The organism is Cryobacterium sp. N19, from assembly GCF_002929595.1.
In the GTDB taxonomy this organism is placed as follows: Bacteria; Actinomycetota; Actinomycetes; order Actinomycetales; family Microbacteriaceae; genus Cryobacterium; species Cryobacterium flavum.
Window position 1 is genome coordinate 114,144 of the sequence record NZ_PJJR01000050.1, and the last position, 57,524, is coordinate 171,667.

Below are 57,524 nucleotides of genomic sequence, written 5' to 3' on the forward strand. Positions count from 1 at the left end.
ATTTTAACTCGACCCTCGATCACATGGCCGACCGCGCCGGTGCGCCGGACGCTGTTCTCGGAAACTGCGGTGATGCCGCGCTATCGGCCGGCGCAGCGGCCGTCGGCACCTGGCCCACCAGCATTCCCGCGCTGCTCGGCAGCCCCATCGATCACGTCATGGCTACCCCGAACTGGCACGTGAGCGCGCTGCAGGTGATCGAGTCGCTCGACGGTGCCGGCAGCGATCACCGGCCGATCGTGGCCACGCTCACACCGGCCGCGTAGACCGCGCAGGCACCGGCATCCGGTCATCGCAGCATCTGCGCCACGGTGATCGGCCGCCGCCCAGAGTGCGGTGCGAGAATGGTGCAATGGCTGATACCACTGCTTCCGCTCTTATTCCCGCTGCTCTTACTCCACCCGTGCGCTCGAACGAGAACCGTTCGACCACACCGGGATCTACCGGCTTCAAATCGTTCATCGCGAGCGGCTGGGCCGATCGCACCGACGTGCTGCCGCCCGCCCGCGAACAGGCGCCCTTCGCCGCCGCCCGACGTGCGCGGCTCTCTGCCCAGTACCCCGGAGCGCGCCTGATCATTCCGGCCGGCCGATTGAAGCAGCGCTCCAACGACACCGACTACGCCTTTCGTGCACACTCCGCCTTCGCGCACCTCACCGGCTGGGGCAGCGACAGCGAACCCGGCGCCGTTCTCGTGCTCGAACCGACGGATGCCGGCCACGACGCCACACTGTACTTTCGGGAACGAGCCGGCCGCGACTCCGACGAGTTCTACGCCAACCCCGACATCGGCGAATTCTGGATCGGCCCGCGCCCATCGGTGGCCCAGGTCGCGAGCGATCTGGCTCTCGATGTGCGCGGCATCGCCGAGCTCGCCGGAGTGCTGAACGCCGTCGACAGCGAAACCCTCGTGCTGCGGGAGGCCGACCCGACCTTCACCGAGCAGGTCGACGAAGCCCGCCTGCGCTTCGCCGCGGAACGGGTACTCGGCAGCAACGCCACCGATTCCCCGTTCAGCATCGAGATCAACGCCGAGCACGAGCCCGACGCCGGCTTGGCCCGCGACGTCTCCGAACTGCGCCTGGTGAAGGATGCCTACGAGATTGCGCAGATGCGCCTCGCCGTCGCCGCGACCGCGCGCGGCTTCGACGATGTCATCGCCGACCTGCCGCGTTCGAGCCAGCACGCCCGCGGCGAGCGCCTGGTCGAGGGCGTCTTCAACACCCGGGCGCGCAGCGACGGCAACACGGTCGGCTACGACACCATCGCCGCGTCCGGCCCGCACGCCTGCATCCTGCACTGGACCCGCAACGACGGCGTCGTCGCCCCCGGCGACCTGATTCTCATCGACGCCGGCGTTGAGCTCGACAGCTACTACACCGCCGACATCACCCGCACCCTCCCGGTCAACGGCGTCTACACCGACGTTCAGCGTCTGGTCTACGAGACCGTTCGTGAAGCAGCGGATGCCGCCTTCGCCGTCGTTCTCCCCGGCGTGGTGTTTCGCGACGTGCACGCTGCGGCAATGAACGTCATCGCGCGCCGCACCGCCGAGTGGGGCATGCTTCCGGTCTCCGCCGACGAGGCCCTGCAGCCAGAGAACGGCCAGCACCGCCGCTACATGGTGCACGGCACCAGCCACCATCTCGGCATCGACGTGCACGACTGCGCGCAGGCCCGCCGCGACATGTACATGGACGGCGTACTCGAACCGGGCATGGTCTTCACCATCGAACCCGGCCTGTACTTTCAGCCCGACGACCTCACCGTTCCGGCCGAATTCCGCGGCATCGGCGTGCGCATCGAAGACGACATCCTGGTGACCGAGACCGGTGCCGAAAACCTCTCGGCCGCGATCCCCCGAACCGCCACCGAGGTAGAGGCGTGGTTGGCGGCGTCCAAGCGCTAACCGGTTCGCGAGAGCGCAAAAAGTGCCCGTTTGAGAATCTCAATCGGGCACTTTTTGCGCTCTCGCGTGACTATTCAGAGGGGGTGACGGGTGCCGGGGGCTCGTCGCCCAGCAGGTTGCGGGCACGGTGTACCAATTCGGGATCGACGATGATCTGGTAACTGGTCGCGATGACCTGCATGGTCGAGGTGAAGTCACGCCGGCGCCGGTTGATGGCGTAGCTTGCGATCCCGAGCAGCATGCCGAACCCGGCGCCCATGATGAGGGCGGCGAACACGAACGGCAGGCTCGATCCGGTCGGCGAGAACAGAAAGAACAGGATGCCGAAGAAGATTCCGAGCCAGGCACCGGATGCCGCCCCCGCGAGCGCGACCCGGCCGTAGGTCAGTTTGCCGGTCACCCGCTCAACACTCTTGAGGTCGTTGCCCACGATCGAGAGCTGTTTCACCGGAAAATCGGCCTTCGCCAGCGTGTCGACGGCGGCCTGCGCGTCAGCGTACGTGCTGTAGGTGGCGAGCACCTCCCCGCGCGGCAACACGGGGGGCAGCACCGGGCGGCGTCGGGAGAAAAGGCTCTGGTTGCTCATGGCCCCATTCTTTCATGACGGCCGGACTGCGGGGCTGAGTGGTCGTTCAGCGAAAATGAACCCTTCGTGCCGGGCAACGATTATCAGGCCAGTGGCCTACATTTATAGTGTGAGTGCCACCAGAGTTTTTGTTGCCCGACTGGCCGGGTGCACCGTTTTCGACCCCGCGGGCGACCGCGTGGGCAAGGTGCGCGATGTTCTCGTGGTGTATCGAAAAAACGACCCGCCCAGCGTTGTCGGCCTGATCGTGGAGATACCGGGCAAACGGCGCGTGTTCGTGTCGATCAATCGGGTCACCAGCATCGGCAGCGGCCAGATCATCACGACCGGCCTGATCAACGTGCGCCGCTACGAACAGCGCGGCGGCGAGGTGCGCGTCATCGCCGAATTACTCGGCCGCAAGGTGCTCTTCACCGACGGTTCCGGCGAAGCCACGATTGAAGACGTCGCGATCAAGGAGGGCACGGAGGCGGACTGGGCCATCAGCCAACTGTTCGTGCGCCGCCCCAAAACCAGCGCCTCACCGTTCGTCAAGGGCGTCACGACCTTCGCCACCTGGGCCGAGGTACGCGAAAAAGAAACCAAGGGCCAGGCGCAATCCGCCGAGCACCTCATCGCGACCTACTCCGACCTTAAGCCCGCCGACCTTGCCAACACCCTGCTCGACCTGCCGCGCGAGCGCATGTTCGAGGTAGCCGGTGAACTGCCGGACGATCGCCTCGCCGACGTGCTCGAAGAGATGCCCGAAACCGACCAGGTCGGCATTCTGACCAGCCTCGGCGACGCCCGCGCCGCCGACGTGCTCGACCAGATGCAGCCCGACGACGCCGCCGACCTCATCGCCCAGCTGCCAGAGGAGCGCGGCGAACAGCTGCTCGACCTGATGGAGCCCGAAGAAGCCGAAGACGTACGCTTTCTGCTCTCCTACGCCCCCGACACCGCGGGCGGGCTCATGACGACCGAACCGATCATTGTTTCAGCCGACGCCACCGTCGCCGAAGGACTCGCGCGCATCCGTCGGCACGACCTGGCCCCGGCGCTCGGCGCGGCGATCTGCGTGACCCTGCCGCCCTACGAAGCTCCCACCGGCCGATTCCTCGGCATGGTGCATTTTCAGCGGATGCTGCGCTACCCGCCCCACGAACGCCTCGGCACGCTGCTCGACGCCGGACTCGACCCGGTCACCGCCGACACGTCGGCCGCCGAAGTGAGCCGTATCCTGGCGAGCTACGACCTGGTGTCGGTGCCCGTGGTCGACGAGAACTACCGACTGGTCGGGGTGGTGACGATTGATGACGTGCTCGACTACCTGCTGCCCGACGACTGGCGCAGCCACGACGGCAATGATGATGTGCGCCGCCGGGCCGCAGCCCGCAGCGAACTGAGAACCGGCAGCATTCCACTGCCCGGAGCGCAAAGGACGACTCGTGGCCCACAATAACCGCCGAACCGGCAGCATTACCATACCAATACTGCCCGGAGCGCAAAGGACGACTCGTGGCCCGCAATAACCGCGCCGACCTGCGCCTGGACGCCCCCAAGGGCCTGCGGACGAGCAACATCGTTGGGCTGAATCGGAGCGGACACAGTCGGGACCGGTTCGGACGCTTCACCGAGGCGATCGCCCGCGGCATGGGCACCCCGTGGTTTCTGCTCGGGCTCACCCTGTTCGCCGTCGCCTGGATCTCCTGGAACACCCTCGCTCCGGTGGACTGGCGCTTCGACTCCGTCGCACTCGGGTTCATCGCGCTGACCCTGGTTTTGTCGATGCAGGCGTCCTATGCCGCGCCGATGATCCTGCTCGCTCAGAACCGGCAGGACGACCGCGACCGGGTGCAGTTCGAACAGGACCGGCAGCGGGCCGAACGCACCCTCGCCGACACCGAGTACCTCGCCCGCGAGGTCGTGGCCCTGCGCATCGCGATCAAGGACATGGCCTCGAAGGATTTCATTCGCGCCGAATTGCGTGCGTTGCTCGAACACCTGGATGAGCGCAGTCACCTGGATGAACCCACAGGCTCCGACATCACCAACGAAAGCCGCCCCACCGCATGACTCCTGCCCCACTGAGTTCAACGCCCGACAGCATCCGCGCCCGCGTGTTCACCGCCCTGGCCCGGGTGACCGACCCGGAGATTCGCAAACCCATCACCGACCTCGACATGGTGTCGGCGGTGACGGTGAGCGAGACCGGGCGGGTGAGCGTCGGCATCCGCTTGACCATTGCTGGTTGTCCGGCCGCAGCGCGCATTGAGAGCGACGTTCTGGCCGCCGCCGAGTCGGTGGCTGGGGTCGGCCTGGCGAGCGTCGCGGTGGCGATCATGACCCGCGAGCAGCGCACCGCGCTCACCGAGAAGCTGCGCGGCGGCCAGGTGGAGCGCAGCGTGCAGTTCGGCCCGGAGTCACTCACCCGCGTCTACGCGATCACGAGCGGCAAGGGCGGCGTGGGCAAGTCCACCGTCACCGCGAACCTGGCGGTGGCCCTGGCCGGCGAAGGACTGCGGGTGGGCATCGTGGATGCCGACGTACACGGCTTCAGCATTCCCGGCCTGCTCGGCCTCGTGCACGACGGGCTCGCGGTGAAACCGACCCAGGTCGGCGATATGATTCTGCCGCCGATCGCGCACGACGTGAAGGTCATCTCGATCGGCATGTTCATCGATGACAAGTCGGCCGCGGTCGCGTGGCGCGGCCCGATGCTGCACCGCACGATCAAGCAGTTTCTCACCGACGTGTACTTCGGCGACCTCGACGTGCTGCTGCTCGACCTACCGCCAGGAACCGGCGACGTCGCCATCACGGTCGGCCAGCTGCTCCCCCACGCCGAGGTCATCGTTGTCACCACCCCGCAGGCGGCGGCCGCCGATGTGGCGGAACGCAGCGGAATCGTGGCCCGCCAGACCGGGCAAAGCGTCTACGGGGTGATCGAGAACATGTCCGCCCTGGTGCAGCCCGACGGCAGCCTGCTCGAACTGTTCGGTTCCGGCGGCGGCGCCGAAGTGGCCAGGCGGCTCTCAGTCGGTCAGGAGACACCGGCACCGGTGCTCGCGCAGGTTCCGCTCAGCCTGGCCCTGCGCACCGGCGGCGACGACGGACTGCCGGTTGTGCTCGGCGCGCCCGACGACCCCGCAGCCCGCGCCATTTTGGCGCTGGCCCACAGCATGAAAACCCGTGCGCGTGGCCTGGCCGGCCTCAGCCTCGGGCTCACGCCGCGTTAGCGCCTACTCTTTCGGCTTGACCAGCGTCGCCGCGTGGTCGGGAACCTGGTGGTTCTCCTCGCGCGGCGGCCGCTCGTAGTCGGAGTCCGGCGGACGCGGCGGAATGTGCACCTTCGGCGGGTCGATCTTCTCGTACGGCACGAGCGAGAGCAGATGGCTGATCACGTTCAGCCGGGACGAACGCTTGTCTTCACTCTCCACCACCCACCAGGGCGCTTCGGCGATGTCTGTGTGCACGAACATCTCGTCTTTCGCCTTGGAATAATCGACCCATTTAGTGATCGACAGCACGTCGGTTTCGGAGAGCTTCCAGCGCCGCATCGGGTCGTTCAGGCGTGACCGAAAACGTCGTTCCTGCTCCAGGTCAGACACCGAGAACCAGTACTTGACCAGCAGGATTCCGTCTTCGACCAGCATCCGCTCGAACAACGGTGCCTGGTGCAGAAACCGGCGATATTCGTCACTCGTGCAGTAGCCCATGACCCGTTCGACGCCGGCCCGGTTGTACCAGGAGCGGTCCATCAGCACGATCTCGCCGGTCGATGGCAGGTGCTCGATGTACCGCTGAAAATACCACTGGCCGCGCTGGCGTTCGGTGGGCATCGGCAGGGCGACGATGCGTGCGACGCGGGGGTTCAGGTATTCGGTGATGCGCTTGATCGCCGAGCCCTTACCCGCGGCATCGCGGCCCTCGAATATCACCACGACACGGGCACCGGATGCCTTCACCCACTGCTGCATCGTGACCAGTTCGGCCTGCAGGCGGGCCAGTTCGGCCTCGTAGACCTTCTTCTTGACGCGCAGAATGGTTGTAGGCGTTTTCGACATCGAGACTCCGTCAGACCGGAACTACGTGGCTTCAGTATCGAACGGGGCCGGTTCGAGCGCGGCCAGGGCCGCTTCCCGTGCCCGCTTACGTTTCAGGTATGCACCCTCCGGGTTGGGTTCGGCGCGAGAAATCGTTGCGGACTGTTCCTTGAACGGGTCTTCGTCGGCGAGGGCTTCCCGGATGATGCGACGCGGGTCATACTGGCGCGGGTCCAGTTTTTTCCAGTCCAGATCGTCGAACTCCGGACCCATTTCATCGCGCATGCGGTCTTTGGCCCCGTTGGCCATATCGCGCAACTGGCGCACGAGGCGAGCGAGCTGCGCGGCGTAGTGCGGTAGTTTGTCGGGGCCGAGCAAGAAGACAGCGATGATCCCGATCAGAAGAATCTTCTCGAACGTCAGCCCAAACATGTCCTTAGAGTAACTGCCCGGCGAGGCATCCACAGACCACACGCGCCCCGGCCCTAGTCTTGACCTAATCATCTACTGGAGTTATTTGTGTCTGACATTGAACTGAACTGGAAATTCTCCGACGACTGTGTCGTGGAGTCCGAAGCTATCGCCAAGGCGCGCCAGCAATCCCTCGAGTTGGGGATCGATGCCATTCCGCCCTCGGTGGGGGCGCAATCGGCCGTTCTGGCGGCGGCCACCGGGGCACGCAGCATCCTCGAGGTCGGTACCGGGGCCGGAGTCTCGGGGATCTGGCTGCTGACCGGAGCTCCCGGCGCAACTCTCACCTCGATTGATACCGAGGTCGACCACCTGCAGCACGCGAAGGCGAACTTCATCGAAGCGAAAATTCCGGCGAACCGGGTGCGCCTCATCACGGGCAAGGCCGGCGAGGTTCTGCCCCGCATGAACGAGAATTCTTACGACATTGTGTTTATTGACGCCGACCCACAGTCGGTCATCGAGTACGTCGAACACGGACTGCGCCTGGCCCGTCCGGGCGGCACGGTGCTCGTCGCGCACGCGCTGTGGCGCGGACGGGTGGCCGACCCGGCTCAGCGCGACGATGTCGCGACCGGGTTTCGCACTCTGCTGACCGAGATCGCCGCATCGAGCGCTGTGATCAGCGCGCTGTCCCCGGTCGGCGACGGGCTGCTGCAGATCACCAAGCTGCGCGCCTAGAACGTTCCCAGATACACCAGAACGGCCGCGCAATACCTGCGTGGCCGTTCTGCTGTATTAACTATAGGAACACGAGGCTACTTCGCCGCAGCGACAACCCCGGCAAGTGCATCGTGAAGTTCCTTGGCCTCGGCGTCGTTGACGGAGACAACGAGCCGACCCCCACCCTCGAGCGGTACACGCACGATGATCAGGCGCCCCTCTTTTACAGCCTCCATTGGACCGTCTCCGGTACGTGGCTTCATGGCCGCCATGAACTCCCCTTCCATTCGTCTTTGTATACCCATTATCGACTATCTCGGCCCGAGACGTAAATTAGGGTCGGACTCAGTGTCAAATCAGGCTTCTTACGGCGGAGTCCAGTCGTAACCATCCACGCCCCAGCAGATCAGCAGCCAGCCCCACTGGCCGGCCACGAAGAGCAGAACGATCGACACTCGATAGATGCGGCTGCGCGGTAGCGCGGCCGCACCGAGCAAGGGAAACATCGGCATGAGCAGCCGGAACGTGCTCGATTGCGGAAAGAATACGGCGAGCAGGTACAGCCCGTAACTGGCCACCCACAGCCGCAGATCCACGCCGAGCCGCCGTACTGCGGGCGTGAACAGCAGCACGGCGAAGGTCAGGATGAGGGCGGTGACCACCGCGATGCCCCACGGGCTACCGAGCCACCAGACGCCGCCCTGGAACCAGGCCGTGAACGGAACCAGTTCCACGTAGCCGATGTACGGTGCCCGCCACGCCAACTCGGTGTCGGTGTAGGCCATCAGGTCGTCGGTGGCGGCCCAGGCCGCGATCGGCCAGGCCAGTCCCATCAGCGCGCTGAAGACGGCAACGGAGGCCGCCAGCATCCGCTCGGCGACGGAAAACGGGTCGCGGCGGCGCGTGACGAAGCGGTAGATCACGTGCAGCCCGAGGGCGAGGGCAAATGCGAGTCCGCTCGGCCGGGTGAGGGCCATCACCGCGATCACCGGGAACAGCAGCCAGTAGCGGCGCTCGAGCAGCAGGTAGAGGGCGAGGGTAAGAAAGAACAGGTACATCGACTCGGCGTAGGCGAACTGCAGAATCGGCGACAGCGGGGCAACGCAGAACAGCACCACCGAGAACAGGGCGGTCGCCGGCGACTGCACCCGCGCCATGAGGCGGTAGAACAGCAGGGCGGTGCCGAGACTGAAACCGACCGACACGAACACCGCCACCGGCGCCCACGGAAAATTGGTCAGTTCCATGATCAGCCGGGCCACCACCGGATAGCCCGGCATGAACGCCCAGGCATTCTCGCCGATCTGTCCCCCATCGGTGAGCGGCAGCACGCTGGGATAACCGACCGCCGCGACGATGTTGTACCAGCGACCGTCCCACATGGTCGCGAAATCGGTGTATTTCGGGCTGGCACCGGTCCACGCGTTGGGGCCCTGTACGCTCGCCAGCACCAGGATGAGGCTTGTCGTGACCAGGCGTGACAGCGCCCAGACCACGACGACCTTGCCCCACCACGGGGTCAGCCGGTAGCGGGCGTGCCAGGCCGCTGGCAGCCGCCGGGCGCGCGACCGGGGCGCGGTCTGCCTGCGGGGGCGGAGCATCCGCTCAGTCATTGTTCTGTCGCTGCGTTAACGAACGGATGCGCTCAGCCAGGCGCGCAGGCCGTTCTCGCAGGCCGTGATCTCGGCCACGGCGACGCGTTCGTCGTCGGCGTGCGCCTTGAGCGGGTCGCCGGGACCGTAGTTGACGGCCGGAACGCCGAGCGCGGAGAAGCGGGCGACGTCGGTCCAGCCGTACTTGGGCGTAGCGACACCGCCGACAGCGTTCAGGAATTCGCGGGCGAGCGGGGCGTCGAGGCCGGGCCGGGCGCCCTCGGCACGGTCGACCACGGTGAGGTCGTAGCCGGCGAACAACTCACGCAAGTGGGCGACGGCTTCGTCGGCGCTGCGGCTGGGGGCGAAACGGTAGTTGACGTGCACCATGCACTCGTCGGGGATGATGTTGCCGGCGACGCCGCCGGTAATGCCGACCGCGTTCAGCCCTTCGCGGTAGACCAGGCCCTCAACCTCGACCTCGCGGGCTTGGTAGCCGGCCAGAATGTTGAGAATCGGGGCGGCCTTGTGAATGGCATTCTCGCCGACCCAGCTGCGCGCCGAGTGCGAGCGCAGGCCGAACGTGCGAACTTCGACGCGCAGGTTGCCGTTGCAGCCGCCCTCGATCTGGCTTCGGGTCGGTTCGCCGAGAATCGCGAAATCGCCGATAAACAGGTCGGGCCGGTTGCGGGCGAGCCGGCCGAGGCCGTTGAGCTCGTCGGAGACCTCTTCGTGGTCGTACCACATCCAGGTCACGTCGACCCCGGGTTCGGTCAGTTCGGCGGCGAGCTTCAGCTGTACGGCCACGCCGGCCTTCATGTCGACGGTGCCGCGGCCCCAGAGGTAGTCGGTGCCGTCGATGGTCTCGTAGCGGGTGGGCAGGTTGTCGTTGAGCGGCACTGTGTCGATGTGGCCGGCGATGACGACGCGCTGCGCACGATTCAGGTTGGTGCGGGCGACGACGGTGTCGCCGTCGCGAATGATCTCGAGGTGGTCGAAACCGTGAAGCGCCGCCACGATCGCGTCGGCGAGGGCAGTCTCATTGCCCGACACCGACTCCAGGTCGCAGATTTGTCTAGTCAGTTCGATTGACGTCGCTGTCAGGTCGAGCACGGTGGTTTTTGCTGGGGCCGGAAGTCTAGAAGTCACCCTACTAATCTAGAGGTATGCCCTCCGTAGTTTCCGAAAACGCTCCTGCCACACCGACCCAGGCCTGGGGATACGGCCTCGCCACCGTCGCCACCGACGGCACCGTGCTGGATACCTGGTTTCCCACCCCGGTACTCGGCGCGCTGCCGACCGGCCGCGATCGCTGGATCGTTCCGGCGGAGTTGAGCGAAGCGGCTGGCGACGACGCCCGCCGCGCGGTACGCCTCGAAGCCGTCACTGTGGAAATCACCCTCGGCGCGGCACCAGCCAGCACGTCGGATGCCTACCTGCGGCTGCACCTGCTCTCGCACCTCCTCGTTCTGCCGAACAGCATCAACCTCGGCGGCATCTTCGCTTTTCTGCCCACCGTAGTGTGGACCAACGCCGGTCCCATGGTGCCGACCGATTTCGCCCGCCTGCGCCCGACCCTGCAGCGCGCCGGCATTCAGGCCAGCGGCGTCGACAAATTTCCACCGCTGCTTGACTATGTCGTTCCGACCGGCGTGAGAATAGCAGATGCCTCCCGCGTGCGGCTCGGCGCCCACCTCGCCCCCGGCACCACGGTGATGCACGAGGGCTTCGTCAACTTCAACGCCGGCACCCTCGGTTCCTCGATGGTCGAGGGCCGCATCTCGCAGGGCGTCGTGGTCGGTGACGGCGCGGATATCGGTGGCGGCGCATCCATTATGGGCACCCTGTCAGGTGGCGGAACGCAGCGCATCTCGATCGGCGCGCGCGCGCTGCTCGGAGCCAATTCCGGCGTGGGCATCGCGATCGGCGATGACAGCGTGGTCGAGGCCGGACTCTACGTGACGGCCGGCACCAAGGTTGTGCTCGTCGGCGAACCACGGCTCACCGACGGCACGTTCGCCACGGTGAAAGCGGTCGAGCTCTCCGGCGTGCCTAACCTGCTGTTTCGCCGCAACTCCATCTCCGGCGCCGTCGAGGTGCTCGCCCGCAGTGGCAGCGGAATCACGCTGAACGCCGCACTGCACGCCTGAGCTGGTGCTGACAAGCGGATGTCGGTGGGTTCCGCTAGCATCCGGGTAGCGTACATCCGCTCTTGCGGGAACGCGCGATTCACGAAGGAGTGACGTGGGAACCGACGCACCGCGCAGCAAGGGGCACCGCCGCTTTCGGCGATTACTGATCGCACTCGCGACCGTCGTCGGCCTGGTGCTCGTCACTGCAGGGCTCGGTGTCTATACGGTCACGCGGTCATTCCCAACGCTCGCGGGCAACGTCGAGATCACCGGCCTCTCAAGCGCCGTCACGGTCACGCGCGAGACGTACGGAATTCCACAGATCACCGCGAAGACGGCGAGCGACCTGTTTCTCGCTGAGGGCTACGTGCACGCCCAGGACCGGTTCTGGGAGATGGATTTTCGCCGCCACGTCACGAGCGGCAGGCTCTCGGAGCTGTTCGGCGAGAGCCAGATCGGTACCGACACGTTCGTGCGCACCCTCGGCTGGCGAGCCGTCGCCGAGCAGGAAGTGGCCCTGCTCGACCCGGTGACTCTCGGCTATTACCAGTCCTATGCCGACGGAGTGAACGCCTACCTCGACACCCATCAGGGCGCCGATCTATCGCTGGAGTATGCCGTGCTGGGCCTCCAAAACCCCGGGTACGAGGTCGAAAAGTGGACCCCGGCTGATTCCGTGGCCTGGCTGAAGGCCATGGCCTGGGACCTGCGCTCCAACCTCGACGACGAAATCGACCGGGCTCTGCTGTCGACGACGCTCACGCCCACCGAGGTGAGCCAGTTGCATCCCGACTATCCGGCCGCGCAGCATCCCACCATCACCGGCAGTCAGGCTCTCACCCTGCCATCGGCCGGGGCGCCGCAAGCCGCCGAGCCGGCCCCGGATTCAACGGATGCCCCCGCCGCGCTGGCTTCGGTCGACTCCTACGCCGGAGCCCTGGCCGAGCTGCGCGCGCACCTCGGGTCGGTGCCCGAACTGCTCGGGCCGGCCGGCGGGGAGATCGGCTCGAATTCATGGGTGGTCTCCGGCGCCCTCACCGATACCGGCAAGCCGCTGCTGGCCAACGACCCGCACCTCGGCCCGGCGTTACCCTCGGTCTGGTACCAGGTGGGGTTACGCTGCCAGTCGATCACCGCAGATTGCCCGTTCGACGTGGCGGGATACAGCTTCTCCGGCATGCCCGGCGTGATCATCGGCCACAATGAGCGCATCGCGTGGGGGTTTACCAACCTCGGGCCCGACGTCGCCGACCTTTACATCGAGAAGGTCACCGGCGACAACTACGAATTCGACGGTGTTGCGAAACCCCTGCTGCTGCGCGACGAGAAGATCTCCGTCGCCGGTGGTGACGACGTGAAGATCGAGATTCGTTCGACCGAACACGGGCCATTGCTGAGCGGGTTCGACGGCACCAGCTACCAGCGGATCGCGAGCGACTTTCCCGAGGCCACCGGGCTGACACCCGCCCCCGCCGCCGAGGCCGGCGCGGAGCAGACCAGCTACGAGCTGTCCCTGCAATGGACGGCGCTCACGCCGGGGCACACGGCATCCGCTATTTTCGCTTTGAACCAGGCGACCGACTGGACCAGTTTTCGCGCCGCGGCCGCCCTGTTCGAGGTGCCGGCGCAGAACCTCACCTACGCCGACGTCGACGGAAATATCGGCTATCAGGCGCCCGGGCTCATTCCCATTCGGGCCAGTGGCAACGGCACCCTGCCCGTTCCCGGCTGGACCAGCCAGTACGGCTGGACCGGATACATCCCCTTTGATGCCCTGCCCAGCACGTTCAATCCGCCGAGCGGATACATCGTCACGGCCAATAACGCGGCCACCGACCCGAGTTCCCCATACCTGCTGACCGCCGACTGGGACCTCGGCTACCGGGCGAACCAGATCACGGCTCGGCTGCAGGAGCTCATCGCCGCGAAAACCCCGATGACAGCCGAACTGATGAGCGAAATTCAGGGTGACAATTACAGTGCCATCGCAGCGACGCTCGTTCCGGCGCTGCAGCAGGTGCGGCTCACCGGTGACGCCGCCAAAGCGCAGAAGTTGCTCGACGGCTGGGACTACCAGGTCGACGTCGACAGCGCGGCCGCGGCGTACTTCAACGTGATCTGGCGCACCCTGCTGCACGATATTTTCACCGGCAAGATCGACGACGGCGCTGCTCTCACCGGTGGCGACCGGGCGTTCTCCGTGGTCACGAGCCTTCTCGACCAGCCAAACTCCCCCTGGTGGTCGAACGCTTCCTACGGCACCGTTGGCCAAGAGAGCATGCTGCGACGCGTGATGACGGATGCCGCGGCCGAAGCCGCCGATCTCATGGGCTCCAACCCACAGGACTGGCAGTGGGGCAGCATCCACACCCTGGAACTCACCAACCAGAGCTTCGGTAAGTCCGGCATCGCCCCGCTTGAGTGGTTATTCAACCGCGGGCCGTACGAGCTCGCCGGAGGTTCGGCCGTCGTCAACGCGGTCGGCTGGGATGCCACCCAGGGCTACCAGGTGGACTGGGTGCCGTCAATGCGGCAGGTGGTGAGCCTGGAGAATTTCGATGACTCCACCTGGATCAATCTCACCGGGGCATCCGGTCACGCCTTCCACCCCAACTACACCGACCAGGCGCCACTCTGGCGTGATCACGAGACCCGTCCGTGGCTGTTCACGCCGGCCGCCATCAACGCCGTCGCCACCAACACCCTGACGCTCGAGCCGGCCTCATAGGGCCCCGGGTGAGCAGCGGCGCTCGTTACGGACAGCGGCGCGGAGGGGACGCAGCGAGTCGACGACGCCGACACCCCCTCGACCGTGTGCTCGAACGGAGACCCCGCGAAACCAGGTATAAAGACGATTCCCTGCGGCAACGGCCAATTTCTGCCGGCTACTGACGACTCCCTCGCACTCCAACACGCTAAATCTTGGTGACACATCAGAGCTCCCGTTTCAGCGGTCTCGGGCCCCGCGATCCCGCGAGTCGGGACCGCCATCGCCCAACACGCCCCAGCCTGCGGGGCGCCACCATCCGCCGGTCGAGACCGACATCGCCCAACGTGCCGCGGTCTGCGGTCGCCGTTGCGTGCGGGTTCACTTCGGGCGGGTCGAGCCGCAGCGGCTCCTGCATGAGCGGGTTCTTGCTGGGCAGCGCAATCAGTGTCTGCTCGGGGTCGAATTCGACGGCGGGTTGCAGCCAATACTCTCCATCGAGGAACAGGATCTTCCACTGCCGGTTGTGCAGCAACAAATGGTGCAGAACACAGAGCAGTATGGCCTGGTCGATGTTGGAAAAGCCCAGATCAACCCAGTTTTGAATGTGGTGAGCTTCACTCCACGACGGTGGTTGGTCACACCCGGGCCAGCGGCATCCGCCGTCACGCACGGCGAGGGCGCGGCGTTGCTCGCGGTTGAACAGGCGTGCATCCCGGCCAACATTGAGGGATTGCCCGGCTTGGTCGAGCAGAATACCGAGGTAGCCGGTGTCACACAGATGTCGGGCAATGGTCTCCGCTGACACCGGAGCCGAATTGTCCTCGATATAGCCGAACACCCCCGTTCCTGGCGCGGCCGGGGAAGGCTGCGTGCTCGGAGTGGTCTGCGTGGCCGTCCCGGCCGTCCCGGTGGACTGGGCCCGCGGCAGCAGCGGCGGCCGTGGCAGCAGCATCCGCGGCGGCCTGAGCGACCCGCGCCGCGAGCACCTCGGCATCGGAGAGACCGGCGAACTATGATCGCTACTTGACGCAGAGGGATTGGGCTGATTGCCGCGCTGCTCCAGAGCCAGTGTCAGTTTCTTGTATACGAAGGATTGCGGGGTTCAATCTGCCGAAACCTTCACGGCCTCATCTTTGAACTCAGGAGTGAATTCCCGGCGTGTTTCCCGTGATAAATATTCTCTCTGTTGAGGTTTCCACCATGCGAGGTCAAGGCCACTACCTCTTCACACCACTCAATGCTAAGACAAGCTAACGGTCTATTGGGTGCGGCCACCGACGCCGTGACCGCACCCGACCGCTGTCACTGACGAGTCGCGATGGCTTCTTTTTCGACGACCGGCGCGCGGGTGGGGGCACGGAGCGTAATTGCAGCAAGCAGGGCGCCGGCCAGGGCTATTGAGGCTGCACCGATGAATGCCGAAGAGAATCCAGTGGTCAGCGCCGGAAGGTTCCCACTTTCCGTCGCACCGTTCGCGGCTGCAAAGGCTGTCATCGCCGCTAGCCCGAGAGCGGATCCGACCTGGTAGCTGGTGTTGACGAGGCCGGAAGCGAGGCCGCCCTCCTGCGGCGGAGCGCTGGAGATCGCCGTGCCGAGGGTCGGGATGAACGCCAGGGACATCCCGAGTGCGGCCAGAAGCGACGCCGGGAGGACATCCACCCAGAAGTTTCCGTCCACGCGAACGAAGGACAACCACATCAGGGCGCCTGCGAGCACGACGAGACCGCTCACCGTCATCACTTTCGGACCGAATCGCGCAGCGAGTCTCGGTGCAAGCAGGATCATGGTGATCATGGTGAATGCGGTCATTGGTAGGAGCGCGGCACCGCTGGGGAACGCCGAGTAACCCAGGACTTGTTGCAGGTAGAGATTCAAGAAGAACCACATTGGGATCCACGCGGCGGCGAGCAATAACTGGGCGAGGTTGGCCGCGGCTAAATTCGGGATCCGGAAAATCGACAATCGCATTAGCGGCTGCTTCCGGCGAGCCTGAACGAGCACAAACAATCCGAGCAAGGCGACCGCTCCGGCGAGAGTTCCCCACGTTTCTAGACTGTCCCATCCAGACTCAGGTGCTCGGACGATCGCGAAGACACCGAGGGCAAGTCCAGCGGTGACCAATAGGGCGCCGGCGGTGTCGATGGAGCCGCGAATCCGCGGTCCGTCTGCCGGGAGCGCCGTGGCGACGAGGGCGATGACCACGAGGGCGAGCGGGATATTAATGAAGAAGACCCAGGGCCACGACATGTACTCGGTGATGACCCCGCCGAGGAACACGCCTGCCGTTCCCCCTGCCGGTGCGGCCGCACCATAAAGGGCCAGCGCGCCACCGAGCTCCTTCGGGCTCGACCCGAACGTCTTCATCAGCAGCGTGAGTGCCGCGGGTGCGATGAGTGCCGCGCCGGCTCCCTGTACGCCGCGTCCAATCAACTCCAACGCGACGTTTCCGGCAAGCCCCGCGACGGCGGAGCCGACGAGCAGTACGACCCAGCCCGTGGTGAACATTCGTCGGGCGCCGAAGACATCCCCGAGACGCCCGCCGAGCAAGAGGAGCCCCCCGAATGTGATGACGTAGGCGTTGAAAACCCAGGAGAGATTCTCCGGGCTGAAGCCCAGTTCCTCCTGCATGCGAGGCAACGCCACGCCCACGATTGAGGTATCCATGATCACGACGAACTGCGCGAGTGCGATGAGGAAAAGCGCGAGCCTCTTCTTTCCCCGTCCCGGTATTGATTGAGACATTCCAGATTCCCTTCGTTTTCGCCGTAGTCGGCGATTCCACAGTTCAGATTTATACCCTACGGGGGTATGGTAACAGGAATACCCCCAGTGGGTATATTGTTGGGCATGTTAGTACCCCCTAGGGGTATGCGTTCGATTCAGCAAAGGAGAGTTTTATGACAATGCGCGAATATCAGGTGACCGGGATGACCTGCGGTCATTGCGAGACGACGATCCGGGAAGAGGTCAGCCAGATAGTAGGCATCCAGTCGATCGACGTGAGCGCGAAGACCGGAAAGCTTGTCGTGACCAGCCAGGCCGAGCTAGACGACACAGCCGTCCTCGCAGCGGTCGAGGAAGCCGGCTACGGGGCGGTGCGTGTCCCATGAAGGTCCCCCTAAAGCTCGGACTCTTTGGAGTGGGACTCGCGGCCCTATTTACCGCTTCATTTGCTACCGCAGGCGCAGTGGTTCCCTCCCAAACCACGGCGGCCTGGACGCAGCCAACGGAAGAACATGTCATGGACAGCAACGACACACAGCTGGCCGCATCAGTGAAGGGCCTGTCGATGGAACAGGACGGGTTCCTCCTGGGGGAGATCTCGTCCCCCGGCATGGCAGATCAGGAGGGAACACTCGCGTTCACGATCTCCAACGCCACAGGAACGCCGGTCACCGACTTCGAGGCCTCCCATGACAAGAAACTCCATCTGATCATCGTGCGCACGGACGGGACCCAGTTCCGCCACGTGCACCCAACCATGGATGCCCATGGCGTATGGTCACTACCCTGGAAGTGGAACGCCGCCGGCAGCTACCGGGTCTACGCGGACATCGTCCCGGCAGCAACGGGACAGAACATCACTCTGACCCGAACGGTCCAGGCGGCCGGAGAATTCACCCCCGCCACGCCGGCTCCAGTTTCTGCCGCGGATACGGTCGATGGCTACAACGTGGACCTGGCCGGTACGCTGAGCACCAGCGAACAGGCCATGCTCACTGTCTCGGTTTCCCGTGATGGAGAACCGGTCACAACACTGCAGCCGTACCTGGGTTCTTACGGACACCTTGTCGCCCTGCGCGAAGGGGACCTGGCTTACCTCCACGTCCACCCCGAGGGCGAAGCACCCCGGCCCGGCGCCGTCTCCGGCCCGGACGTGACATTCATGACCGAGGCCCCGACCCCGGGACGCTACCTGCTCTACCTGGACTTCCAGGTCGACGAACAGGTCCACATGGCCCGATTTGTCCAAACCGCCACCGGGCCCGCCCAATCCGCGGATCCGGGCGAACCTGCCGAACATTCCGGGCACTGACCACCATAGACACCGCGCGCCTGGCCCATCCCGTGATCAGGAAGCGCACCACCGAGGAGGACCCATGTCCGCAACATCGACCCAGCCGCAAACGCTGGGCAACACCATCGAGCTAGAGATCGGGGGGATGACCTGCGCCTCCTGCGCGATGCGAATCGAGAAGAAACTGAACAAGCTCGACGGCGTGATCGCGACCGTCAACTACGCCACCGAAAAGGCGAAGGTCACCGCTCCCGCCGGCCTGGACCCATTGGCGCTGATCGCCGAGGTCGAAAAGACCGGCTATACGGCGGCGCTCCGCACACCGAAAACGGCCCACCCGGCGAGCGACGATGCGGAGCAGCCCGACCCCGAGCTGACATCGCTGCGGAACAGGCTGATCGCGTCCATAGTGCTGTCGTTGCCGGTCATCATGATGGCCATGGTTCCGGCGCTGCAGTTCAATTACTGGCAGTGGGCGTCCCTGACGCTGGCCGCTCCCGTGATCGTGTGGGCGGCCTGGCCCTTTCACAGGGCAGCGTGGACCAACCTGCGCCACGGCGCGGCCACGATGGACACGCTGGTCTCGGTCGGCACGTCCGCTGCGTTGCTGTGGTCACTCTTCGCACTGTTCTTCGGAACAGCCGGACTGCCGGGCATGACCCATGGGTTCTCGTTCACGATCAACCCCTCCGACGGCGCCGGGAACATCTACCTGGAGGTCGGCGCCGGAGTGACCATGTTCATCCTGGCCGGGCGATACTTCGAGAAGAGGTCCAAGCGCCAGGCGGGGGCTGCCCTGCGCACACTGCTCGGGCTGGGGGCTAAGGATGTCGCGGTTGTTCGGGACGGGGTCGAAACACGGATCCCCGTCGAGCAGTTGTCGGTGGGTGATGAGTTCGTCATACGACCGGGTGAAAAGATCGCCACGGACGGGGTGATAGTCGCGGGTACCTCGGCGGTGGATGCGAGCATGCTCACCGGCGAGTCGATCCCAGTCGAAGTCGGTGAGGGCGACGCCGTGACCGGCTCAACCGTCAACTTCGGCGGCCGTCTGGTCGTGAGTGCCACCAGGGTTGGCTCGGACACCCAGCTGGCACAGATGGCCAGGCTCGTCGAGGACGCCCAGTCGGGCAAAGCCGAGGTCCAACGCCTCGCCGATAAGGTCTCCGGAATCGTCGTACCGATCGTCATCGCCGTGGCCATCGGGGTGCTCGGCGCTTGGATCGGTGCCGGCTTCCCGCTCAGCGCCGCCTTCACGGCCGCCGTCGCGGTCCTGATTATCGCCTGTCCCTGTGCCCTCGGACTCGCAACCCCAACCGCGCTACTAGTCGGCACCGGACGGGGCGCCCAGCTGGGCATCCTCATCAAAGGCCCGGAAGTACTCGAGTCCACCCACAAGGTCGACACGATCGTCCTCGACAAGACAGGAACGGTCACTACGGGCAAGATGACGCTGATTGACGTGTTCACCATCGACGGAACCACCCGGGAGGACGTTCTGAGGCTGGCCGGCGCATTGGAGGACGCCTCCGAACACCCGATCGCCCAGGCCATCGCCAAAAGCGCAACCCAGCAGATCGGCTCACTTCCGGTACCGGAATCGTTTACGAACGTCCAAGGCAAGGGCGTGCAGGGCACTGTGAATGGCCATGCCGTGCTCGTCGGGCGCGAGAGCCTACTGGCGGACTGGTCCCTTCACCTTCCCAAGACGCTCGCCCTCGCAAAGGCCACCGCGGAATCTCAGGGCAAGACAGCGGTCGCTGTCGCCTGGGACGGTCAGGCCCGTGCGGTTTTGGTCGTCGCCGATGCCGTCAAGGCCACCAGCGCCGAGGCGATCGCCCAGTTCAAAGCACTCGGGCTGAACCCCGTGCTCCTGACCGGAGACAATAAAGTGGTCGCCGAGCACGTCGCAGCGGAGGTCGGAATAACTGAGGTCATTGCCGAGGTGATGCCCCAAGACAAGGTCGACGTCATCACCCGCTTGCAGTCCGAAGGGAAAGTCGTGGCGATGGTCGGCGACGGCGTGAACGACGCCGCGGCCCTAGCCCAGGCCGACCTGGGCCTGGCGATGGGAACCGGGTCGGACGTCTCGATTGAAGCCGCGGACATCACACTGGTGCGCGGGGACCTCCGCTCCGCCGCCGATGCCATCCGCCTGTCCCGCAAGACCCTGGGCACCATCAAGACAAACCTATTCTGGGCCTTCGCCTACAACGTCACGGCCATTCCGCTGGCCGCGTTCGGACTGCTGAACCCGATGCTAGCCGGCGCCGCTATGGCGCTCTCGAGCGTATTCGTGGTCAGCAACAGCCTTCGCCTCCGGTCCTTCAAGTCCAAGGCGAACACCACGGCGTCCACCTCAGCATTGCACACTCCCGTGCGGCAACTGCAAGGCGTCTGACTGTCCCCGCCCAAAAGGAAACACTCCCCGTTCCATCGAAAGGAAACCCTTCAATGAGTAACAGCTGTTGCAGTGCCACCGCCGACAACAATGCCCTTGTCGCCGCTGCCATTCCTCTGTCAGCCGAAAACCTACTCGCCGCCAGCGGTGACGACCTCGCCGAGTGCCCCGTCATGACCGGAAGCCAGGTCGTGAAGGCAGACGCGGAATCCACAGGCCTCTTCCGCGACTACGAGGGTATTCGCTATTGGTTTTGCTGCGCAGGCTGCGGACCCCTGTTCGACGCTACTCCCGCAAAATACGCCACGGCCACTTGAGTATCTTGGGGTGGTGCCGGCGGGAGCCGGCACCACCCCAACCATTCTTGTCAGAGATCCATACCGACCCGAACCCAGGCCACCCAGAGGGTAGAGACTATGAGCGAGTACCCGGAACACGGGGACCACGGATTACCCTGGGCCCCGCGGGTCCGGGCCCGCACACCCATCACCATGACGGTACCGTCGCGAAGAACGAAGAAGGAAGAACGAAGAACAACGACATGGAAAAAATCACTCCCACCGGGGCCACCGCAGAGCCGTGCCACACCACGCACGGCTACATCGGTGACAAAAGCCAATACCTCGCTCGTCTAAAACGCATCGAAGGCCAGGCCCGTGGCATCCACCGCATGGTCGACGAGGAAACATACTGCATCGACATCCTCACCCAGATCTCGGCCCTCACCAAAGCATTGGAAGGCGTTGCACTCGGACTCCTCGATGACCACCTCAAGCACTGCGTCGTCGACGCCGCCAAGCTCGGCGGCGAGCAGGCAGACATCAAGATCAAGGAAGCCTCCGACGCCATAGCCCGCCTCGTTCGCTCTTGACGGCTGCCAGCTGAATTCACGCAGGAACGAGCAGACGCGTGGACGGGCGCAGCCCCTCGTGCGGAGAGACACCGCAGGACTGATGGGTCAGCCCCAGCACGGGGTGGCCACCCTGTTGCCTGGTGGAACTACTCATCATCGACGAAGCAGAACGCCTCACCCCCACGGCCCTGGAACTCTTCCGCGATCGCCAGGACCGCACCCACCTCGCGATGATACTCACCGGCAAGCCCGATCAGAGATTCCGCGACTACCCCCAGCGGTACAGCCGATTCGGATTCTCACACCACTACCGAGCCCGCGCGCGCGAAGAACTACTCTTCATCCTCGAGCGGCATTGGAAAAGGCTGGGCCGACCGCCGCGAATTTCTAGGCGGCAGCATCCGCTCAGATCGGCGACGGGCTACTGCTCGGCCAGCCCGCCCAGGTTCTCTTCACACCGATCGGGTACCGCTGGAGCTACGGCAACGGCAGCTCTAGATCGAGCCCCACCGGCGGCGGCAGCTGGGCCGACCTCGGCCTCGCCGAATTCTCGACCACCCCCACCAGCCACATATACACATTCAAGGGTGCCGACACGGTCACCCTCACCGTCGATTACCGAGCCGACTACAGCTTCGGCGACCAGGGCTGGCGACCCATTGAGGGAATCGTCTCCGTCCCCTGCGCACGGTTCACCGTCGTCGCCGCCAAAGAATCCACGGTGCTCGTCGCCCAAGACTGCAACGCCGAGCCCACGTCCCCGGCTGCTGACGCCGCTGCGCACTTCGAGGAACCGGTTAGAGATGAGGGCACCCCTACCCCTCATCTGTAATGGGTGCCGCGACTAACGAGCCTGTCTACCGGCGCGGGTAGTCGCGGGCCGCGGAGCCCACATAGAGCTGCTGCGGGCGGCCGATCTTGGTCGCCGGATCCTCGTTCATCTCACGCCAGTGAGCGACCCAGCCGGGCAGACGGCCGATCGCGAAGAGCACGGTGAACATGCGCGTCGGAAAGCCCATGGCCTTATAGATGACGCCGGTGTAGAAGTCGACGTTGGGGTACAGGCGACGTTCCTTGAAGTAGTCGTCGCTCAGCGCGATGTGCTCGAGTTCCTGCGCGATGTCGAGCAGGTCGTCCTTCACCCCGAGAGCGGCGAGCACCTCGTGGGCGCTCTCCTTGACCAGGGTAGCCCGCGGGTCGTAGTTCTTGTAGACCCGGTGGCCGAAGCCCATGAGCTTCACGCCCTGCTCTTTGTTCTTCACACGTTCGACGTACTTTTCGACGCCCTGACCGGATGCTTGGATCTCCCCGAGCATCGACAGCACGGCTTCGTTGGCACCGCCGTGCAGCGGGCCGAACAGAGCGTTGATGCCCGAGGACACCGATGCGAACAGATTGGCCTCGGTCGAACCGACCAGTCGAACCGTGGAGGTGGACGCGTTCTGCTCGTGGTCTTCGTGCAGCATAAGCAGGCGTTCGAGCGCCTTGCTGACGACCGGGTTGATCTCGTACGGCTCGGCCATGTTGCCGAAGTTGAGCTTGAGAAAGTTGTCAACGAAGCTCAGCGAATTGTCGGGGTAGAGAAAAGCCTGGCCGACGCTCTTCTTGTGGGCGTAGGCGGCCATGACCGGCAGCTTCGCGAGCAGGCGGATGGTCGAAATCTCGACCTGCTCCGGGTCCTTCGGGTCGAGTGAGTCCTGATAGAAGGTCGACAGGGCCGATACGCCGGAGGCGAGCACGCTCATCGGGTGCGCCTTGTGCGGCAGGGAGTCGAAGAAGCGGCGCATGTCTTCGTGCAGAAGCGTGTGGTGACGGATGCGATCGTCAAAGTTGGCCAATTCGCTTGCGCTGGGAAGCTCGCCGTAGATCAGCAGCCAGGCCGTCTCGAGAAAGTTCGAGTTCTGGGCGATCTGTTCGATCGGATACCCGCGATAGCGCAGGATGCCCGCGTCGCCGTCGATGTAGGTGATCGCGGAGCGGGTGGCCGCGGTGTTGACGAAACCGTAGTCCAGCGTGGTGAGGCCGGTCTTCTTGGTCAGGGTGGAGATGTCGATGCTCGACACACCGTCCACGCTGGTCAGGATCGGGAACTCTGCGCTCCCGCCGGGGAAAGTGAGGGTGACCTTGTTGGGGTCAGCGCTCATCGGTTCGCCGGATGTTGTCTGCTGCGCGACGTTGGTCACGGAGCCTCCTCGGGTATCACTGCCGGATGAAATGTGGCGACGCGTCACTGAATCGGCCAGTGGTGAAACTGCTGTGGTCGATTCTGTCGCGATTACAGCCTAATCGGCCTGACCGCCTACTGTTGCATCAGCTAAGAGTTCGGGCGGTTTGTTGGTGATAGTCCACAGAGGTCCACCCCAGATGGGGGCTATTTCAGGCCAGAAGGCGCGATGCGGCAGCAGCGATGCGCTCATCCGTCGCGGTCAGCGAGAACCGCACGTGTTCCGGGTAAACATCGCCGTAGAACGGCCCCGGGCCGGCCAGAATGCCGAGTGCCGCCAGCCGTTCAATGGATTCCCACGCGGGTCGTCCCTCGGTCGCCCAGAGGTAGAGCCCGGCTTCGCTCCGATCGATGCGAAAGCCGGCCTTTTCGAGGGCGGGGCGCAGCACAGCGCGGCGCGCACGATAGCGCTCCTTCTGCACGGCGACATGCTCGTCGTCACCGAGGGCGGCGATCATGGCCGCCTGCAGCGGCGCCGGGAGCATGAGTCCGGCGTGCTTGCGCACGGTGAGCAGCCGCCCGAGCACGCCGCCACAGCCCGCGGCGAAGGCCGCTCGATACCCGGCCATGTTGGACTGCTTGCTGAGCGAATAGATCGCCACGATGTTGCGGCGGTCTCCCTCGATCACTCGCGGGTCGAGGATGCTCGGGATCGGCTCGGAATCCCAGGGGGCGTCCCAGCCGAGCTCGGCATAACACTCGTCACTCACGATGACGGCATCGAGTTCTCGAGCGCGGGCAACGGCGGCCCGCAGGTCGTCGACGGACAGCACCCGGCCGTTCGGATTGCCGGGGCTGTTCAGCCAGATCAGCTGGGTCGACTCCGGCCACTCGGCGGGATCGTCGGAGGCCAGGGCAGTGGCGCCGGCAATGGCGGCGCCGATCGCATAGGTCGGGTAGGCGGCTCGCGGGTGCACGATCGTGTCGCCCTCGCCGAGCCCGAGCATGAACGGCATGAGCGCAACGAGTTCCTTGGAACCGATCGTGGGCAGCACGTTCTTCGGCTGAAGTCCGGTGACGCCGCGGCGCCGGGCATACCAGGCGATGATCGCCTGCTGCAGGGCGGGCGTACCGACGGTTTGCGGGTAGGCGTGGGCATCCGAAGACGTGCGCAGCGCCTGCTGCACCACGTCGGGCGTGGCGTCGACCGGCGAACCGATCGACAGGTCGACGATGCCGCCCTGGTGCTGCCGGGCCTGCGTGGCAAAAGGGACCATCTGATCCCAGGGGTAATCGGGAAGCGGCTTCAGCACGTAGACCGCTTAGTGCGTAGCCTGCGGCGGCAGTGCGGAGATTACCGGGTGGTCCTTGGCGAGCACGCCGACCTTGGCGGCGCCGCCCGGGGAACCGAGGTCGTCGAAGAATTCGACGTTGGCCTTGTAGTAGTCGGCCCACTGTTCGGGCAGGTCGTCTTCGTAGTAGATGGCCTCGACCGGGCAGACCGGTTCGCAGGCTCCGCAGTCGACGCACTCGTCTGGATGGATATAAAGGGAACGTTCGCCCTCATAAATGCAGTCCACCGGGCATTCGTCGATGCAGGCACGATCTTTCACATCGACGCACGGAAGAGCGATCACATACGTCACAGGCTGGGGATTCCCTTCGAGAGCGGACTCCTGATTCTACGCCCCTCGGTCGGCGCCCCTTATCGGCGGCGCGGCGGCAGTTTCGGCCAAGCCAGCACGAACGCCGCGATGAGCGCCGGAACGACAGTCCACAGGGTTCCCGGCAGGCCGGCCGGCACGAGCACCGATCCGCCTGAGCCGCGAAGGGACAGCACGAAAATGGTCAGCAGCAGCCCAGCCGCGGCCAGTCCGACCACGAAACGGTCCCCCACCACGAGGCGCAGCCCGAGCAGCAGCGCGCCGATGCCGACGAACGCGATGGCCAGGCCGATCGGCAGCTCCGCGCCGAACACTGTCAGGGTGGCCTGGTGCGCGATGGTTCCCAGCACGCCAAAGAGGATGCCCGCAGCCAAGCCCCCGAGACCGGCCAGCGACCGGTTCGCGATGGTGAGGCGAGCGGGGCGGGGCGCGGGCGGCGGCAGGGAGCGGCGTGGGGCATCCGTTCTGAGGAAGGTTTCCGTGTCGGTGATCAGGTCGGTGCTGCCGTCGGCGAGGGTGCGCGTGCGGTCGGTCACGCCCCAGCGCGCGGAAAAGTGGGCGAGCGCGCGCAGCTTCTGGTCGAGGTGGTCTCCCACGTCGATCGCGATGAGGCGCTGGCCGGGCGCCTGCCGCACCGTGCGGGCAAGGAACACCGGCAGCCCGGCCTCGTGTGCGGCGGTCGTCGCCATCTCGCGCAGTGCATCCGTGACGGTTCCTACGACCACGGCCGTCGCACCGAGCTCGTCAATCGCAGTGTGCAGCGTCTCGGTGAGGTCGGGCTCTGGCGGCAGGCGGTGCCAGCTGCGCGCTCCCAGTTCGGCCAGCGCGCCGGAGACAGCGGCATCATCGGTTGCGACCCACGCGGCGGTCGGGGCAGCGGCCAGCGCGGCGGCATTCGTTTCGGCCGGCGCGGCGGCGTAGAGCACGACCACCCGCGACCCATCGGCGCGGAGCCGTGCGATCGTGCCGCCGGTCAGGGCGGATTCATCGCCAGGCCGGGCATGCACGAACAGAATCCGCTCGCCGCTGCCGGACATGACCATGGGCGTACGCACCGTTTCTGCTCTGCGGGCTGTTCGTTGCTGGGTAATAGCTGTGCCCGAATCAAATCATAACTAGACACGATCGCGCGGTTCGGACTAAAGTCATCATCGGTAAGGTTAGCCTTACCGAATTTTTTCGCCCGAAACCATTGCCCGAATTGTTCGAGGGACCCTGTGCTCGCAAACTACCTGATCGGCCTGCGCGAAGGCCTTGAGGCCGCGCTGATCGTGACGATTCTTATCGCCTACGTCGTGAAAATCGGTCGACGTGACGTGCTGCCGCGCATCTGGCTCGGTGTGGCCCTGGCCGTGCTGCTCGCCCTCGGCATCGGCGCGCTGCTCACCTATGGCACCTATGGGCTGTCGTTCACTGCCCAGGAGACCATCGGCGGCGTGCTGTCGATCGTTGCGACCGGCCTGGTGACCTGGATGGTGTTCTGGATGCTGCGCACCGCACGCGACCTCAAAGGCCACCTGCAGGGCAACATCGACAAGCACCTCGTCGGTGCCGGCCTAGGGCTCGTACTCGTGGCCTTCCTCGCCGTCGGCCGGGAGGGCATTGAAACGGCCCTGTTCATCTGGGCCGCAGTGCAGGCGACCGGCGCAACGACCATGCCGCTGCTCGGCGCTGCCCTAGGCATCCTGACGGCGATCGGCTTGGGCGTTCTGATCTACGCCGGCATGCTCAAGATCAACCTGTCGAAGTTCTTCACCTACACGGGTGCCATCCTCATCGTTGTGGCCGCTGGCGTGCTCTCCTACGGTGTGCACGACCTGCAGGAGGCTGGCATCCTGCCCGGGCTGAACGCCCTCGCCTTCAACGTGAGCGCCGCCGTGCCGCCGGACAGCTGGTACGGCACTCTGCTCAAGGGCACCCTGAACTTCTCCCCCGCCACCACCTGGCTGGAGATGTTCGCCTGGCTGGCCTATGCCGTGCCCACCCTGACGGTGTTCATCAGAAAGAGCGGTCACGGCCGCACGAGCGCCCGCCCGGCCCCGGCAGCACCAACCGCGCCGGCGCCCACGCCCGTCGCCGCGCACTGACTTTTCTCGCCCAGTTCAAAGGATCTCCATGCCCCGTGTCTTACGTTCCGCCAGCCTGCTCGGCCTCGGTGTTCTCGGAATCGGCCTCCTGAGCGGCTGTGTCGCCAACAACCCGGCAGCCACCCACACGGCACTCACCGTGGACAGCAGCGCGACCGACTGCGCGGTGAGCGCGAACGAGGCACCGGCCGGCAGCATCCGTTTTTCGGTCACCAATTCCGGTGACCAAGTGACCGAGTTCTACCTGTTGGCCAAGGACGGCCTGCGCATCGTCGGTGAGGCCGAGAATATCGGCCCCGGCCTCAGCCGCGACCTGGTGGTACAGCTCGATGCCGGCAGCTACTTCACCGCGTGCAAGCCGGGCATGACCGGCGACGGTGTCGGCAAGGCCGAGTTCACCGCCACCAAAACGGATGCCGCCGCCACCGTCGACGTTGACCTCGCCGCCCAGATCGTCACCGCCAACACCAACTACGGCTCCTACGTGAGCGACCAGATCGACCAGCTCGTCACCGGCACCGACGCGTTCGCCGCAGCCTATTCCGCCGAGGACGATGACACCGCCCGCAGCCTGTACGCCTCCACCCGGGTGCACTGGGAGCGCGTGGAGACCATCGCCGAATCGTTCGGCGACCTCGACCCCAAGCTCGACCTGCGCGAGGCCGACCTCGAAGAAGGCCAAAACTGGACCGGCTGGCACGCCATCGAGAAGGACCTCTGGCCGCAGGACGCTGAGGCTGGCTTCGTTGCCTACACCGCCGACCAGCGTGCGGCACTCACCGAACAACTCGTCGCTGACACCGCGACCCTGCACGAGAAGGTTGAAGGGCTCACCTTCACCCTGTCGCAGCAGACCAACGGGGCCATCGGCCTACTCGACGAGGTCGCCACCGGAAAGGTCACCGGCGAGGAAGAGATCTGGTCCCACACCGACCTCTGGGACTTCCAGGCCAACGTTGACGGCGCCAAAGTTCTCTACGACGGGGTGCGTCCCATCTTGCTGAAAACGGATGCCGACCTGGCCGCGTCGCTCGACACCGAGTTCGGCTCGCTGCAGGCGCTGCTCGACGCCCAGCGGGTCGGCGACGGCTTCACGCTCTACACCGACCTCACTCCGGCCGAGATTCGAGCCCTCGCCGACCAGGTCAACGCGCTTGGCGAGCCGCTGAACCAGCTCACCGCAGCGCTCGTGTTGTGAGTCGCTCCGCGAAGCGCACCGTGAAACGCGATAAGCGCACCGGGTCCGCCGATCTGGCCGTGCCAGCCCGCGGCCTGTCCCGGCGCGGTCTGCTCGGCCTCGCCGGGGCCAGCGTGGCCGGCATCGGGCTGGGGGCAGCCGGGGACCGGGTGGCGCTGGCGGCGTCTGCGTCGCCGGGGGCGGCATCCGCTTCGGCGGTCTACCCGTTTTACGGCAGCCATCAGGCCGGCATCGTCACGCCCGCGCAGGATCGCCTGCACTTCGCCGCGTTCGACGTCTCGGCCGGCACGACGCGGGCGGAGCTGATCGAGCTGCTACAGGACTGGACCATCGCCGCCGCCGCCATGACCGCCGGCCAGGATATCGGCGAGTACGGCGCCGTCAGCGGCCCCTACGACGCCCCGCCCGAAGACACCGGCGAGGCCCAGGGACTGCCCACGGCTGGCCTCACCATCACGTTCGGCTTCGGCCCGACCCTATTTGAAACAGCGGATGGCGTCGATCGCTTCGGCATTGCGGCCCGCCGCCCCGCAGACCTCACGCCGCTGCCGCACTTTCCCGGCGACGACCTCGATGCCGGCCGAAGTGACGGCGACCTTTGCATCCAGGCCTGCTCCAATGACCCGCAGGTGGCCGTGCACGCCATTCGCAACCTGTCCCGCATCGCCTTCGGGCGGGCAGCCCTGCGCTGGTCGCAGCTCGGCTTCGGGCGCACGTCGTCGACCTCGACGGCCCAGGCCACCCCGCGCAACCTGTTCGGATTCAAGGACGGCACCGCCAACATCAAGGCCGAGCAGCCCGACGTGGTCAACGACCAGGTCTGGGTGTCGTCCTCCGACGGGCCGGCCTGGCTGGCCGGCGGCTCCTACCTGGTGGCGCGGCGCATCCGCATGACCATTGAAACCTGGGATCGCACCATTCTCAGTGAGCAGGAAACGGTGTTCGGCCGCACCAAAGGTGCCGGCGCACCGCTCTCCGGTGGAACCGAGTTCAGCGAGCCCGATTTCACGATCGCCGGTCGGGAAAACCAGCCACTCATCGGCGCCGCTGCCCACATGCGGCTCGCGCATCCCATGCAGAACAAGGGCATGAAGCTGCTGCGCCGGGGCTACAACTTCGTCGACGGCAACGATGACCTCGGCCGCCTCGAGGCCGGGCTGTTCTTCATCAGCTTCCAGCGTTCGCCGGCCCAGTTCACGACCGTGCAGCTGAACCTCGCCAAGCACGATGCGCTCAACGAGTACATTCGCCACGTCGGGAGTGCGTTGTTCGTGGTTCCGGCCGGAGCCGCCGACGGAGCCTACGTCGGGTCCGCCCTCTTCGCATAACGCGCGATTACTTCAGCGCGTCAGGCAGCGGCGTCACCGTGTACAAAATGCCATCGGCGTTCCCCGCGACTACGACGCCGTAGGTCGCGTTCGTCACGGTCACCACTTCGGAGTCGGCACCCGGAACACCTACAGCCACGCTGAACCCGGCAGCGAGAAGCTGCGCCCGGGCATCCTCGATCGGCGTGGCCGACGTTGCCTTGATCGTGACGACCCAACCACCGACCTCGCCCTCGCCGATGCCGCCGGTGGCGAACAAAACCTCGCCGTCGATGAGCGGCACTTCGGCCGGCCAGTCTTTCGGGAGCGAGCCATCGAGGCTGACGTCGCCCCCGGTCGCATCCTGCACGACCCCGTTCACGGTCTGCTGCACGGTGTCGCCGATCGAACAGGCCGCCAGCGCGGGCAGGGTGGCGGCGATCATGAGCGCAAGCACGAGGCGGCGGCTACGGGAGGAAATAGTCATGTCAAGTCCTTCAAGTTCGTCTGAATTCTAATGCGGCCTCCGCACGCAACAATGCCCCCTCGGCGAACCGAGAGGGCATCGTGGTGCGAAGGGTTAGTTCGCGTCCATCTTCTTCACGCGCGAAACCTGACGCGAGCGAGCGGATGCCGTCAGCTCTACCTTGCGAATACGCACGGCGGCCGGGGTGACCTCGACGCACTCGTCTTCACGGGCGAATTCGAGGCACTGCTCGAGCGACAGCTGCTTGGGCGGTGTCATCGACTCGAACGTGTCGGAGCTGGACTGACGCATGTTGGTCAGTTTCTTTTCCTTGGTGATGTTCACGTCCATGTCGTCGGCGCGCGAGTTCTCGCCGATGACCATGCCTTCGTACACCTCGCTGGTCGGCTGCACGAAGAACGACATGCGCTCCTGCAGGTTGATGATCGCGAACGGGGTGACGGCACCGGAACGGTCGGCCACGATGGAACCGTTCGTACGGGTGTTGATGGTGCCCGCCCAGGGCTCGTAGCCGTGCAGGATCGCGTTGGCGATACCGGTACCGCGCGTGTCGGTGAGGAACTGCGTGCGGAAGCCGATCAGGCCGCGCGACGGAACGATGAATTCCATGCGAACCCAGCCGGTGCCGTGGTTGGCCATGTTCTCCATGCGACCCTTGCGAGCGGCGAGCAGCTGCGTGATGGCGCCGAGGTATTCCTCGGGCGCGTCAATGGTGAGGTGTTCGAACGGCTCGTGCACCTTGCCGTCGACGCGCTTCACAACTACCTGCGGCTTGCCGACGGTGAGCTCGAAGCCTTCGCGGCGCATCTGCTCGACCAGGATGGCGAGGGCCAGTTCTCCACGACCCTGCACCTCCCAAGCATCCGGGCGTCCGATGTCGACGACCTTGAGCGAGACGTTACCGACCAGCTCACGGTCGAGGCGGTCCTTGACCATGCGGGCGGTGAGCTTGTGGCCCTTGACCTTGCCCATGAGCGGCGAGGTGTTGGTGCCGATGGTCATCGAGATGGCCGGGTCGTCGACCGTGATGGTCGGCAACGGGCGAACGTCGTCGGGGTCGGCGAGGGTCTCACCGATGGTGATGTTCTCGATACCGGCAACGGCAACGATGTCGCCGGGGCCGGCGCTCTCGGTCGGGTAGCGGTCCAGCGCCTTGGTGATCAGCAGCTCGGTGATCTTCACATTGGTGACGGTGCCGTCCTGCTGCACCCAGGCCACGGTCTGGCCCTTCTTGATGGTGCCCTGGAAGATGCGCAGCAGCGCGAGGCGACCGAGGAACGGCGAGGCGTCAAGGTTGGTGACGTGCGCCTGAAGCGGGTGCGTGTCATCGTAGGTCGGTGCCGGGATGTGCTTGAGGATGGCGTCGAACAGCGGCTCGAGGTCGTCGTTGTCGGGCAGCGTGCCGTCTTCGGGCTTGTTCCAGCTGGCGGCACCGTTACGGCCGGACGCGTAGACGACGGGCACGTCGAGCACGGCGTCGAGGTCGAGGTCGGGAAAGTCGTCGGCCATGTCGCTCGCGAGGCCGATGAGCAGGTCCTGGCTCTCGGCCACAACCTCGTCGATGCGCGCGTCGGGACGGTCGGTCTTGTTGACCAGCAGGATGACGGGGAGCTTGGCTTCGAGCGCCTTGCGAAGCACGAAACGGGTCTGCGGCAGCGGGCCCTCTGATGCGTCAACGAGGAGAACAACGCCGTCAACCATGGACAGTCCGCGCTCGACCTCGCCACCGAAGTCAGCGTGGCCCGGGGTGTCGATCACGTTGATGGTGATGGGACCGTCGGTGGCGTGGATGCCCTTGTACGAAACCGCCGTGTTCTTGGCGAGAATCGTGATGCCTTTTTCGCGCTCGAGTTCGTTCGAGTCCATCGCGCGCTCTTCAACGTGAGAGTGGTCAGCGAAGGAGTCGGTCTGCTTGAGCATCGCGTCAACCAGCGTCGTCTTACCGTGGTCAACGTGAGCAACGATTGCAACATTTCGGAGGTTATTGCGTGTAGCAATCGCCATAAAAATAGATCCTTACGAAGAATGAGTGCCGCAGAGTCTCGCGCGCGACGAAGAATGGATACCAGGGGTCATAATGTGACCCAAAGTACTATCCTACCGTATCCACGCCACCGGATCGGTGGGAGTGGCGCGCGTCCCGTTCCTCTTACCCCTTGGCGGCCTGACGAGCCTCCCGGCGGATGCGCTGTTCCACCGGGTCCGGCACCGGAACCGCGCTGATCAGTCGCTGCGTGTATGGATCCTTCGGCGCACGCAGGATCTCATCGCTCGTGCCCTGCTCCACCAGGCTGCCGGTGTGCATCACCGCAATCCGGTGGGCGAGAGCGTCGACCACCGCGAGGTCGTGACTGATGAACAGGCAGGCGAAGCCGAGCCGTTCCTGAAGCTCGTGCAACAGATCGAGAAAACGAGCCTGCACCGAGACGTCCAGCGCACTGGTCGGTTCGTCGGCAATCAACAGGTCCGGATGCAGGGCGAGCGCGCGCGCAATGCCGACCCGCTGTTTCTGCCCCCCGGACAACTCGTGCGGAAAGCGGTTGCGGTAGCTCGTCGGGAGTTCAACCTGTTCCAGGAGCGTTTGAACACGCTTGTCGAGGTCGGCGCCACGCGCCTCGCCGGACAGATAGAGGGGTTCCCCGATCGATTCTCCAATCGGCATCCGCGGGTTCAGCGATGACGCCGGGTCCTGAAAGACGATGCCCGCCTTGCGGCGCAGGGGTCGCAGGTCGCGCATTTTCGCGTGCGAGATGTCGATCCCGCAGGAGATGAGCGTGCCGTCGGCGATTGGGAGCAGTCCGACGGCGGCGCGTCCGAGCGTTGTCTTGCCCGAACCAGACTCGCCGACCAGGCCGACGATCTCCCCGGGGAAAATTTGAAAGTCGATGGAATCGGCGGCCCGGAACGCGGGAATACGCCCACGCTTTGGATAGTCGATGGAGACATTCTGAAAATCGAGGACCGGTTTGCCCCCGACCGGGTGAGCCACCTGTTCCCGGGCGACCGTTTCTATGCCGCGACCGAGGTGCGGCACCGCGGCGAGCAATTGCTGCGTGTACGGATGCTGGGGACGATTGAAGATGTCGTCGATGGGCCCGGCCTCGACCGTGAGCCCGTTCTTCATGACCATGACCCAGTCGGCCAGATCGGCAACAACGCCCATGTCGTGGGTGATCAGGATGATGGCGCTGTCGAGCCGCGTGTGCAAATTGCGCAGCAGGTCGAGAATTTCGGCCTGCACGGTGACGTCGAGCGCGGTCGTCGGCTCGTCGGCAACCAGCAAGACCGGGTCACACGAAATCGACTGGGCGATCATGGCCCGCTGCCGTTGTCCGCCGGACAGCTGGTGCGGATACTTGTCGAACGATAGCGTGGGGTTGGGCATTTCGACGAGCGTCAGCAGTTCGATGGCGCGAGCTTTGGCCTCGTGCGGAGAGAGGTCGAAGTGCGAGCGCAGGGCTTCTACAATCTGGAAGCCCACCGTGTAGACCGGATTGAGGGCCGTCATCGGCTCCTGAAAGATGGTTGCGACGTCGTTGCCGCGCACCTTGCGAATTTCCGACTCGGGGATGCCGCAGATCTCTTTACCGAGGAGTTTGATCGACCCGGTCGTGCGTGCGTTTTGCGGCAGGAGTCCGAGCAGCGCCATGGTCCCGGTGCTCTTGCCCGAGCCCGACTCCCCCACGATGGCGAGCACCTCGCCGCGGCGCACCTGGTAGTTCATGTTGATGGCCGCCGGGTAGAGCTCCCCCTCGACCCAGAAATCCACATTGAGATCGGCGACCTCGAGTACGGCCTCGGTGACGGGCCGAGAAGTAGAGCCGTCGCCGGTCGAAATGGTTGCTTCGTTACTCATGAAAGGGGGGTCCTGTCTGTGTCGAGCGCGTCGTCTGTGAAAATGGACCTATGTCGATCTTCACATTTCGTCCTGTTTTTGGCCGCGTTCTGGCCGGCGTTGTTGCCGTGCTGTGCCTGGCGGGGTGCATCGGCCTGGTGTTGGCGAACGACCTGGAGAATCTGGTACGCACCGTGCCGCTGCTGCTGTTCTTCGCCGCAGTAGCCGGAGCTTTGTTCTGGCAGCCGCACATTGTGATTGAGCAACACGGCATCACGGTCGTCAACGTGTTCCGCACATTTTTCGTGCCGTGGCCGCACGTGCAGCGAATCGACACCCGCTACACACTGACCCTGTTCACCGCCGAGCGGCGAATTCCGGTCTGGGCGGCGCCGGGCCCCGGCATCCGTGGTGCGATCGCGATCGAGCGCTCCGATGTGACGAACCTCGGCGATTCCGCCTATGGGGCCGGCCGAAGTGTTCGGCCGGGAGACTCGGTGACGACCGCATCCGGACAGGTCGCCTTTGTGTTGCGGCAACGATGGGAACAGCTGCGGGACGCCGGACACCTGGATGGAACCGCCATCGATCCGGATGCCCTCCGCGTGACCACCCACCGGGTCACCATCGCGGTACTCGCCGGACTGCTCGCCGCCTCGATACTCGGTCTCGTTCTGTAGAACCCGAAACATGAGCGCTAGACCTTGCTGGAGGCGCGCGCGGCGCGCGCCCGACGGGCATCCGCTTTCAGCAGCGCCTTCGCGGACGGCATCTTCTTCTGACGCGGGTCGAAGGCGTCGCGCAGACCGTCACCGATGAAGTTCACGGTGAGGGCGATGACGATGATGAACACACCCGGCCACCAGAACAGCCAGGGGCGGGTCGCGAACGCGGCCACGTTCTGGGCCACGATCAGGCCGAGCGACGTGTCGGGATTGCGCACGCCGTAGCCCAGAAAGCTCAGCGCGGTTTCAGCGAGGATGGCTCCGGCCATGAGAAGGGTGGCGCTCACGATGATCACACCGACCGCGTTGGGCAGGATGTGCTTGAAGATGATGCGGGCGTCACTCGCCCCGGAGACCCTGGCTGCGTCGATGAACTCGCGTTCGCGCAGGGACAGGAATTCCCCACGCACCAGCCGGGCCAGCCCGGTCCAGGCGAAGAGCCCCAGGGCAAGGCCCAGAATGGCAGCTCCGAGACCGGCAGCTCCGACCGAGCGGCCGATCACCGCACCCACCACGATGAACGGGATGGTGATGATCACGTCGGTGAAGCGCATGAGGAGGGCATCGCCGATTCCGCGGTAGAAGCCGGCCAGGGAGCCGATCAGAACGCCCATTCCGGTTCCGACCAGTCCGACCAGCACCATGATCATGATGGATTGCTGCGTGCCGCGCATGACGAGGGCAAAGATATCCTTGCCGATCTCGTCCTGGCCGAAGGGGTGCGGCCCGATGCCGAAACCGGGACCCGGAATCAGGTTCAGGGTCGGAAATCCGCGGTTGACCAGCGGCGGCGTGGCGTTCCAGTGCCAGGGCCACCAGCCGGCCGTGTTCAGACCCCAGACGTGGAGGCCGACCGAGCTGAACGCGAGCACGATCACAAAGGCGAGAACGAAGATCGAGACAACGGCACCCTTGTGGTGAAAGAAGCGTTTGCGAACGATCTGGCCCTGGCTGAGCCCGACCGTTTCGCGTTGCTCAATCGAGGTCTCGTCGGGCGGGCCTGGCTGCACGTGCAGGGAGGGCGTGGAATCGGTCATTAGGACACCCTGATTCTCGGGTCGAGGGACGCATACAGCAGGTCGGCGAGCAGGTTGAAGATCACGGCGAGGAGACCGGTCACGACGAAGAACGCCATCACCGGGTTCGGATCAACGTGGTCGATACCGTTTTGGAACAGTCGGCCCATGCCGCTCCATCCGAACACGGACTCGGTGATCACCGCTCCGCCGATGAGTGCTCCGATATCAAGTGCGATCACCGTCGCGATCGGAATGAGGGCGTTGCGCAGGGCGTGGCGCACCACGACGGTGCGCTGGGTGAGTCCCTTGGACCTGGCCGTGCGGATATAGTCCTGGTTCATCACCTCGAGCATGCTCGCCCGCGTGTAGCGGGTAAGGCTGGCGAAGGAGATCAGAATGATCGCGATGGTCGGCAACAGCAGGTGGGTGAAGGTGTCGATGCCCTGAATCCAGAAATTTCCGCCGAGGTTCGGCGTGACGGAGCCGATGGTCGCCACCGGCCGGCCGTTGACCCGGCTGGAATTGATGTAGTCGTTCCAATACAGCAGATGGCCGTCGATGGCGATCACCGCACCGATGATTACGGCGACGATGGCCGAGGTGCGCGCGGACTGCCAGCGATCGCGGCCGCCAAGGAAGTAGCCAATGGCACCGCCGGCAACGACCGCGCCGAGAGCGAGGGCGAAGAACAGCGGAAGCGACATGCTCCGGAAAACGAAATAGGTCATCGGGTAGTACAGGGCGATTCCCAGGGCGGCGGTGGCGAGAGCGCCACGCAGGGCGTTCTTGTCTTTGAGGCCGACCGAGACGGCCGTGACGCCGAGGGCTGCGGCGATGGCGGTAACTGAAACACCGACGATGCCCACGCTCGGCGTGGTGAACCAGCCGGACATCTCGAAGTAGGCCAGCAAAGCCAGGGTCGAGGCGGTCGCTACCCCGAGGGTGATCCAGCGGCGCCGCGCGGCACCGCCGAGGAGCGACATCCAGAGCAGTCCCGACACGATCGACATACCGATCATGACCGGTATTCCGATGAGGGGATCGGCCAACCAGTTATTGAACCCGATGGCGATGTATTGCTTGAGCAGCACTGCCACCCAAAAGATGGGCAGGGAGAAGAACAGGAACGAAGCAAAGGTGATGGTGTAGTCGTAGCCGCTGTACTGGCGGAGCGCCGTGGTGATACCAACGATCAGACCGACGATGATGGCGATGATCTGGGCGCCGGTGACCAACTGCAGTGTTGATCCCATGGCCTGCTGAAGCAGGACGACGACGGGAAGGCCTTGAACGTTGACACCGAAATCACAGGCGCCGACAAAACATTGACCAACGCCGCCGAGCCACAAGAAGTAGCGAAAGAAGGGGGGGACGTCGAGGTTGAGCCTCTGGCTCAACGACGCCATCAGTTCGAGCTTGTTGGGTGCGCTGCTCTCGCGGAGTTCCTTGAGCGGGTCGCCAGAGAGGGCGACCAACATGTACATCAAAAAGGTGGCTGCGAGAAGAACGATGACGGCGGCAATGAGGCGCCGGAATACAAATGAAGCCATGAGCGGTGGCTACCTGCCTATAGTCGGGTGGAAGGCGCTGGGACCGAGTGGTCCCAGCGCCTCAAAAGCACGTCAAACCAACGAGAAATTCTCGTGGTTAGGCGAGCTTCCAATCCCAGATGTTCCAGAAGATAGTCGGCGCCAGAATCGACGGGTCGATGCCCGTGACGCTGTCATTGAATGCCGTCACTCCGGGGAACTGGAAGATGGTCACACCGTAGAAGTTCTCCCACAGGATCTTGTCGATCTCCTGCTGAAGCTCGATCTGCGTCGCGGGGTCGAACTCATTGTTGAGCTTCTTGATCACAGCGTCGGCTTCGGCGTTGGAGAAGAAGTTGTGGTTGTTGATGCCACCGGTTTCGAAGTTCGGTCCGGCGCTCGAGACGCCGAGACTGGTCGACTGCCATCCGAACAGGGAAGCATCGTAGGCACCGGGGGTGCCAAGAATTCCGCCCCACTCGGCGCTGCCGCCATCGAGCACATTGAAGCCGGCGAGGGCTGCACTGGCCTGGATCAGCGCGAACTCATTGACACGACGCGGGTTCGTCGATGCGTAGAGCAATGTCACGTCGAGGTTGGTCGCACCGGACTGGGCGATGAGTGCCTTGGCACCCTCCACGTCGACCTCGGCGTAGTCGGCCGAGCTGTTGCCGGCGATGGAATCGTCGTAGCCTTCGGCACCGGGAACGATCATCTGTGAACCGCGCAGGGTTGCGTCGTCACCGACGATGGGCTTGATCAGCTTGTCGAGGATTTCCTGGCGGGGAACGACCTTCATGAAGGCTTCGCGCACCAGCGGGTCATTGAAGACGCCGCTCTTGCCCTGGTCGAACTGCAGGTCGATGTGCTCGTACGTACCTTCTGCCCCCTTGAGCACGGTGACCTTGTCGAGCGCGTCGAGCGCGGTGACGAGGTCAGACGTGGACTGGGGAGAGATGACATCGACGTCACCGTTTTCGAGAGCCTGAACGGATGCGAGCGGGTCCGTGATGAAGCGCACGGTGACCTCTTCGATTGACGGCTTGTTCTCGCCGGTGTATTCCGGGTTGGCCTTCATAGTGATGTACTGATCGGCCACGAAAGCTGAGATCGTGTACGGGCCGGTCCCCACATACAGTTCGGGGTCGTCCGGCAGCGAGGTGAAGTTGAAGCCGGAGTTCCAGAAGGAAGAAATCTTGGCGAGCGACGCGGTGTCGTTGTCCTGAATGGCAGTGACGAGAGCGGTCTTGGCTTCCTCATTGTCGTCGAGGCCGAGGGCGTTCTTCGCGACCACGTGCGCCGGGAGCGGGGCGTAGAGGGCGAGTTCCCAGTCGACGTAGGGCGCCGAATAGACCATGGTCATCGAGCGGTTGTCGTCGCTGATCTCTGGCACGTCGTGCACGAGTCCGAGGCCGGAGTCGGCCTGCGCACCGGAGTCGAAGTAGACGACGTCGTCCGGGAACGCGTCGGTGAACTCACCGGTGTCCGGGTCGACGAAATCATTGGAGTCGAAGTCTGGGGTGTCGAGCGCGCGTGAGTTGGCGGCCCAGCTCAGGAGAAGGTCGGACGCATCCACTGCGGTTCCATCTGACCACTTAACGTCGTCAGCGAGGGTGTACTTGACAGTGAGAGGGTCTTCCGACACCAGCTCGTAGCTGCCGTACGACTCGTTCTGCTTCAACTCCGGCGTGTTGTCGTAGTAGTTGAACCAGTCGTTCGTCATGTACGTGATGTTGTTGTTCGCTGTGGCGTTGCCGAACGACGTCAAGCCGTTGTACGAGAAGAACGGCTGGTTCCACGCGACGTCGACACTCGTTCCCTCATCGAGCCCGGACTCGGCCGTGGGGGCCGAGCAGCCTGATAAGACGAGCGTTGCGGCGCCAACCGCGGCAATTACTGCCCCGATACGTCTGAATCTCATTGTTCCTCCTGTGCGATCGTGTGCAAATGGCGACGGCGTAATTTCTTGTCACGCCGCCGCCATGGTGGTGATTCGACCCTAGGTCGGGGGAAGGACGCCCGACGGTAAAGTAGCGAAACGTTACACACTGGTAACGCAATTGCCCAAATAGCATGAGTATTGCTCAATATATGGGTGAATTAGCTGCATATTGCTCAAAAGTGCAGCCCGAAATTAGACGTGCTCAGCTAGGATGGGCGCACGTTTAGCGCGCAGGTCGTCGACATCGACGAGCGGCACGCGCTATGTTGCAGGCTCTGCAACAAGACGGGAATCTGTCGCAGAATCTGGGATGGCTCGGTAATTCGCCTAGTCGTCGATACCGGCGGCCAACAATTCTCGGCGCAGCTCGCGCCGGGCACGCTGCTCGTTGGGGTCCGGAATCGGCACGGCCGCCAACAGACGCTGGGTATAGGGGTCTTTCGGATAGCGCAAAATCTCATCGCGCGTGCCCGTTTCCACGATGCGACCGTGATGCATGACCGCGATGCGATCGGCGAGTACATCGATGACGGCGAGGTCATGTGTGATGAACAGGCAGGCAAAGTTCATCTGCTTCTGCAAGCCCTGAATCAGCTCGAGCACCCGGGCCTGCACCGACACGTCGAGCGCGCTGGTCGGCTCATCGGCGATGAGCACCTTGGGTTCAAGCGAGAGCGCGCGGGCGATGCCCACGCGCTGCTTCTGGCCACCGGAGAGCTCGTGCGGAAAGCGGCTGCGGTAGGCGCGGGGCAGCTCAACGCTGTCGAGCAGTCGCTCCACCTCTGCGCTGAGCGCGGCACCCTTCAACCCCTTCGCCAGTTTGAGGGGTTCCCCGATACTCTCACCGATGGGCATCCGTGGGTTGAGCGAGGAGGACGGGTCTTGGAAGACGATGCCGACGCTCTTGTGCAGCCGGTGGATCTCCTCCCGGCTGGCCTTGGAGATGTCATGGCCGGCCACGTGTAATGAGCCCTCGGTGATCGGCAGCAGTGCGATGGCGGCGCGTCCGAGGGTGGTCTTGCCGGAGCCCGACTCCCCCACGAGCCCGAGCACCTCTCCCTGCCGCACGTACAGGTTGACCTTGTCGACGGCACGAAAGGCAGCGACGCGACCGTGCTTGGGGTACTCGATGACGACATCGTCGAATTTGACGACCACTTCGCGGCTGTCGTTGCGGGCAGCACTGGCCGCCTCATTCGCCAGTCGCTCGTTGACCTCGATGCGGGCGGCGAGCACCGCATCCACCACGATGTCGGTGCCGATGGCGAGCGCCGCGGTCATGTCGATCGCTTCGTCACCACGCTGGCCCAGGTGCGGAACCGCCTGTAGCAGGGCGATCGTGTATGGATGGGTGGGTTCGTTGAAGATCTGGTCGACCGTGCCGCGCTCCACGATGACACCGCGGCGCATGACGGCGATGTCATCGGCGAGGTCGGCGACCACGCCCATGTCGTGGGTGATCAAGAGGATGGCGCTGTCGAGTCGGTCGCGCAGGCTCCGCAGCAGGTCGAGGATCTCGGCCTGCACCGTCACGTCGAGGGCGGTCGTGGGTTCGTCGGCGATGAGCAGTTGCGGGTCGCAGGAGATGGACTGGGCGATCATGGCCCGCTGGCGCTGCCCGCCGCTCAACTGGTGCGGGTAGGAGTTGAAGGCCTTGAGCGGATCGGGCAGCTCGACCATGTCGAGCAGCTCGAGCGCGCGTGTCTTGGCCTGCGAGGGTGACATGCCGAAGTGGGCTCGCAGGGTTTCAATGATCTGGAACCCAATCGTGTAGACCGGATTGAGCGCCGTCATCGGCTCCTGGAAGATCATGGCGATCTGGCCACCGCGCACCTTGTGCATCTGCGCCGGCTTCAGGCCCATGAGTTCCCGGCCGCTGAGCTTGACGCTTCCGGAGATGCGGCTGTTGTCGGGGAGCAGATCGAGGATGGCCATGGAACTCGCGCTCTTGCCAGAGCCGGACTCGCCGACGATGGCGAGCACCTTGCCCCGCTCGATCGAATAGTTCAATTTGAGGGCGGCCGGTACCCAGACGTTATCGACGCCGAAGTGCACGGTGAGGTCGGTGACCTGCAGTACGGGGCCGGAGAATGTGGTCGTCACCTGGTCGGTCATGAAGTCCTGCTTTCGCTGTGGGTGAGTTCAATTTCTGGCAGCATGGCTGCATGCCCGTCGCTGCCGACCCGAATCTCTTCTACTCGCGGTTCAACCGCATCATCGCCGCCGTGTTCGCGAGCGTTGCCGCCGCTAGCGCGGTGAGCGTGTTTCTGCTCCCGACTTTGTCGAACCGGTGGCTGGTCGTTCCGGCACTGTTCGTGGTTCTGTTCGTCTGGGAGGTACTGTGGCGCCCCGACCTGCGCGTCAGCGACACGGCCGTGACCATTCGCAATCCGCTGCGCACCATCGTGGTGCCGTGGGCGGCGCTCGTGCACGTCGACACCAAGTTCGCGCTCACGCTCTACACGCCGGGGCGCAAGTTCGCGGTGTATTGCGCTCCGGCCCCCGGCCGCAGCCTGACCAGCTCCGGGCGCCGCAAGAGCACAGACCCGGTGCCCTACGTCAGCGGCTCCCCACGCCCCGGCGACCTGCCCGGGAGTGAATCCGGCGAGGCGGCGCAACTGGTGCGCGCACGCTGGGACGCCCTGCAGCGAAGCGGTCTGATCGACGGCGGGCTCGCCGCGCAGACGCCGGTGGTGGTCGTGTGGGCCTGGGGTCGGGCTGGCGTGCTGGCGGCGGGCGCCGTGGCATCCGTTGTCGCAATTCTGCTGGCCTAAAGCCTGCTGGCCTAGCGGGGTCACGGCTGCGCCTCCAGCTCCGGTTCGGGCCGGGTTTCGCGCATTTTGCTGAGCTTGAACCGGCGGTGACGCGGGTCGAAGGCGTCGCGCAGGCCGTCGCCGACGAAGTTCACCAGCAGCGCGAGCGACACGATGAACGCGCCGGGCCACCAGAACAGCCACGGCCGGGTCTGGAACGCCGACTGATTCGAGCTGATCAGCAGACCCAGCGACACATCGGGAGAGCGAATGCCGTAGCCGAGATAACTCAGCGCCGTCTCGAGCAGAATGGCCGAGGCCATGATGAGCGTCGCCGACACGATGACGACACCCATGGCGTTGGGCAGGATGTGCTTGAAGATGATGCGCATGTCGCTCGCCCCGGCGACCCGGGCGGCCTCGACGAACTCGCGTTCCCGCAGCGACAGGAATTCGCCGCGCACCAGGCGGGCGATGCCCATCCAGGAGAAGAAGCCGAGCATGATCGCCAGTACCGGGGCGCCGAGAGCGCCGAACCAGTGGCCCACGACGGAGCCGATCACGAGGGCGGGAATCACGATGAAGACGTCGGTGACCCGCATGAGAATGGCGTCGACGGTGCCGCGGTAGTAGCCGGCGATGGCCCCGACCACCACGCCCACGACGGTCGCGATGAGGCCGAGAACCACCATGACCAGCGCGGAGTTCTGAATGCCGCGCATGGTCATGGCGAAGTAGTCCTTGCCGATGCGGTCCTGGCCGAACGGATGCTCGCCCAGCGAAATACCGTTGCCGCCGAGAAACTGTGGCACCAGCGAGAGGGTGGGGTTGCCGCCGTTCACCTGCGGGTTGAGCGCTTTGTACCCGTACTGCCACCAGCCGGGGATCGGGCCGATGCCGATGGCGGAGAAGGAAAACAGGATGATGAGCAGGAGGATGATGACGGAGGCGACGGCCACCTTGTTGCCGACGAAGCGACGCCAGATCAGGCGTCCCTGACTTTCGGGGATCGCGCTCGCGACGGCGAGTTCGTCGGCGGGGATCTCGGGCGGGGTCGGCCCCAAGCCAATTGGTGTGGACATCTAGCGGATCCTCACTCTGGGGTCGAGCCCGGCATAGGCCATGTCGGCCAGAAAATTGAAGGTGATCGCCATGGCGGCCACGATCAGGAAATAGCCCATCACCGGGTTGAGGTCACCGCGCTGGAGTCCCGCATTGAACAGGCTGCCCATCCCGGGGATGGCGAAGACCTTCTCGGTGATGATCGCGCCACCGAGCAGGGCGCCGACGTCGAAGGCCACCAGGGTGGTGAGCGGAATGAGCATGTTGCGAAAGGCGTGGCGCACGATCACGGTGCGCTCGGGCAGCCCCTTGGCGCGGGCGGTGCGAATGTAGTCGAGGCTGAGCACCTCGAGCATGCCGGCGCGGGAATACCGGGTGTACCCGGCGAAGGAGATCAGCAGCAGCGCGATGGTCGGCAGGGTGAGGTGGGCGAAGGCGTCAAGCCCGCCCAGCCAGACATCGCCGCTCAACCCCGGGGTCTTCGAGCCCACCGTCGCGATCGGGCGTCCGTTGGTGGCGGTGAGCAGATCGCCCCAGGACTGCATGAACCGGTCCAGTAGCACGACGGCGCCCGAGAGCAAGGCCGTGATGAGGCCGACGCGCATGTTCTGGCCGCGGTCGTAGCCGCCGGCGAGGAAACCACTGACCAGGCCCACGACAGCGGTGGCGAGCGCGAGAATGAACAGCGTGCCGGCGCTCGAGATGTCGAACAGAGGCTGCAGGGTGAAGTACGCCACAATGGCGATCGCGGCGTTGATCCCCGCCGTGATGAGGGCCCGACGGTTGCGCAGCCCGGCCAGCAGAGTGGCCGAGCCGAGGGCGATCGCGGCGACCAGCACAATGATCGGGATCGCTCCGAGCCCGGGGTGCATGAACCACCCGGTCGCACTCATCAGCAGCAGAACACCGCTGGTCGCCAGACCTGACACGAGGAACACCACGAGGCGACGCCGCCCGTCACCGCCGAGGAGCGACTGCCAGATGGCGCCGATGACGAGGCCGATGACCACGAGCGCGACGCTACCGATCACCGGGTCGCGCAGAAAGTCATTGAAGCCGATGGCGACGAATTCTTTTAGGAGCACGGCCACCAGAAAGGCGGGCAGCGAGTACAGAAAGAAGCTGACGAAGGTGACCGTATTGTCGAGGCCGCTGTATTGGCGGAGGGCGGTGATGATGCCGATCGTGACGCCGAGCAGAATGGCCAGCACGAGCGCGAACGTCACGAGCTGCACCGTTGCGGCCAGGGCGTTGGGCAGAATATCGACGACCTGCGCCTTGGAGACGGTCGAGCCGAGGTCGCAGGCGTTGGCGAAGGGAATGGCGCACTTGGCCACGCCCCCGAGCCAGAGCACCCAGCGCAGGGGCGGCGGAACGTCAAGGTCGAGGAGCGAGACGCGGGCATTGATGAGTTGCTGCTTATTGGGCGAATTACTGCTCGTGAGGTCCTGAAGCGGATCGGCCGAGTAGCCCACCATGACGTACATCAGAAACGATGCGGCGATCAGGATGAGTATGGAAACGAGAATTCGTCTCAGGATGAAGCTCACCATGCCGGGGCTACCTCACTGTAGGAGTTGGTTCGTACGTCGGGTACGACAAGAAAACGGATGCCGCCCGACCCGCCAGTTGGGCTCCTGGGCGAACCCAGGAGCCCAACTGCGCGATCAAGCCGCGTCTTTCGACCTCGCTACTTACTGACGGACCATTCCCAGAAGTTCCAGAACGGACCGGTCTGGTTACCCATGTACTCCACACCGCTCACGCGCTTGGCGACACCGAACACACCGGGCAGCTGGAAGAGCGGCAGGCCGTAAGCGTCCGCGAACATCTGCTTGTCCATCTTCTTTTCCAGGGCGATCAACTTGTCGGGATCCAGAGTGGTCTGGGTCGCAATCGCGTCGTCATTCGTTCCCGTGTAGTGGTTGTAGTTTCCACCACCGTCGGTCGAGAAGATCTGCGAGATGCCGGCCGAGCCGACACCGGGGCTGATCCAGCCGAATAGTGAAGCGTCATAGTCGCCGCCCGAGAGCAGGCTGCTCCAGTCCGGAGACCCAGCGTCAACGACGGTGATGCCGGCCTTGGCGGCCGATTCCTGGATGGCCTGGAACTCATCGACCCGGTTCGGGTTGTTGGTGTTGTACAAAATACGCACCGAGGGGGTGGCGCCGGCCAGCAGGGCCTTGGCGCCCTCGATGTCCACATCGGCATAGTCCTTCGAGCCGTTGTTGGCGACGGAATCTGCGTACGGTTCGTTGGCGGGAACCCAGATCTGCGAGTTGAGCACCTTGGCGTCGGGGTTGACCGGCGTCACAATGGAATCGAGGATCTGCTGACGCGGGATGGTCTTCAGGAACGCCTGGCGCACCTTGATGTCGGCGAAGACCGGCTGGTCGAAGCGCAGGTCGAGGTGGTCATACGACACCTGGTCTCCGGTCAGTACGTCGGCTCCGGTATTCTCCAGAGCGGTGAGCGTATCAGCGGATGCCTGCGGGTTGATGATGTCGACCTCGCCGTTTTGCAGGGCGGTGACCTGGGCGTTGGCGTCCGGAATGACGCGCAGGATCATCTTGTCGATCTTGGGAATCATGCCACCCACGTAGTACTTGTTGCGCTCCATGGTGAAGGACTGGCCGGGGGTCCAGCCGGTCGGCACCATCGGGCCGCTTGAGACAAGCAGGTCGGGGTCGGTGGGGAACGCGGTCACGTCGTAGCCGGTGTTCACGAAGTCGGCGGCGGCCTTCAGCGTGGGGTCGGCCGCAGCCGGGTTGGCCGGGTCACCCTTGGGCAGGCTCTTCATCAGGGCGGTCAGGTCGGCGGCGGAGCTGAGTCCGGCCTTCTTGGCCACGATGTGGGCCGGCTGGCCGATCGGGTTGACCAGCTCCCAGTCCACGTAGGGGGTGCCGTAGACCAGGGTCATCGACAGGTTGTCATCGCTCACCGTGGGGAAGGCGGTCGTGTCGAGGCCTGCGGTGCTCGCGGCGATCTCGAAGTATTGGGTGCCAGAGACCACGTCGCCGCTGTCGGGGTCGGTGGTTGAGCTGTTGTAATAGCCGGCACCGGTCGCCCAGGCTAGAACCATGTCGTCGGCCGTGACGGGCTCACCGTCCGACCACTTGTTGCCGGGATTCAGCGTATAGGTGACCGTCTGCGGGTCGTCGCTGGTTTTTTCGAAGGTGCCGAACTTGTCTTCGTGCACGATCTTGAAGTCTTTATCGATGTAGGAGAAGGCGGAGCCGTAGTTACCCATGAGGTAACCGACCTGGCCGTTGGTGTCGAGGTTCGACTGGGGGGTCTGGTTATTGAACGACGTGAAGTCGTTGACCACCGCGACCGTGACCGTGCCGCCGCTGGCCGCGGCATCCGTATTCGTGGTGGTGCTGCCGGATGTGGTGCATGCGGTCAGGGCAAGGGCGGCGACGCCAAGAACGGCGACCCCACTGAGACTCTTCCTGAACAGTTTTCCTCTGATGGACAAGATTCCTCCTGGGCGAAGTGATCGTCGACCACGGCGATTTGGCCGCAGGTCGAGCGCGGATAAATATGACCATAGAGAGAAAACCTCGGCTTCGCTCAATAAGTACCCGAACCGTTACCAAATATCACCATTTATTTTCGTTCCGGGGGCGCATTGTGCACAATTACTGCGTTTGTTGCGGCCGCGCGCAATGTTTGCACCGTTTCAGCAGGCCAGACCACTGAATGCGCCACCGACCAGCGCACGTGACGGCGGTTAAACCACACAGGCCCGACCAGTATTACCGGTCGGGCCTGTGTGTTGAACGCAGGTTAGCGACCGAACTCGAAGTCGCCACCAGGAATGGCAGCAAGCAACTCTTGCGTGTACAGCTCGCGGGGGCTGTCGAACACGTCATCGGTCGACGCCGCCTCAACGATGCGCCCCTTCTGCATGACGCAGACGTTGTCGGCAACGAGACGCACCACCGCGAGGTCGTGGGTGATGAACAGGTAGGTCAGCCCCAGCTCGGTCTGCAGTTCGGTGAGCAGGTTCAGGATCTGCCCCTGCACGAGCACGTCAAGCGCGGAGACGGCCTCGTCGAGCACGAGTACATCGGGCTTGAGCGCCAGGGCCCGCGCAATGGCAATGCGCTGGCGTTGGCCGCCGGAGAGCTCGCTCGGGTAGCGAAACTGCGTCGAGGCCGGCAGCGAGACCTGGTCGAGCAGCTCCAGCACGCGCTTCTGGCGTTCCTTTTTGGTGCCAACCTTGTGCGCGAGCAGCGGCTCCGCAATGGTGTTCCCCACGTTGTACTGCGGGTCGAGTGAGCCGTACGGATCCTGGAACACCGGCTGCACCCGGCGGCGAAAGTTCAGTAACTGGCGGCCCTTGAGCCCGGCAACGTCGCGTCCCTCGAATTCAATCCGCCCGCTGGTGAGGCCTTCCAGCTGCAGAATGAGCTTGGCCACGGTGGACTTGCCCGACCCGGACTCCCCCACGATCGCCGTGGTGGTGCCCTTCTTGACCCCGAACGACACGTCGTTCACGGCGAGGAGTTCGTCATATTTCAGCCCCGACTTACGGATGCGGTACATCTTGGTGATGCCCTCGACCGAGATGAGGTCCTTGCCGGTCGCCGCCAGCTCTCGTTCGGTGGCGCGGGCGATCAGCGCCGTATCGGTACCGCCGGCCGAGAAGATTTCGGACGTCGGGGCATCCTGATTCTTCTTGGCCTGAATGCGTCGTGAGGCGAGGCTGGGAGCCGCAGCGACGAGGCGTTGGGTGTACGGGTGCTGCGGGTTGGCCAAAATCTCCTGCGACGGCCCCGATTCGACGACCTTGCCCTTGTACATCACCACGAGCTGTTCGGCCCGCTCGGCGGCGAGACCGAGGTCGTGCGTAATGAACAGCACGCTCGTGCCGTAATCCCGGGTGAGGGTCGCGAGGTGATCGAGAATCTGACGCTGCACGGTGACGTCGAGCGCGCTCGTGGGCTCGTCGGCGATGAGCAGCTTCGGCCGGGCCGAGAGCCCAATGCCGATGAGCACGCGCTGACGCATGCCGCCGGAGAACTGGTGCGGGTACTGTTTGAGCCGGTCGGCGGCATCCGCCAGGCCGGCCTCCTGCAGCACTTCGATGGTGCGCGCCTTCAGTGGCTTGCCACGGAGGCCGCTATTAGCCTTGATGGCTTAGGACACCTGAAACCCAATGTTCCAGACCGGGTTGAGGTTGCTCATCGGGTCCTGCGGAACGTAACCGATTTGACGACCGCGCACGGCCTGCATCTCGGCGGCGTTCAGGGTGGTCAGGTCCCGGCCCTCAAACAAAATCTGTCCGCCGGTCACCTGGCCGGTGCCGGCCAGCAGCTTGATGATGGCCTGCGCGGTCGTGGTCTTGCCCGAGCCGGACTCCCCCACGATCGCGAGAGTCTGGCCGGGGAAGAGCGTAAGGCTCACGCCGCGCACGGCGGGCACGACACCGCGCTGAGTGCGGAACCCGACCTCGAGGTTCTTGATCTCCAAGAGCGGTGCGGAGTCGGTGGACGAAATTTGATTCACGGTTTCGGTCGCTAACTGAGTCATCGGCGTGCCCTCGCCTGGGGGTCGAGCGCGTCGCGCAGCACGTCATCGAGCATGAGAAAAGCCAGCACGGTTAGAGACAGCGCGATCGAGGGGTACAGCAGAACCTGCGGGCTCGTGCGGATGGTCGTCTGTGCTTCGCCGATATCGCGGCCCCACGACATGGTGCCGGGGCCGAGGCCGATGCCCAGGAACGAAAGCGTGGCCTCCGCAACGATGAACGTGCCGAGGGAGACCGTCGCGATGACGATCACGGGGGCGATGGCGTTGGGAACGACGTGCCGCAGCAAAATCTTGAACTTCGAGACACCGAGCGCGACCGAGGCCACGACATAGTCCGAGTTTCGCGCGGTCAACACGGCGCCGCGCATGATGCGGGCGACCTGCGGCCAGGCGAAGATCGAGATGACGAGGGCGATCACGACCGGGGTGCGGTCTGGCAATACCGAGAGCAGCACGATGGCGCCGAGCACGGTCGGAACGGCGAAGAAAATGTCGCCGATGCGCGAGACGACGGCGTCGAGGAAACCGCCGTAGTAGCCAGCGAGGGCACCGACGATGAGACCGAACAGGGTAACGATGGCGGCAGCCAGCATGCCGACGGTCACCGAGGCACTCGTGCCGAAAATAATCCGCGCGTAGACATCGCAGCCCTGAAAGGTAAATCCGAGCGGATGCCCGGACTGCGGCACCCCGTTACTGTCCGACAACTGGCACTGCGTCGGCGATACCGAGGCGAACAAGGTGGGGACCAGCGCAACAAGCACAATCAGCAGGATGAGTCCGGACGAAATCCAGAAGCTGGGCCGGCGTCGCATCGCGTCCCAGGCATCCGCCCAAGTACTGCGCGCTTTCGCGGTCTCATCGAGGCGGTCGATGGCCACGAGGGGGGTGTCTTCGAGCGCTGCAACGAAGTGCGGCTGCGCGCCCTGATTCTTACTTGGCATAACGGATCCTTGGGTCCAGAGCTGCGTACAGCAGATCGACGAGCAGGTTGGCGAGTACGAAGATCACGACCATCACGGCGATGAACGACACCACTGTCGGTCCTTCGCCGAGGCGAATGGCCTTAAAGACGGTGCCACCGACCCCGTTGATATTGAAGATGCCCTCTGTGACGATGGCACCGACCATGAGCGAGCCAATGTCAACGCCGAGAAAGGTCACCACGGGAACCAGCGAGTTGCGCAGCACATGCACGGTAACGACGCGGGGTCGGGAGAGGCCCTTGGCCGTAGCGGTGCGCACAAAGTCGGCGTTAAGATTGTCCGACACGCTCGCCCGGGTGAGCCGCACAATATAGGCAAACGAAACGGATGCCAGCACCAGCGCTGGCAAAATCAGTTCGTCGAGCGGTGCCGCCCCACTCACCGTGGTGCGAGCCCAGCCGAGCTGAACACCGAACACGAATTGCAGCACGAAGCCGATCACAAAGGTCGGCACGCTGATCAGCAGCAGGCTCACCACGAGGGCGCTCGCGTCAAACAGCTTGCCCTTGCGGAGACCTGCCACGAGGCCGACCAGGATGCCGAAGAGGGCTTCGAAGGCGAGGGCGAGCATGGCCAGTCGTGCCGTGATCGGAAAGGCAGAAGCCATGACGTCCGAGACGGAGCGACCGGAGTACGTGGTGCCGAGGTCACCCTGAAAGAAGTTACCGATGTAGAGCAGGTACTGCATGATGAACGGCTTGTCGAGGTTGTATTCGGAACGAATCTGTGCGATGACGGCGGGCGACGGGGGCCGCTCGCCATAGAGGGCAGCGATGGGGTCTCCGGGCAGGGAGAACACCATGAAGTAGATCAAGAAAGTGGCGCCGAAGAACACGGGGATCATCTGGAGCAGGCGCTTGCCGGTATACCAGAGCATCAGCTACCCGTCGGCGCAGTTGACACGGTGCTGGTCGGCACGGGAGAAGTCGAGTGCATGAAAAAGTCGCAATCATTAAGTGGAACCCGAGAGGCCCGGGCATGACCCCGGGCCTCTCGTAACGACGTACTAGGAACGAATGGTTAGTTCTTGGTGATCTCGTGGTAGAGCGGCACAGAATCCCGGCCGAACTCAACGTTGCTCACCGTGTCAGACCAAACACCGGAGGTGTTCTGGTACCACAGCGGGATGGTCGGGAGGTCCTGCAGCAGAACTTCCTGTGCTTCGACGTACTTGGCCGTGGCCTCTTCAACACTCGACGCCGCGGCGCCGTCGGTGAGGAGCGTGTCGAATGCCTCGCTGCTGTAGCCCTCGTAGTTCGAGCCGGCACCGGTCTTGTACAGCGGCGCGAGGAAGTTGTACAGCGACGGGTAGTCGGCCTGCCAGCCGGCGCGGGTGCCGCCGGTCAACGCCTGGGTGTCGCGGTCATCGATTGCGGCCGCGAAGGTCGGGTAGGGCTTGCCAACCGCGTCGATGCCGAGCGTGTTCTTGACGCTGTTCACGACTGCGTCGACCCAGGCCTGGTGCGGCCCGTCGGAATTGTAGGCGATGTCGAAGGTGCCGGTGTAGGGAGAGATCGCGTCGGCCTCAGCCCAGAGTGCGACGGCCTCTTCCGGGTTGTACTCGAGTACTTCGGAACCCTTGAGGGAGTCGGAGTAGCCGGCGATGACCGGGGAGGTGAAGTCGGTGGCCGGGGTGCGGGTGCCCTGGAAGACAACATCGGTGATCTCGGCGCGGTCAATTGCCATAGAGAGGGCTGCACGACGCAGCTTGCCCTCCTCGCCGGACCAGTGCTCGAGGTAGTACGGCATGTTGAACGCCTGGAAAACCGCGGCCGGCTCGTTCACGAACGTGTCCGGAAAATCGGATTCGTAGCTCGCCAGTGCGGATTCGGGGATCTGGTCGAGCACGTCGAGGTCGCCGCCCTGCACGGCAGCGTAGCCGGCGTCGAAAGAGGCGAAGAAGATGATGGTCAAACCGTCATTCTTCGGGGTGCGCACGCCCGCGTAATTCGGGTTGGTGACGAGGTCGATCTGCACGTCGTGCTGCCAGGCATCCGCGCTGGCGAGCATGTACGGGCCGTTACCGATCGGGTTCTGACCGAAGGCGTCCATATCCTCGAAGGCCACGGAGGGCAGCGGCGAGTAGGCGGAGTAGCCGAGGCGCAGCGGCCAGTCGGCCTCGGTGCCAGCGAGTTCCACGGTGAACGTGGTGTCGTCAACGACCTTCAAGCCGGACATGCCGTCGGTTAGCGGATCGCCAACCTGCATCGGGGCTCCATCTTCGCCGACCGCGCCGGAGGGGTCGTCCATGGAGTTTTGCACGTCGGAGAAACCGACGATGTTGTCGAAGAAGTAAGAGGACCCCTGTGCGTTATCGAAGAGGGCACCATAGTTCCAGGCGTCGACGAACGACTGCGCGGTGACCGGCTCGTCGTTGGTGAAAGTCCAGTCATCGTTGAGCGTGACGGTCCAGTTGGTGGCGTCGTCGGACTCGATCGACTTGGCGACCTCATTTTGAATTTCACCGCTGGCCGAGTAGGAGACCAGGCCGGCAAAGATCGACGTGATGATCTTTCCGCCGCCGACCTCGGTGGTGTTGGTGGGGATCAGCGACATCTGCGGCTCGGTGCCGTTCGTGGTGATGATCGCGCTGCCTTCAGCGGAGGTCTCTGCGCCGCCCGCGCAGCCCGAGAGCATGAGAGCTCCGGTCGAGGCGAGAGCGATGGCGACAATGCCCATTCTCCTGATTTTCAATTTTTGCCCCAATGCACAAAAGGGCGCCTGACACAGCTCTTGACCGTGTCACGCGCCAGTAGAGTCAACCCAATTTTGGCCGCAAAAGACCCGACTCAACGTTGGGGGGTTGTTACGACCCTAGTTTGTTACTTACCCAGATTGGGCAATGCGGCGAAAAATGTTACAGACGCGCAATCTATCTGACAACTATTAAGCGTCACACACTGTCATTTTGCACATATGTTGCGAGGCGGGTTTCGAACGGATGCTTCCCCCGCGATCGCGACGCGAGCGTCTGCGGATGCCGAGGTGGCAGGATAGGGCCATGCCGCCAGCATCCGCCCCGCACCGTTCCCGGCTCGGTAATTCACCGTTGTATTGGGAGATTGGCATCGTGCTCGCCCTTTCGCTCGGGGCCTCGGCCGTGTACTCGATCGTGTCGATCGTGGCCCGCCTGACCGATACGACCCCCCTCGCCGACCAGTCGGCAACGCTCAACGGGTCGCAGTCGCCACGAGAGTGGCTCGACTTCACCTACCAATTTCTCGGCATTGCGTTCGGCCTCGCCGCTGTAGCGCTGGTGCTGTTTCTGCTGTGGCGGCCCGGCCAGAGCCCGTTCACCCGCCTCGGCTTCGACTTCACCCGACCGGGCAAGGATCTGCTCGGCGGCTTCGGGCTTCTCCTCGTCATCGGCATTCCGGGGCTCGCGCTCTACCTGGCCGGCCGAGCATTCGGCTTTACAGTGGCCGTGGTGCCCTCGCCGCTCGATACCTTTTGGTGGACCATTCCGATTCTCGTCTTCGCCGCCCTCAAGGCAGCGCTGCTCGAGGAACTCATCGTGGTGGGCTACCTGTTCACGCGGCTGCGCGAACTCGGCTGGTCGACCTGGACCATCATTGTGAGCTCGGCCGTGCTGCGCGGCAGCTACCACCTCTACCAGGGTGTCGGACCATTCTTTGGCAACGTGGCCATGGGCGTCGTGTTCGGCTGGTGCTACACCCGCTGGGGGCGCACCATGCCGCTCGTGGTGACGCACTGGCTGCTCGACATTCTCTCTTTTGTCGGCTATCCGCTCGCGCTGGGCTGGTGGCCGGGGCTGCTCGCCCCGGCCAGCTGAGATACCCCCTACTCGAAGGCCTCGGGCGGCGGGCAGGCGCAGACCAGGTTGCGGTCCCCGTAGGCGTTGTCGATGCGGCGCACCGGCGGCCAGTACTTGTTCCGCACCAGGGACGCGAGCGGGTAGACAGCGGTGGCCCGGTCATACGGATGCTCCCACTCCCCCTCGATCACGGACTGAGCGGTGTGCGGGGCGTTGTGCAGCGGATTGTCGTCGGCGGGCCAGCGGCCGGCGGCGACGGCATCCGCTTCGGCCTTGATCGCGATCATGGCGTCGATGAAGCGGTCAATCTCGCCGAGGTCTTCACTCTCGGTGGGTTCGACCATGAGCGTGCCGGCCACCGGAAAGCTCATGGTCGGCGAGTGGAAGCCGTAGTCGACGAGGCGCTTGGCCACGTCGTCGACGCTCACGCCGGTGGCCGCGGTGAGCGGCCGCAGGTCGAGAATGCACTCGTGCGCGACCAGGCCGTTTTCGCCCGAGTAGAGCAGCGGGTAGCTGTTCTCCAGGCGCTTGGCGACGTAGTTGGCGGCCAGCACGGCGGCGGCGGTGGCCTGTTTGAGGCCGTCGATTCCCATCATGCGCACGTAGGCCCAGGAGATGGGCAGAATGCTCGGGCTGCCATAGGGCGCCGCCGAGACCGGCCCACCGCCGTGCACGACGGTGGCGGTGGCTCCAGCAGCACCGAGCAGGTAGTGCTCGTCGCTCTGGGCGAGCGGATGTCCCGGCAGGAACGCCGCGAGGTGCGCCTTGGCCGCGACCGGTCCGACGCCCGGCCCGCCGCCGCCGTGCGGAATGCAGAACGTCTTGTGCAGGTTCAGGTGCGAGACGTCGCCGCCGAAATCGCCGTAGCGGGCGAAACCAAGCAGCGCATTGAGGTTGGCGCCGTCGACGTAGACCTGGCCGCCGGCGTCGTGCACTGCCTTGCAGATCGTCGCGACCTCGTGCTCGTAGACCCCGTGGGTCGACGGATAGGTGATCATGAGGGCAGCAAGGTTCTCGGCGTGCTCGGCGATCTTGGCGTGCAGGTCGGCCAGGTCCACGTTGCCGAGGTCGTCGCAGGCCACGACCACAACGCGCATGCCGGCCAGTGCAGCGGATGCCGCGTTGGTGCCGTGTGCGCTCGACGGGATCAGGCAGACCGTGCGATCGGTTTCACCGTTCGACTGGTGGAACCCGCGAATGGCGAGCAGGCCGGCCAGTTCGCCCTGGCTGCCGGCGTTCGGCTGCAGCGATACGGAGTCGTAGCCGGTGACGTCGGTCAGCCAGGTTTCGAGTTGGCGCACGAGGTGAAGGTAGCCCTCGACATCCGCTTTGGGAGCGAACGGGTGGATTCCGGCGAATTCAGGCCAGCTGACGGCTTCCATCTCGCTCGCCGCGTTGAGCTTCATGGTGCAGGATCCGAGCGGGATCATGCCGCGGTCGAGCGCGTAGTCATAGTCGGCGAGGCGCTTGAGGTAGCGCATCATGCTGGTTTCCGACCGGTGCGTGTTGAACACCGGGTGGGTGAGAAAATCGCTCGTCCGATCAAGCTCGGCTGGCAGTCCGTGCTGCACGGCGTCGAAGTCCACGTGGCCGAACGCCGAGCGGCCACCGAACGCGCCGACGACATAGGACAGGTCGGCGAGCGTGGTGGTCTCGTCGACCGACACGCTGATCGTGTTCTCATCGACCTGGCGCAGGTTGTAGCCACTGGCGGCGGCTTTCGCGACGACCTCGGCGGCGCCCGCCGGCACGTTGACCTGGATGGTGTCGAAGAAGGCGTCGCTCCGCACGTCGACGTCGATGGCGCGCAGGGCGGCAACGAGGGCGCCGGTCCGCTCGTGCACCCGGGTGGCGATCGCTTTCAGGCCCTGGGGTCCGTGGTAGACCGCGTACATGCCGGCCATGACGGCGAGCAGCACCTGGGCGGTGCAGATGTTCGAGGTGGCCTTGTCGCGGCGAATGTGCTGTTCGCGCACCTGCAGGGCGAGGCGGTAGGCCGGGTGGCCGGCTGCGTCGACGCTCACCCCGACCAGGCGGCCGGGCAGTTGGCGTTCGAGTCCCTTGCGAACGGCCATGTAGCCGGCGTGCGGTCCGCCGAAGCCCATCGACACGCCGAAACGCTGGCTGGTGCCGACGGCCACATCGGCGCCGAGGTCGCCGGGCGATTTCAGCAGGGTGAGGGCGAGCAGGTCGGCGGCCACAACGGCGAGCGCCTTATGTTCGTGGGCGAGGGCGATGACGGTGGATGGGTTCCAGATTCGACCGGAGGCCGCCGGGTACTGCACGAAGACACCGAAGTAGTCGCCGAGGTCCTCGGCGGTGGTCCGCTCTGTCAGTGCGACCTGAGCGAGTTCGATGCCGAGGGCGGCGGCGCGATGGACGAGCAGCGCGTGGGTCTGGGGAAAGGCATCCGTGTCGACGATAAATCGACGCGACCCGGATTTGGAGGCGCGCAGAGCGAGGAGCATGCCCTCGACGACCGCGGTGGACTCGTCGAGCATCGACGCATTGGCCGTGGTCAGCCCGGTGAGATCGGCGATCATGGTCTGAAAGTTGATGAGCGCTTCGAGCCGGCCCTGCGAGATCTCGGGCTGGTAGGGCGTGTAGGCGGTGTACCAGCTGGGGTTCTCGAACACGTTGCGCTTGATCACGGCGGGCGTGAACGTGTCGTAATAGCCCTGGCCGATCATGGAGCGCTTGACCGTGTTCCGGTCGGCGAGGGCGCGCAGTTCGGCAACGGCCTCGTTCTCGGTCGCGGCGGGCGGCAGGGCGCTGCCTGCGTCCTGGCGGAACAGGTCGGCGTGGATCGACGCCGGCATGGCCGCGGAGACGAGGTCGTCGACCGAGGCGTAGCCGAGCGTGGCGAGCATGTGGGACTGGGCGTCAACATCCGTTCCGATGTGACGCTGCGCGAAAGCGTGGCTCATCTGCGATTACTCCCCGATCAGGGCCGAATACTCGGCAAAGGTGAGCAGAGTGGGAAGGGTCTCGAACTCCACCCTGATCAGCCAGCCCTCGCCGAACGGGTCGCTGTTGACGAGCTCGGGGCTCTCCACCACGGCGTCGTTGGTGGCCGTGACGGTGCCGTTCACCGGTGCGAAGAGTTCCCCGACCGACTTGGTCGACTCGATCTCGCCGACGACCGTGCCGCCGGCGACGGTGCTGCCCACGTCGGGCAGTTCAACGAAGACGACGTCGCCGAGCTTCTCCGCGGCGTAGGCGGTGATGCCGACGGTCGCGACGTTTCCCTCGACCAGAACCCACTCGTGCTCGGCGGTGTACTGCAGTTTCGATGTGTCTGTCATGGTGTTGCCTTTCGCAGGTTGCACGGATTTCAGAATTGGTTCAACAGGGAAGAGTTATTTGACGCGCTTATAGAAGGGAAGCGAGGTGACGGTTGCTGGGAGGCGGGTACCGCGCACGTCGACGTACACCTCGGTGCCGAGGCGGGCCAGGTCGGGGGTGACGTAGGCCATGGCGATCGGGTAGCCAAGTGTCGGCGAGAGCGCGCCGCTCGTGATGACGCCGTCGCTGTGCGCTGCATCGAGGCTGCGGAAGATCTCGTAGTCGGCGCGACCGGCGCGCTTGCCGGCGGCGATCAGGCCCACCAAAACGGATGCCCCACCCTCCGGCCCAGCAACGCTCGCGGCCCGGCCGACGAAATCGTTCTCCTTGTTCAGGTTGACGACGCGGCCGAGGCCGGCCTGGGCCGGGAAGGTCGTGAGCGTCAGCTCGTGACCGTACAGCGGCATGCCGGCCTCCAGCCGGAGGGTGTCGCGGCTGGCGAGCCCGGCCGGAACGAGTCCCTGGTCGGCGCCCGCTACGACCAGTGCGTCCCACAGTTCGCGGGCGTGCTCGGCCGCGAGGTAGAGCTCGAAGCCGTCTTCACCGGTGTAACCGGTGCGGGCGACCAGCAGGGGGTGGCCGCGGAAGAAGGCATCCGTGATGCGGTAATACTTCATGAAGTGCAGGTCGGTGCCCAGGTCGGTGACGCCCACGGTCGCGTCCAGGATGGCGAGGGCGTTCGGGCCCTGCACGGCAATGAGCGCGTAGTCATCGCTCTGGTCGACCACGGCGACGTCAAAGTCTGTGG

The 57,524-nt window shown here is 64.7% G+C and carries 49 protein-coding genes and 2 pseudogenes (2 of these 51 cut by a window edge); 21 read left to right on the forward strand and 30 right to left on the reverse strand.

Annotated features, from left to right (window positions below; all coding sequences use genetic code 11):
• Positions 1-266: the end of an endonuclease/exonuclease/phosphatase family protein gene (locus tag CXY78_RS10205; RefSeq protein ID WP_104089272.1), read on the forward strand. The gene continues 775 nt to the left of window position 1, outside the view; the window shows 266 of its 1,041 coding nt (coding positions 776-1,041); the start codon falls outside the window, past its left edge; its stop codon occupies positions 264-266.
• Positions 267-352: 86 nt separating this feature from the next.
• Positions 353-1,909, forward strand: a complete 1,557-nt coding sequence (locus tag CXY78_RS10210) for an aminopeptidase P family protein (protein WP_104089274.1) — start codon at positions 353-355, stop codon at positions 1,907-1,909.
• Positions 1,910-1,979: 70 nt separating this feature from the next.
• On the opposite strand, the gene CXY78_RS10215 is transcribed toward CXY78_RS10210, so the two are convergent.
• On the reverse strand, positions 1,980-2,495 hold the full coding sequence (locus CXY78_RS10215; RefSeq protein ID WP_092341532.1) for a general stress protein: 516 nt from the start codon (positions 2,493-2,495) through the stop codon (positions 1,980-1,982).
• Between the two features lie 109 nt (positions 2,496-2,604).
• Here CXY78_RS10215 and CXY78_RS10220 point away from each other — a divergent pair, with 109 nt between their 5' ends.
• The 3 genes from CXY78_RS10220 to CXY78_RS10230 are packed head-to-tail and all read left to right on the forward strand — an operon-like array spanning position 2,605 to position 5,713.
• The gene (locus tag CXY78_RS10220) at positions 2,605-3,936 is read left to right on the forward strand and encodes a magnesium transporter MgtE N-terminal domain-containing protein (RefSeq protein WP_092341551.1); all 1,332 of its coding nucleotides are present in this window, start codon (positions 2,605-2,607) and stop codon (positions 3,934-3,936) included.
• Positions 3,937-3,992: 56 nt separating this feature from the next.
• Complete coding sequence (locus CXY78_RS10225) at positions 3,993-4,550, forward strand: DUF1003 domain-containing protein (protein ID WP_092340766.1); 558 nt, start codon at positions 3,993-3,995, stop codon at positions 4,548-4,550.
• A complete protein-coding gene (locus tag CXY78_RS10230) occupies positions 4,547-5,713 on the forward strand; it encodes an Mrp/NBP35 family ATP-binding protein (RefSeq protein ID WP_104089275.1) in 1,167 nt (388 codons plus the stop codon). Before CXY78_RS10225 ends, CXY78_RS10230 begins: the two co-directional genes overlap by 4 nt.
• A 3-nt stretch (positions 5,714-5,716) precedes the next feature.
• Here the strand turns inward: CXY78_RS10230 and ppk2 are convergent, their stop codons facing one another.
• A complete protein-coding gene (gene ppk2, locus CXY78_RS10235; RefSeq protein WP_092340764.1) occupies positions 5,717-6,541 on the reverse strand; it encodes a polyphosphate kinase 2 in 825 nt (274 codons plus the stop codon).
• 21 nt (positions 6,542-6,562) lie between these two features.
• Complete coding sequence (locus CXY78_RS10240; protein WP_092340763.1) at positions 6,563-6,952, reverse strand: sec-independent translocase; 390 nt, start codon at positions 6,950-6,952, stop codon at positions 6,563-6,565.
• An 87-nt stretch (positions 6,953-7,039) separates the two neighbouring features.
• On the opposite strand from CXY78_RS10240, the gene CXY78_RS10245 reads away from it, so the two are divergent.
• Positions 7,040-7,672, forward strand: a complete 633-nt coding sequence (locus tag CXY78_RS10245; protein ID WP_092340762.1) for an O-methyltransferase — start codon at positions 7,040-7,042, stop codon at positions 7,670-7,672.
• A 77-nt stretch (positions 7,673-7,749) separates the two neighbouring features.
• Here CXY78_RS10245 and CXY78_RS10250 read toward each other — a convergent pair whose 3' ends face one another.
• The 3 genes from CXY78_RS10250 to dapE form a co-directional block, all read right to left on the reverse strand.
• A complete protein-coding gene (locus tag CXY78_RS10250; RefSeq protein WP_092108645.1) occupies positions 7,750-7,926 on the reverse strand; it encodes a DUF3117 domain-containing protein in 177 nt (58 codons plus the stop codon).
• Positions 7,927-8,019: 93 nt separating this feature from the next.
• Positions 8,020-9,255 (reverse strand): hypothetical protein, encoded by a 1,236-nt coding sequence (locus CXY78_RS10255; RefSeq protein WP_233197401.1) that lies wholly within the window; start codon positions 9,253-9,255, stop codon positions 8,020-8,022.
• 27 nt (positions 9,256-9,282) lie between these two features.
• Positions 9,283-10,395, reverse strand: a complete 1,113-nt coding sequence (gene dapE, locus CXY78_RS10260; RefSeq protein ID WP_233206153.1) for a succinyl-diaminopimelate desuccinylase — start codon at positions 10,393-10,395, stop codon at positions 9,283-9,285.
• A 17-nt stretch (positions 10,396-10,412) separates the two neighbouring features.
• On the opposite strand from dapE, the gene dapD reads away from it, so the two are divergent.
• On the forward strand, positions 10,413-11,396 hold the full coding sequence (gene dapD, locus CXY78_RS10265) for a 2,3,4,5-tetrahydropyridine-2,6-dicarboxylate N-succinyltransferase (RefSeq protein WP_104089277.1): 984 nt from the start codon (positions 10,413-10,415) through the stop codon (positions 11,394-11,396).
• A 94-nt stretch (positions 11,397-11,490) separates the two neighbouring features.
• Positions 11,491-14,106, forward strand: coding sequence for a penicillin acylase family protein (locus CXY78_RS10270; RefSeq protein ID WP_104089278.1), 2,616 nt, complete (start codon positions 11,491-11,493; stop codon positions 14,104-14,106).
• A 205-nt stretch (positions 14,107-14,311) separates the two neighbouring features.
• On the opposite strand, the gene CXY78_RS10275 is transcribed toward CXY78_RS10270, so the two are convergent.
• Entirely contained in the window at positions 14,312-14,926 is a 615-nt protein-coding gene (locus CXY78_RS10275) for an HNH endonuclease signature motif containing protein (protein ID WP_092340758.1), read from the reverse strand.
• A 31-nt stretch (positions 14,927-14,957) separates the two neighbouring features.
• Here CXY78_RS10275 and CXY78_RS21665 point away from each other — a divergent pair, with 31 nt between their 5' ends.
• Entirely contained in the window at positions 14,958-15,104 is a 147-nt protein-coding gene (locus CXY78_RS21665; protein WP_233197399.1) for a hypothetical protein, read from the forward strand.
• Positions 15,105-15,390: 286 nt separating this feature from the next.
• Here the strand turns inward: CXY78_RS21665 and CXY78_RS10280 are convergent, their stop codons facing one another.
• Complete coding sequence (locus tag CXY78_RS10280) at positions 15,391-16,830, reverse strand: MFS transporter (RefSeq protein WP_092340757.1); 1,440 nt, start codon at positions 16,828-16,830, stop codon at positions 15,391-15,393.
• A 155-nt stretch (positions 16,831-16,985) separates the two neighbouring features.
• On the opposite strand from CXY78_RS10280, the gene CXY78_RS10285 reads away from it, so the two are divergent.
• The 6 genes and pseudogenes from CXY78_RS10285 to CXY78_RS21670 all read left to right on the forward strand — a co-directional run.
• Positions 16,986-17,198, forward strand: a complete 213-nt coding sequence (locus CXY78_RS10285) for a heavy-metal-associated domain-containing protein (RefSeq protein WP_092340756.1) — start codon at positions 16,986-16,988, stop codon at positions 17,196-17,198.
• Between the two features lie 131 nt (positions 17,199-17,329).
• Positions 17,330-18,124 carry a DUF748 domain-containing protein gene (locus CXY78_RS10290; protein WP_233206154.1) on the forward strand — a complete coding sequence of 265 codons (795 nt, stop codon included), beginning with the start codon at positions 17,330-17,332 and terminating at the stop codon, positions 18,122-18,124.
• Between the two features lie 64 nt (positions 18,125-18,188).
• Positions 18,189-20,507, forward strand: coding sequence for a cation-translocating P-type ATPase (locus tag CXY78_RS10295; RefSeq protein ID WP_104089281.1), 2,319 nt, complete (start codon positions 18,189-18,191; stop codon positions 20,505-20,507).
• A 53-nt stretch (positions 20,508-20,560) separates the two neighbouring features.
• Entirely contained in the window at positions 20,561-20,824 is a 264-nt protein-coding gene (locus tag CXY78_RS10300) for a YHS domain-containing protein (protein ID WP_092340753.1), read from the forward strand.
• 224 nt (positions 20,825-21,048) lie between these two features.
• On the forward strand, positions 21,049-21,378 hold the full coding sequence (locus tag CXY78_RS10305; protein WP_092340752.1) for a metal-sensitive transcriptional regulator: 330 nt from the start codon (positions 21,049-21,051) through the stop codon (positions 21,376-21,378).
• A gap of 122 nt (positions 21,379-21,500) precedes the next feature.
• A pseudogene (locus CXY78_RS21670) lies at positions 21,501-21,563 on the forward strand (hypothetical protein); the annotation flags it as partial.
• Between the two features lie 218 nt (positions 21,564-21,781).
• Here CXY78_RS21670 and CXY78_RS21675 read toward each other — a convergent pair.
• The 5 genes from CXY78_RS21675 to CXY78_RS10330 form a co-directional block, all read right to left on the reverse strand.
• Positions 21,782-22,186, reverse strand: a complete 405-nt coding sequence (locus CXY78_RS21675) for a hypothetical protein (protein ID WP_233206171.1) — start codon at positions 22,184-22,186, stop codon at positions 21,782-21,784.
• Positions 22,187-22,217: 31 nt separating this feature from the next.
• Positions 22,218-23,504, reverse strand: coding sequence for a citrate synthase (locus CXY78_RS10315; RefSeq protein WP_092340800.1), 1,287 nt, complete (start codon positions 23,502-23,504; stop codon positions 22,218-22,220).
• 232 nt (positions 23,505-23,736) lie between these two features.
• On the reverse strand, positions 23,737-24,837 hold the full coding sequence (gene dapC, locus CXY78_RS10320; protein ID WP_304466349.1) for a succinyldiaminopimelate transaminase: 1,101 nt from the start codon (positions 24,835-24,837) through the stop codon (positions 23,737-23,739).
• A 9-nt stretch (positions 24,838-24,846) separates the two neighbouring features.
• The gene (gene fdxA / locus CXY78_RS10325; protein ID WP_092340750.1) at positions 24,847-25,170 is read right to left on the reverse strand and encodes a ferredoxin; all 324 of its coding nucleotides are present in this window, start codon (positions 25,168-25,170) and stop codon (positions 24,847-24,849) included.
• 59 nt (positions 25,171-25,229) lie between these two features.
• Positions 25,230-26,243: a PIG-L deacetylase family protein gene (locus CXY78_RS10330; RefSeq protein WP_134505150.1), complete on the reverse strand. Its 1,014-nt coding sequence runs from the start codon at positions 26,241-26,243 to the stop codon at positions 25,230-25,232.
• A gap of 162 nt (positions 26,244-26,405) precedes the next feature.
• Here CXY78_RS10330 and efeU point away from each other — a divergent pair, with 162 nt between their 5' ends.
• The 3 genes from efeU to efeB are packed head-to-tail and all read left to right on the forward strand — an operon-like array spanning position 26,406 to position 29,801.
• Positions 26,406-27,275 carry an iron uptake transporter permease EfeU gene (efeU, locus tag CXY78_RS10335; RefSeq protein WP_092340748.1) on the forward strand — a complete coding sequence of 290 codons (870 nt, stop codon included), beginning with the start codon at positions 26,406-26,408 and terminating at the stop codon, positions 27,273-27,275.
• 28 nt (positions 27,276-27,303) lie between these two features.
• Positions 27,304-28,473, forward strand: a complete 1,170-nt coding sequence (gene efeO / locus CXY78_RS10340) for an iron uptake system protein EfeO (RefSeq protein WP_104089284.1) — start codon at positions 27,304-27,306, stop codon at positions 28,471-28,473.
• Between the two features lie 20 nt (positions 28,474-28,493).
• A complete protein-coding gene (gene efeB / locus CXY78_RS10345) occupies positions 28,494-29,801 on the forward strand; it encodes an iron uptake transporter deferrochelatase/peroxidase subunit (protein ID WP_092340799.1) in 1,308 nt (435 codons plus the stop codon).
• A gap of 7 nt (positions 29,802-29,808) precedes the next feature.
• Here the strand turns inward: efeB and CXY78_RS10350 are convergent, their stop codons facing one another.
• The 3 genes from CXY78_RS10350 to CXY78_RS10360 all read right to left on the reverse strand — a co-directional run bounded on the left by CXY78_RS10350 (position 29,809) and on the right by CXY78_RS10360 (position 34,123).
• The gene (locus CXY78_RS10350; protein ID WP_092340746.1) at positions 29,809-30,267 is read right to left on the reverse strand and encodes a hypothetical protein; all 459 of its coding nucleotides are present in this window, start codon (positions 30,265-30,267) and stop codon (positions 29,809-29,811) included.
• A 93-nt stretch (positions 30,268-30,360) separates the two neighbouring features.
• Positions 30,361-32,271 carry a translational GTPase TypA gene (typA, locus tag CXY78_RS10355; RefSeq protein ID WP_092340745.1) on the reverse strand — a complete coding sequence of 637 codons (1,911 nt, stop codon included), beginning with the start codon at positions 32,269-32,271 and terminating at the stop codon, positions 30,361-30,363.
• Positions 32,272-32,416: 145 nt separating this feature from the next.
• The gene (locus CXY78_RS10360) at positions 32,417-34,123 is read right to left on the reverse strand and encodes an ABC transporter ATP-binding protein (protein ID WP_104089286.1); all 1,707 of its coding nucleotides are present in this window, start codon (positions 34,121-34,123) and stop codon (positions 32,417-32,419) included.
• A 50-nt stretch (positions 34,124-34,173) separates the two neighbouring features.
• Between CXY78_RS10360 and CXY78_RS10365 the strand changes: the two genes are divergently transcribed.
• Positions 34,174-34,782, forward strand: a complete 609-nt coding sequence (locus CXY78_RS10365; protein WP_104089287.1) for a PH domain-containing protein — start codon at positions 34,174-34,176, stop codon at positions 34,780-34,782.
• 17 nt (positions 34,783-34,799) lie between these two features.
• On the opposite strand, the gene CXY78_RS10370 is transcribed toward CXY78_RS10365, so the two are convergent.
• The 4 genes from CXY78_RS10370 to CXY78_RS10385 form a co-directional block, all read right to left on the reverse strand.
• Positions 34,800-35,864 carry an ABC transporter permease gene (locus tag CXY78_RS10370; RefSeq protein WP_104089289.1) on the reverse strand — a complete coding sequence of 355 codons (1,065 nt, stop codon included), beginning with the start codon at positions 35,862-35,864 and terminating at the stop codon, positions 34,800-34,802.
• Entirely contained in the window at positions 35,864-37,396 is a 1,533-nt protein-coding gene (locus CXY78_RS10375) for an ABC transporter permease (RefSeq protein ID WP_092340741.1), read from the reverse strand. Before CXY78_RS10375 ends, CXY78_RS10370 begins: the two co-directional genes overlap by 1 nt.
• A gap of 97 nt (positions 37,397-37,493) precedes the next feature.
• On the reverse strand, positions 37,494-39,296 hold the full coding sequence (locus CXY78_RS10380; RefSeq protein WP_104089290.1) for an ABC transporter family substrate-binding protein: 1,803 nt from the start codon (positions 39,294-39,296) through the stop codon (positions 37,494-37,496).
• 348 nt (positions 39,297-39,644) lie between these two features.
• Entirely contained in the window at positions 39,645-41,432 is a 1,788-nt protein-coding gene (locus CXY78_RS10385) for an ABC transporter ATP-binding protein (protein WP_092340739.1), read from the reverse strand.
• Positions 41,433-41,482: 50 nt separating this feature from the next.
• On the opposite strand from CXY78_RS10385, the gene CXY78_RS10390 reads away from it, so the two are divergent.
• The gene (locus tag CXY78_RS10390) at positions 41,483-42,091 is read left to right on the forward strand and encodes a PH domain-containing protein (RefSeq protein ID WP_140425532.1); all 609 of its coding nucleotides are present in this window, start codon (positions 41,483-41,485) and stop codon (positions 42,089-42,091) included.
• Between the two features lie 20 nt (positions 42,092-42,111).
• Here CXY78_RS10390 and CXY78_RS10395 read toward each other — a convergent pair whose 3' ends face one another.
• The 7 genes and pseudogenes from CXY78_RS10395 to CXY78_RS10425 all read right to left on the reverse strand — a co-directional run bounded on the left by CXY78_RS10395 (position 42,112) and on the right by CXY78_RS10425 (position 52,335).
• The gene (locus CXY78_RS10395; RefSeq protein ID WP_104089293.1) at positions 42,112-43,152 is read right to left on the reverse strand and encodes an ABC transporter permease; all 1,041 of its coding nucleotides are present in this window, start codon (positions 43,150-43,152) and stop codon (positions 42,112-42,114) included.
• Entirely contained in the window at positions 43,153-44,685 is a 1,533-nt protein-coding gene (locus CXY78_RS10400; RefSeq protein WP_092340736.1) for an ABC transporter permease, read from the reverse strand. It abuts the gene before it with no gap.
• Between the two features lie 137 nt (positions 44,686-44,822).
• Positions 44,823-46,610 (reverse strand): ABC transporter family substrate-binding protein, encoded by a 1,788-nt coding sequence (locus CXY78_RS10405; RefSeq protein ID WP_092340735.1) that lies wholly within the window; start codon positions 46,608-46,610, stop codon positions 44,823-44,825.
• 311 nt (positions 46,611-46,921) lie between these two features.
• Positions 46,922-48,670 (reverse strand): annotated as a pseudogene (locus tag CXY78_RS10410) (dipeptide ABC transporter ATP-binding protein).
• Positions 48,667-49,614 (reverse strand): ABC transporter permease, encoded by a 948-nt coding sequence (locus CXY78_RS10415; RefSeq protein WP_104089295.1) that lies wholly within the window; start codon positions 49,612-49,614, stop codon positions 48,667-48,669. The pseudogene CXY78_RS10410 and the gene CXY78_RS10415 overlap by 4 nt, the downstream one beginning before the upstream one ends.
• Complete coding sequence (locus CXY78_RS10420; protein ID WP_092340732.1) at positions 49,604-50,533, reverse strand: ABC transporter permease; 930 nt, start codon at positions 50,531-50,533, stop codon at positions 49,604-49,606. The genes CXY78_RS10415 and CXY78_RS10420 overlap by 11 nt, the downstream gene beginning before the upstream one ends.
• A 143-nt stretch (positions 50,534-50,676) precedes the next feature.
• A complete protein-coding gene (locus CXY78_RS10425; protein WP_233206155.1) occupies positions 50,677-52,335 on the reverse strand; it encodes an ABC transporter substrate-binding protein in 1,659 nt (552 codons plus the stop codon).
• A gap of 322 nt (positions 52,336-52,657) precedes the next feature.
• Here CXY78_RS10425 and CXY78_RS10430 point away from each other — a divergent pair, with 322 nt between their 5' ends.
• A complete protein-coding gene (locus CXY78_RS10430) occupies positions 52,658-53,449 on the forward strand; it encodes a CPBP family intramembrane glutamic endopeptidase (RefSeq protein WP_092340730.1) in 792 nt (263 codons plus the stop codon).
• Between the two features lie 8 nt (positions 53,450-53,457).
• Here the strand turns inward: CXY78_RS10430 and gcvP are convergent, their stop codons facing one another.
• The 3 genes in view from gcvP to gcvT are tightly spaced (at most 54 nt apart) and all read right to left on the reverse strand, a layout consistent with a single transcriptional unit that may run on beyond the window.
• Positions 53,458-56,358, reverse strand: coding sequence for an aminomethyl-transferring glycine dehydrogenase (gcvP, locus tag CXY78_RS10435; RefSeq protein ID WP_092340729.1), 2,901 nt, complete (start codon positions 56,356-56,358; stop codon positions 53,458-53,460).
• Between the two features lie 6 nt (positions 56,359-56,364).
• Positions 56,365-56,736: a glycine cleavage system protein GcvH gene (gcvH, locus tag CXY78_RS10440; RefSeq protein ID WP_092340728.1), complete on the reverse strand. Its 372-nt coding sequence runs from the start codon at positions 56,734-56,736 to the stop codon at positions 56,365-56,367.
• Between the two features lie 54 nt (positions 56,737-56,790).
• A protein-coding gene (gene gcvT, locus CXY78_RS10445) for a glycine cleavage system aminomethyltransferase GcvT (RefSeq protein ID WP_092340727.1) crosses the window boundary here: on the reverse strand, positions 56,791-57,524 show its 3' portion. 415 nt of this gene lie beyond the right edge of the window; 734 of the gene's 1,149 nt are visible here — the last part of the coding sequence; the start codon falls outside the window, past its right edge; the stop codon is at positions 56,791-56,793.

What these genes read in the sequence shown, in the direction of transcription:
- CXY78_RS10210 (WP_104089274.1), top strand. Translation starts at nt 353, where the DNA reads ATGGCTGATACCACTGCTTCCGCTCTTATTCCCGCTGCTCTTACTCCA.
- CXY78_RS10215 (WP_092341532.1), bottom strand. Translation starts at nt 2,495, where the DNA reads ATGAGCAACCAGAGCCTTTTCTCCCGACGCCGCCCGGTGCTGCCCCCC.
- CXY78_RS10230 (WP_104089275.1), top strand. Translation starts at nt 4,547, where the DNA reads ATGACTCCTGCCCCACTGAGTTCAACGCCCGACAGCATCCGCGCCCGC.
- ppk2 (WP_092340764.1), bottom strand. Translation starts at nt 6,541, where the DNA reads ATGTCGAAAACGCCTACAACCATTCTGCGCGTCAAGAAGAAGGTCTAC.
- CXY78_RS10240 (WP_092340763.1), bottom strand. Translation starts at nt 6,952, where the DNA reads ATGTTTGGGCTGACGTTCGAGAAGATTCTTCTGATCGGGATCATCGCT.
- CXY78_RS10250 (WP_092108645.1), bottom strand. Translation starts at nt 7,926, where the DNA reads ATGGCGGCCATGAAGCCACGTACCGGAGACGGTCCAATGGAGGCTGTA.
- CXY78_RS10255 (WP_233197401.1), bottom strand. Translation starts at nt 9,255, where the DNA reads ATGCTCCGCCCCCGCAGGCAGACCGCGCCCCGGTCGCGCGCCCGGCGG.
- dapD (WP_104089277.1), top strand. Translation starts at nt 10,413, where the DNA reads ATGCCCTCCGTAGTTTCCGAAAACGCTCCTGCCACACCGACCCAGGCC.
- CXY78_RS10280 (WP_092340757.1), bottom strand. Translation starts at nt 16,830, where the DNA reads ATGTCTCAATCAATACCGGGACGGGGAAAGAAGAGGCTCGCGCTTTTC.
- CXY78_RS10285 (WP_092340756.1), top strand. Translation starts at nt 16,986, where the DNA reads ATGACAATGCGCGAATATCAGGTGACCGGGATGACCTGCGGTCATTGC.
- CXY78_RS10290 (WP_233206154.1), top strand. Translation starts at nt 17,330, where the DNA reads ATGGACAGCAACGACACACAGCTGGCCGCATCAGTGAAGGGCCTGTCG.
- CXY78_RS10295 (WP_104089281.1), top strand. Translation starts at nt 18,189, where the DNA reads ATGTCCGCAACATCGACCCAGCCGCAAACGCTGGGCAACACCATCGAG.
- CXY78_RS10300 (WP_092340753.1), top strand. Translation starts at nt 20,561, where the DNA reads ATGAGTAACAGCTGTTGCAGTGCCACCGCCGACAACAATGCCCTTGTC.
- CXY78_RS10305 (WP_092340752.1), top strand. Translation starts at nt 21,049, where the DNA reads ATGGAAAAAATCACTCCCACCGGGGCCACCGCAGAGCCGTGCCACACC.
- CXY78_RS21675 (WP_233206171.1), bottom strand. Translation starts at nt 22,186, where the DNA reads ATGAGGGGTAGGGGTGCCCTCATCTCTAACCGGTTCCTCGAAGTGCGC.
- CXY78_RS10315 (WP_092340800.1), bottom strand. Translation starts at nt 23,504, where the DNA reads ATGAGCGCTGACCCCAACAAGGTCACCCTCACTTTCCCCGGCGGGAGC.
- efeO (WP_104089284.1), top strand. Translation starts at nt 27,304, where the DNA reads ATGCCCCGTGTCTTACGTTCCGCCAGCCTGCTCGGCCTCGGTGTTCTC.
- CXY78_RS10350 (WP_092340746.1), bottom strand. Translation starts at nt 30,267, where the DNA reads ATGACTATTTCCTCCCGTAGCCGCCGCCTCGTGCTTGCGCTCATGATC.
- typA (WP_092340745.1), bottom strand. Translation starts at nt 32,271, where the DNA reads ATGGCGATTGCTACACGCAATAACCTCCGAAATGTTGCAATCGTTGCT.
- CXY78_RS10360 (WP_104089286.1), bottom strand. Translation starts at nt 34,123, where the DNA reads ATGAGTAACGAAGCAACCATTTCGACCGGCGACGGCTCTACTTCTCGG.
- CXY78_RS10365 (WP_104089287.1), top strand. Translation starts at nt 34,174, where the DNA reads ATGTCGATCTTCACATTTCGTCCTGTTTTTGGCCGCGTTCTGGCCGGC.
- CXY78_RS10370 (WP_104089289.1), bottom strand. Translation starts at nt 35,864, where the DNA reads ATGACCGATTCCACGCCCTCCCTGCACGTGCAGCCAGGCCCGCCCGAC.
- CXY78_RS10375 (WP_092340741.1), bottom strand. Translation starts at nt 37,396, where the DNA reads ATGGCTTCATTTGTATTCCGGCGCCTCATTGCCGCCGTCATCGTTCTT.
- CXY78_RS10380 (WP_104089290.1), bottom strand. Translation starts at nt 39,296, where the DNA reads ATGAGATTCAGACGTATCGGGGCAGTAATTGCCGCGGTTGGCGCCGCA.
- CXY78_RS10385 (WP_092340739.1), bottom strand. Translation starts at nt 41,432, where the DNA reads ATGACCGACCAGGTGACGACCACATTCTCCGGCCCCGTACTGCAGGTC.
- CXY78_RS10390 (WP_140425532.1), top strand. Translation starts at nt 41,483, where the DNA reads ATGCCCGTCGCTGCCGACCCGAATCTCTTCTACTCGCGGTTCAACCGC.
- CXY78_RS10395 (WP_104089293.1), bottom strand. Translation starts at nt 43,152, where the DNA reads ATGTCCACACCAATTGGCTTGGGGCCGACCCCGCCCGAGATCCCCGCC.
- CXY78_RS10400 (WP_092340736.1), bottom strand. Translation starts at nt 44,685, where the DNA reads ATGGTGAGCTTCATCCTGAGACGAATTCTCGTTTCCATACTCATCCTG.
- CXY78_RS10415 (WP_104089295.1), bottom strand. Translation starts at nt 49,614, where the DNA reads ATGCCAAGTAAGAATCAGGGCGCGCAGCCGCACTTCGTTGCAGCGCTC.
- CXY78_RS10420 (WP_092340732.1), bottom strand. Translation starts at nt 50,533, where the DNA reads ATGCTCTGGTATACCGGCAAGCGCCTGCTCCAGATGATCCCCGTGTTC.
- CXY78_RS10425 (WP_233206155.1), bottom strand. Translation starts at nt 52,335, where the DNA reads ATGGGCATTGTCGCCATCGCTCTCGCCTCGACCGGAGCTCTCATGCTC.
- CXY78_RS10430 (WP_092340730.1), top strand. Translation starts at nt 52,658, where the DNA reads ATGCCGCCAGCATCCGCCCCGCACCGTTCCCGGCTCGGTAATTCACCG.
- gcvP (WP_092340729.1), bottom strand. Translation starts at nt 56,358, where the DNA reads ATGAGCCACGCTTTCGCGCAGCGTCACATCGGAACGGATGTTGACGCC.
- gcvH (WP_092340728.1), bottom strand. Translation starts at nt 56,736, where the DNA reads ATGACAGACACATCGAAACTGCAGTACACCGCCGAGCACGAGTGGGTT.